The sequence below is a fragment of the Corallococcus macrosporus genome (assembly GCF_017302985.1).
Lineage (GTDB): Bacteria > Myxococcota > Myxococcia > Myxococcales > Myxococcaceae > Corallococcus > Corallococcus macrosporus_A.
On the sequence record NZ_JAFIMU010000007.1, the window covers coordinates 2723716 to 2779683 of the forward strand.

Genomic DNA, 55968 nt, shown 5'->3' on the forward strand with positions numbered 1-55968 from the left:
CGAAGGAGACGAAGTTCTTCAGCTCAACGCACAAGCGGCTCAGGAGATGGTGGCATGACGGACGCGACGCAGGGACGCATCAGGCCGAAAGACCGGGACGCCATCATCCAATCGTTGAGAGCGGGCGTCGTTCCGCGAGTCGGTCAGCAGCACATCCAGGTCGGTCGGGTGGAAGAGGTGAAGGCACTGGTCCGCGACGTGGAACGAATCGCGGAAGGGGGCAGTGGCATTCGCTTCGTCATCGGAGAGTACGGCTCCGGAAAGACCTTCTTCCTCAACCTCATCCGCTCCATCGCCTTGGAGAAGCGACTGGTCACGGTGCACGCGGACCTCAATCCGGACCGGAGGATCCACGCCACGGATGGCAAGGCGCGCAACCTGTACGCGGAGCTCATGCGCAACCTCGCGACCCGCGCCAAACCCGAAGGGGGCGCGCTTCCCAGCGTCGTGGAGCGTTTTGTTTCCAGCGCCCTCACGGATGCCCGCACCCGTGGCATCCAGCCAGAGGCCGTCATTCGCGAGAAGCTCGCGGCCCTGTCGGAGCTGGTGGGCGGCTATGACTTCGCGGAGGTCATCGCGGCGTACTGGCGAGGTCACGACACTGGCAACGAGGCTCTCAAGGCCGACGCGGTGCGATGGCTCCGAGGCGAATTCTCCACGCGCACGGATGCGAAGCGGGCGCTGGGAGTCCGTTCCATCATCGACGACTCGGATGTCTACGACCAGCTGAAGCTCCTGGCGCGCTTCGTTCGCCTCGCGGGGTACGACGGGTTGCTCGTCTGTCTGGACGAACTCGTCAACCTCTACAAACTGGCGAATACGAAGGCTCGGGCCTCCAACTACGAGCAGATCCTTCGCATTCTCAATGATTGCCTGCAGGGGAGCGCGGAGGGACTCGGGTTCCTGCTGGGCGGGACGCCGGAGTTCCTCACGGACACACGCAAGGGGCTCTATAGCTACGAGGCGCTGCAGTCCCGGCTGGCTCAGAACGCTTTCGCGGTAGGCGGACTCGTTGATTACTCCTCGCCGGTGCTTCGCCTGGCGAACCTGACGCCCGAAGACCTGTACGTCCTGCTCACCAAGCTGAGGCATGTCTTCTCCGCGGGCGAGGGCGGCGCCCGGCTCCTGCCGGATGAGGGACTCCAGGGCTTCATGAGCCATTGCTCGGAGCGGATTGGTGAGGCCTACTTCCGGACCCCACGCAGCACGGTGACGGCGTTCATCAATCTGTTGTCCGTGCTTGAGCAGAATCCCACCGCGGATTGGAAGGAGTTGCTGGGCGGTATCTCCCTGGCCGTCGAGACCAACCCCGACCTGGCCCCACTGACGGAGTCAGACTCGGAGACGCAGCCTGTCGCCGCGACCAGGGCCCCCAGTCGTCAGAAGGAAACCGCGGACGATGAGCTTGCCTCCTTCAAGCTCTGACGGAGGGGGAGCCTCGTCCTCCTTCTCCCTGCTGCATCCACGGGTGCAGCGCTGGATCTGGGCACAGGGCTGGAAGGAGCTGAGAGACATCCAGGAAGCCGCCATCTCACCCGTCCGGGAGGGAATGCGCGACGTCATCCTTTCGGCCTCGACTGCCAGTGGGAAGACGGAAGCCGCATTTCTTCCCATCTGCAGCCGGCTGGCGGAAGGCGCTGACGGCAGTGTGAGGGCCATCTACGTAGGTCCGCTCAAGGCACTGATCAACGATCAGTTCCAACGCCTGGAAGGGCTCTGTGAAGGCCTGGGGATTCCCGTGCATCGGTGGCACGGAGATGTGTCCCAGGGGCACAAGAGCCGTCTGCTCAAGTCGCCGGGCGGCATCCTCCTCATCACTCCCGAGTCCCTGGAGGCCCTGTTCGTGCGCCAGGGGCCTGCGCTCAAGGGACTTCTGTCAGGGCTGGAGCACGTGGTTATCGACGAGCTCCACGCATTCATTGGAACCGAGCGAGGGTGTCAGCTTCAGTCCCTGCTCCATCGCCTGGAGTTGTTGCTCCGCCGGAAGGTGGCCCGCGTCGGGCTCAGCGCCACGTTGGGAAACATGGCCCTGGCCGCAGACTTCCTTCGGCCTGGAGCAGGACGTGACGTGCTCCTGCTTGCATCCCCTGCTGGTGGAGGCGAGCTGCGGCTCCAGCTGCGGGGATACCGGACCCAGGAGCCTGATGCCCAACGCCTGAGCGCCGCGGCCGAGGCGGAAGGCGCCCTGTTGGCCGAGGACGAGCGGACCGAGGATGTCCACGCCATCGCGGCGCATCTCTTCCAGGCACTTCGAGGGACACACAATCTCGTCTTCGCCAACAGCCGGCAGAATGTCGAATGCTACGCGGATCTCCTGCGGCAGATGTGTGAGCAATCCCAATTGCCCAATGAGTTCTTCCCCCATCACGGAAACCTCTCCAAGGAGCTTCGCGAGGAGGCAGAGGCGGCCCTCAAGGCCCGGCAACGTCCGGTCAGCCTGGTGTGCACCACGACTCTGGAAATGGGCATTGATGTGGGCTCGGTGCAGAGCGTCGCCCAGGTTGGGGTGGCCCCTTCCGTGGCGAGCCTTCGCCAGCGATTGGGTCGCAGTGGCCGCAAGGGTGGTCCCGCGACGCTTCGCATCTACCATCAGGAGCCGGAGCTGACGGACAAGAGTCCGCTGCCGGATCAGCTGCGGGTACGTCTGGTTCAGTCCGTGGCCATGGTGGAGTTGCTGCTGGCGGGATGGTGTGAGCCCCCGTCAGCAACAGCCTTCCACTTCTCCACCTTGGTTCAGCAGGTGCTGTCCCTCATTGCCCAGCATGGGGGTGTCAAAGCCGCCGAGGTGTACTCGGCGCTCTGCCAGCAAGGCCCTTTTGCCCGGGTGTCGCCTGAGGACTTCGTTCGCTTCTTGAGGGGATTGGGCCGGGCGGAACTGCTGGACCAATCCAACGACGGGACCTTGTTGCTGGGGCGCGTTGGTGAACGAATCGTCAATCACTACAGCTTCTACGCTGCGTTCGCATCGCCCGAGGAGTTCCGGCTGGTGACAGTGGGGCGCACGCTGGGAAGCATGCCGATTGATCAACCTCTTTTTGTCGGCATGTTCCTCATCTTCGGGGGGACGCGCTGGAAGGTGCTCTCGGTCCACTCCGAGGAGAAGGTGGTCGAACTCGAGCCTGCTCCGATGGGACGCGTCCCTCGGTTCGACTCCGGGGCAGTGGGCAGCGTCCATGACCAGATTCGTGAGCGGATGCGTCTGCTCTATGTCTCCGAACAGGTTCCGCGCTACCTGGATGCGCGTGCCCAGGACCTGCTGAAGGAGGGACGGGATACCTTCCATCGATGGCGACTGGCCGAGCGCGGCGTCGTCTCATCCGGGGGCAGTGTGTATCTCTTCCCGTGGATGGGAGATGCCGTGCTCCACACGCTGGAGCTCCAGTTCCATGCACTCGGTATGCCTGCGGAAGTCCAGGGACCGGTGATTCTGGTGCCGGGAACCCAGGCGGGAGTCGAGGAGGCCTTGCGTGGCTTCGTCGCGGCTGGTCCCGCGAGAGCGGAAGCGCTCACCGCCGAAGTTGAGAACCTGGCCATCGAAAAGCATGACGCCTTTGTCGAAGCATCCCTGCTCGCGCGCGATTACGCGGCACGGCATCTCGATGTGCAGGGGGCATGGCAGGCCGCGCAGCGTTTGACGCAAAGCGGGGGCGGAAATACCGCCTCCCTCCTCCCCGAGTAGGCCCTCACATGGCGACATTGATTCCCTCCCTGAACCAGTGCCTTGTCCGGATGCAGGCCGGGGAGAAGCGGTTCGCTCGCCGGTTGGAGGAGAAGCTCGAGGACGACTACCTGCTCTGGTACGACGTCCCCATCGGGGGCACGGGGCACCATCCGGACTTCATCATCCTGCATCCTCGGCGGGGACTGCTCGTCCTTGAGGTGAAGGACTGGAAGCGCGACACCCTCCAGAACATCGACAAGTCGCGCGTCGTCCTGATGACACAGACGGGCCTCAAGGAGGTGGTGAACCCCTTCGAGCAGTCCCGTGTCTACGCCCATGAAATCGCGACGCTGCTCCAACGCGACCCGATGCTCGTGACTCCTGACGGTCCATATCGGGGCCGACTGGTCCTGCCCTGGAGCCATGGGGTCGTGCTCTCGAACATCACCCGGAGGCAGTTCGACGAGGGCGAACTGGGGAAGGTGTTGCCACCGCATCGAGTCATCTGCCGGGATGAGATGGGGGAAGACGTCGACCCCGAGAAGTTCCAGAAGCGGCTCTGGGACATGTTCCCGTGGTCTCCCTCACAGCCCATCTCACTGCCTCAGTTGGACCGGATCCGCTGGCATGTCTTCCCGGAGCTGCGGATTGGCAGCGGCCCGCTTGCCCGTTCCGCACCGGTCCAGACGGAGCTGGAGCTTTCGGTTCCGGACCTCATCCGCATCATGGACCTTCAGCAGGAGCAGTTGGCTCGCAGCCTGGGAGAGGGCCATCGCGTCATCCATGGGGTCGCGGGCTCCGGCAAGACGATGATCCTGGGGTATCGCTGCCTGCAGCTGGCCAGGACGCTCCATCGCCCCATCCTTGTCCTCTGCTACGGGAAGCCTCTCTATGGCTGGCTGGAGCAGATGCTGAGAGCCCAGGGGCTTTCAGCGCAGGTGGTCATCCAGACCTTTCATGCCTGGTGCCACGCCCAGCTCCGCCACTTCCATGCGGGATTTCCACCCGAGGGGCTGCCACCCGGTGAGTTCTACGAGCAACTCGTTCAGCGGGTCATCGCCGCCGTGGACCGCGGGCTCATTCCCCGGGCCCAGTATGGGGCGGTGCTCATCGATGAAGGGCACGACTTCCAACCCGAGTGGTTCAAGCTCATCTCGCAGATGGTGGATCCGGGGACGAACTCGCTCCTGCTGCTCTATGACGACGCCCAGTCCATCTACCCGCACAAGCGCTTCAGCTTCAGGAGCGTGGGCATCCAGGCCCAGGGCCGTACCACCATCCTGCGATTGAACTACCGCAACACCGCCGACATCCTCCAATTCGCCGCCGACTTCGCGCGAGAAGTGCTGACGCCCAACGACGCGGACGAAGATGGCGTTCCGCTCGTTCAACCCCAATCCGCGGGGCGCCGTGGGCCCGTGCCGAAAGTCGTCGAGCTGCCCAGCCTGCATGAAGAGCTGCGCTACATCGCGGGCCGCTTCCAGCAACTCCATGCGGAAGGCCATGCGTGGAATGAGATGGCCCTGCTCTACCGCAGTATGGACATCGGTCAGCGTGCGGTTCAGCACCTGCGCCAGAAGGGCATTCCCCTGCAATGGGTGGGCAAGGGTCATGGCCAGTCCGCCTTCAAGTCCTCCGAAGCCAGCGTGAAGGTCCTGACGTTCCATTCCAGCAAAGGACTGGAGTTCCCCGTCGTCGCCATCCCTCGGCTCAAGCGCCCAGCTCCCGAAAGGCCTGATGCCAAGGAGGAAGCCCGCTTGCTCTACGTGGCCATGACGCGTGCCATGGATCAGCTCGTCCTCACGGCGAGCTGAGGGCCGGGCACTTCGGCCCTACTTCCTGGTTCAGAAGGTAGACTCCCGCACCGTGCGCTACGAGCTTCACGACAGCCGCGTCCTCACCTGGTCCCTGGAGACGCACGTCACCACGCACTGCAACCTGCGCTGTGCGCAGTGCTGCCCGCTGTCGCCGCACCTGCCCGCGTGGGCCGTGTCTCCCCAGGCATTGGCCGAGGACCTGCGCCGGCTGTCGCGCGTGCTCAAGCCCAACGTCTTCAAGCTCACCGGCGGTGAGCCCTTCCTCCACCCGGACCTGCCCGCCGTGCTGGACGTGGTGCGCGCCTCCGGCATCACCGAGCAGGTCTCCGTCACCACCAACGGCTTCCTCGCCCAGAGCGCTCCCGATGCCGTGTACGAACGGCTCGACCGGATGACGCTGTCGTTCTACGCGTCCGCGCCGCTGCCCGAACGCTCCATCGCTCGCATCACCGAGCGCTGCGACCAGCACGGCGTGCACCTCACGGTGAAGGCCATCGACCGCTTCCAGCGCATCACCCCGGACGCGCCGCTGGAGTCCGACGCGCAGGTGCGGGACGTCTTCGCTCGGTGCTGGCTCAAGCAGCGTTGCCACCTGGTCCACCGGGGCCGCTTCTACACCTGCACCCGCCCGCCCCACGTCGCCACCGTCCTCGCCGCCGAGCACCCGCACCTGCCCGCGCTCGCGGAAGAAGACGGCGTGCCGCTCGATGACCCGGACCTGCTCACGCGCCTCCTGGGCTACCTGGAGCGCGATACGCCCCTGGCCACCTGCCGCCACTGCCTGGGCTCCAGCGGTCCCTGGGAGCCCCACGCGCAGCTGCCCCGGGCTCGCGCCGCTTCCTGATCAGGACTCCGCGCGCAGCGGCAGCTCCACGGTGAAGACGGAGCCCTGGCCCAGGCGGCTCTCCACCCGCACCGTGCCGCCCATGGCCTCCACCAGCGTGCGGGTGATGTAGAGGCCCAGCCCCAGGCCGCCGTAGTGCCGCTCGCTCACCGCGCGCTCGAAGCGGCCGAAGAGGCGCGGCAGGGACTCCTCCGCGATGCCGATGCCCTGGTCCCGCACCGTCAGCACCGCCTTGCCCTCGCGCGTCTCCAGGCGGACGTGGATGGGCCTTCCCTGGCCGTACTTGATGGCGTTGTCCACCAGGTTCACCACCACCTGCTCCAGGCGCTGCCGGTCCCACACGCCCATCGCCACCGCGTCCGCGCACTCCAGCTGGAGCGCGGAGCCGGAGCGCGCGGCGGGGCCCTCGTAGGCGGCCACCACGTCCCGCACCAGCTCCGCCAGGTCCATGGGCGTGGGCTCCAGGGACATCCGCCCGGCCGCGATGCGCGACACGTCCAGCAGGTCGTTCACCAGCTCCGCCAGCTTCTTCAACTGCCGCGAGCCCACGTCCACGTAGCTCTCCACCAGCTCGCGCCGCACCGGGCCGGGGGTGCGGTCCAGCTCGCGCCGCAGCGCCTGGAGCTTGAGGTTGAGGGGCGTGAGCGGCGTCTTCAGCTCGTGGCTCGCGATGGACAGGAACTCGTCGCGCAGGCGCACCGCTTCACGCGCCTCGTGGTACAGCCGCGCGTTCTCCATGGACAGCGCGGCGCGGTTGGCCAGCTCCTGGAGGTAGGGGACGTCCGCGGCCGTGTAGCCCCGGCCGGACCTCCAGGTGGTGCCGAAGCTGAGGATGCCCAGCGGGCGCTCCCGGGCCACCATGGGCACCAGCGCGACGGAGCGCAGGTGCATCTTGCGGAACACCTCCAGCCGCCCGGGATCGCTCGTCACCTGCCGCAGCCCCTCCTCGGTGACCTCCTCGATGAAGAAGGGCTGGCCCCGCAGCAGCAGCGGCATGGCGCCGCCCAACGCCGGGGTGAGGGCCTCGTACGGAGCCGGAGCCCACAGCGCCTCGCGGAGCTCCTCGGGCTCGCCGGGCGCGTGCGCGACCTCCAGCCGCTGGAAGCCGCCGCCCTCCATCGCCATGTCGACGATGCACCAGTCCGCCAGGGTGGGCACCGCCAGACGCACCACGTTGCTCAGCGTGGCCTTGGTGTCCAGCGACGTGGCCAGGAAGGAGCTGGCCCCCGCCAGCAGGCGCAGGTGCTCCTCGTTGTGCGACAGCTCGCGCGCCAGCCGCTCCGCTCGCGCGCGGGCGCGCACCAGGTCCGTCACGTCGAAGCCGAAGCCGGCGACGCCGTCCACCTGTCCCCGGACGTCGCGCGTGGGCGTGTACGTGACGTCGAAGACGTAGTCGCGCACGGAGCCGTCCGGCTGCGGCAACTGGAGGGGCACCTCCCGGCCCACGAAGGGCTCGCCCGTCGCGTAGACGCGGTCGAGCATTTGACCCACGCGCTCGGCCTCCTCCTTCGGGCCCACCTCGCGTGCGGACAGGCCGAGCAGCCGCTTCGGGTTGCCCAGCATCGCGGTGTTGAGGGGGTTGGACAGCTCGAAGATGTGCTGGGGGCCGCGGAAGATGGCCAGGTGCGCGGGCGCGAGCATGAACAGCTCGCGCAGCCGCGCCCGTTCGTACTCGGCGGCGGCGCGGGCCGCGCGCTCGCGCTCCAGCAGGTCCGCGCGCTCCGCGTTGGCCCGGCGCAGGCGCACGTTGAGGGCCGTCACGAACAGGGACAGCGCCAGGAAGAGGCCCATCGCCACCAGGTTGGTGGGCGCCAGGTGCCAGTCCGCGAGCGGCTTCAGGAAGAAATAGTGGACCGTGAAGAGCGACAGTCCGGTGGCCAGCAGCCCCGGTCCCCAGCCTCCGCGCCAGCTGGCGAACATCACCGCCGCGAAGAAGGCGAGGAACGGGCTGCTGGCCATGAAGGGCCACAGCGTCCGCTGGACGAGGAAGCTCACCACGACGCCCGCCACCGCCAGCCCGTAGCGCAGCAGGGCGGAGCCCTCATCCGTCCGGGCTCCCACGGGAGGTTCCGGAGTCGCGGGAGGTGGCAGGGGCGCCGGGGATTCTTCGCGAGGAGAGGGGACGGGGACGGTCATGCGCTCGGGGGGCTGCCTGGCCTGGGGCCGGTGCTCAGCGTGCCTCCTTGGGAGTGTTGCTCTGGAGGAAGCCCTGCATGGCGGTGGGGTAGCGCTCGCCAGCCGCCACGCCCGGCGGAGCGATGGCCTCGATGTCCGCCAGGTCCTTCTCCGTCAGCCTCACGGCCAGGGCGCCCAGGTTGTCGTCCAGGTACTTGCGGCGCTTGGTGCCGGGGATGGGGACCAGGTCCTGTCCGCGCGACAGCACCCAGGCGAGCGCGAGCTGCGCGGGCGTGCACCCCTTCTGCTTCGCGAGCCGGTCGATGTGCTCCACCAGCTTGAGGTTGCGCTGGAAGTTCTCCCCCTGGAAGCGCGGCGAGTGGCGGCGGTAGTCGTCCTCCGGCAGGTCCTCCAGGCGCTTGAACTGGCCGGTGAGGAAGCCGCGGCCCAGCGGGCTGTAGGGGACGAAGCCCACGCCCAGCTCGCGGCACGTCTGGAGGACGCCGTCCTCTGGATCGCGGCTCCACAGCGAGTACTCCGACTGGAGCGCGGTGATGGGGTGCACGGCGCACGCGCGGCGCAGCGTCTCCGAGTTCACCTCCGACAGGCCCAGGAACCGCACCTTGCCCGCCTTCACCAGCTCCGCCATCGCGCCCACGGTGTCCTCGATGGGCGTCTTCGGATCCACGCGGTGCAGGTAGTAGAGGTCGATGACGTCCATGCCCAGGCGCTGGAGGCTCGCGTCGCACGCCTGCTTCACGTACTCCGGCCGGCCGTTGACGCCACGGGCCTGGGGATTCGCGGGGTCGCGCACGAGGCCGAACTTCGTGGCCAGGACGATGCGCTGGCGGTGGGGCCCCAGCACGCGGCCCACCAGTTCCTCGTTGCGGCCGGGGCCGTAGGCGTCCGCCGTGTCGAAGAAGGTGATGCCCTGGTCCAGCGCGTGGAGCAGCGTGGCCTCGGACTCCGCGTCGTCACGGCCCGCGTAGAAGTCCGACATGCCCATGCAGCCCAGGCCCAGCGCCGAAACCGTGAGGCCCTGCCTGCCCAGCTTCCGAGTCTCCATGTGTCCTCCGTACAGTTGCGACGCCCCTGGGAGAATCTTCATGCGGAGCGCGGGAATCCAGGGCAAACGGCAGGGCGAAGGCCCGGCTCACCCAGAAGGCGCCAGCTCGCAACGGAAGGGGAGCGGCTTGGCGACCGTCGGCAGGCCCTCCGCGCCGCGCACTTCCAGCACCGGAGCCGCCCAGCCCAGGTTGCGCAGCGCCCCCTGGAGCCGCTCGCGCAGCGGGGTCACGCTGTCCGGGGGCGCGTCCGAAAGCTCCAGCGTGAAGCGCTCGCGCGTCACCTGGGTGAGCCGGAACGCGCGCAGCGGGTGGTGCTTGAACACCCACGCCAGGGACCACGCGTCCACCGCGCGGCCGTCGGGCGTGTGGAACGCGCAGGCCCCGCGGCCTCCGAAGCCCGTCAGCGTCCAGCCCTGGAAGCCGCAGGCGCACGCGTCGCGCCGCACGGTGCCGGTGTCCCCGGGCCGGTAGCGCAACAGCGGCAGCACGCTGGGGCGCAGCCGCGTCACCACCACCGCGTCCCCGTCCGGCTCCAGCCAGACGTCCGGCGTGAGCACGTGGAAGCGGCCCCGGTTCGCGGCCTCCAGGCACTCCCACGCGAGCGGGCCCGTCTCCGTGGCGGCGTAGTAGTTGATCACCGGCACGCCGCGCTCGTGCGCCCACGCGTCGCGCAGCGCGTGCGGCAGGTGCTGCGCGGAGGTGAGCACCAGCCCGGGCGAGGGCACCTCCGGGTGGGCCAGCAGCCAGCGCAGCCCCTCCGGGTCGGAGAAGACGACGGAGGCCTTCACCCGCGCAAGGCGCGCCACCGCGTCGTCGCGCAGCACGGAGACGCGGTGCAGGGCGCCGTCGTGGAACAGCGGCAGGCGCACGGAGTACTCCAGGCCGCCCGGCAGCGCGTCCAGCAGCACCACGCGCGGACGCGGCGGGGGCACGGTGCCGGTGCGCTCGGTGAAGAAGCGCAGCACGGCCCACATGAGCAGGCAGTCGCGCCGGTCGCGCAGCACGTTCACCGGGTCGCCGGTGGTGCCGGAGCTCTTCACCACCACGCACTCGTCGGACGCGGCGGGCAGCGTGGGCACGTCCTCCCAGTGGCGCGCGAGCGTCGCGCGGTCCAGCGCGGGGAAGTGCCGCAGGTCCGTGAGCCGCCGCAGGTCGCCCGGGTGCAGGCCCGACTCGCGCAGCACGCGCACGTAGTGGGGCGAGCCGAGCAGCGCGTCACGCAAGGCCGGCAGACGCGCCTCCAGCTCCACGCGGGCGGCGGCTTCGTCCCCCAGGGCCGCGTGCCGCGCCAGGCCCGCCGCCACGTCCAGCGCCCACGGCAGGTGCGGGCGCTGCGTGTGGCTGTCGCGACGGATGCGTGCCTTGGGCGCGACCCCGAGCGTCACTCGCGCCAGCCCCGGGCCTCGGCTTCCTTGCGCGCGGCCTCCTGGAGCAGCTCCTTGCGCCGGTCCGCCTCCTTCTTGCGCGCATCCTCCACCTTGCGCAGGTCCGTCACGGCCTGCCGGTAGTCCAGGTCCTTGAGGCGGCGCTTGGACTCGGCCTCCGTCTCGCCTTCGATGTCCGCGCCGATGGCCGCCACCCACTTGCGCAGGAACTCCTCCTGCCGGAAGACGTTGGAGCGGATCATCTCCGCGGTGAGCGGGTGCACCTCCTCGAAGAACTGCTGCAGGCGCGCCTGCGGGGTGCGGTCCGGGGTGAGGTAGAGCACCGTCTTCTTGCGCAGGTCGGACGTCAACAACACGTGCGCGAGCATGCCCACCTGCTCCTGGAACAGCGGGTTCTTCAGGCGCTGCTCCAGTTTCGCCCACTCGGCCTGGGACGGGGGCCGCTGGCTGGCCATGCGGAAGGTGTCGCAGACGATGGCGACCGCCAGGTCCTGCGGATACGGCGACAGCAGGGGCATGGCCGCCAGTTGCTCACGGAGGTGGGGAATCGAGACCGCCATCATTTCTCCAACAGGGCATCGGCCAGTGCCGCGGCGGCACGGCCAAAGTCAGACATCCATTGCACGGTCGCCAGCCGGAAGCGCGGGCTGCCCAGCACGGGCGCCAGCACCTGCCGCGCGGGGGCGTCATCCGGCAGCGCGAGGAAGGCCACCACCCGGCGCGACCGGTTCATCCCACGCACGAAGCGCGGCAGCGCGTCCTCCTGCCGCATGTTGTGGAGGAAGTCGCTGTCGGAGATGACGACGCGCAGCGCGTCCGGCCGCTCCTGGGACAACGCCTCCATCACCTCCACCGGGAACCACGTCCCCCCGCCGATGTAGTGCAGGAAGAAGTCGCGCGCGGTCTCCTCGTCGTACATCCACGGGGACACGACGGGGTTGTCCGCCGAGTAGATGATGCCGCGCACCGTGGCGCCCTTGCGCAGCGCGGAGGCGGACAGCACCTGCGCGGCCAGCGTCATCGCGTTGAGGTCCTGCTGCGGGTCGGGCATGGAGCCGCTGGTGTCCAGGTAGATCTCCAGCGCGGGCACGCCCAGGTCCGACGGCGGCGGCAGGTCCGCCTCCAGCTCGCGGCGCAGCGGGTTCACCGCGGCCAGGTGCCCCTGTGCAATCACCGTGAGCGTCCAGTCGATGGTGGACGGGTCGTCGCCGTACTCCCACGCCTCCGGAATCGTGCGCAGGTAGGGCTCCGGCTTCGACGGGGACGCGGGCAGCTTGAGGATGTACGGGTCCACGAGCCGCCGGTAGTACCGCCCCACCAGCGCGCGCCGCAGCCTGCCGCCGTCGTTGCCGGGCAGGTGCGCCGTCGCGCGGCGGATGGTGTCCAGCGGCTCCGACTCCTTCGTGTCGTGCGAGTCGTCCAGCCAGCCGTTGGCGCGGGCCTCCTTCAGCGCGTCCTCCCACCGGCCGCCGGACTGCACCGCCGCGTCCAGGTCGCCTTCGTCCGGGATGTCGATGTCGCCGCCCAGGGGGATGAAGAAGCGGACCTCCGAGGGCAGGTCGATGAAGCGGATGAAGCTGGCGCAGAAGTAGAGGAATTGCAGCCGCCCGTCGGCCAGCGTGTAGAACGTCTGCACGAACATGCGCGCCTGCGCGCGGAAGCCCGGGTAGGCCTCCTCCAGCCGCGTCAGCATGTCCCGGGGCACCAGGTGTCCGGGCTCCTTGCGCCACAGCTCCTCGTAGATGGCCAGGTAGAAGCAGAACAGCGGGGACGGTCCGCCCGTGCTCGCGTCCTGCTTCTTCGGGGGCTTGTGCTTGCGTCCCTCGGGCGTGCGCAGGAAGCCCTGGTACACCGCGCACAGCGCATCCGCCTGGGTGCGCCCCACGAACTCGTTCACCTGCAGGTCGAAGAACAGGTTGGTGAGGGACTGGCCCAGGCCGGGGATGAGCCGCTGCTCCAGCACGCGCAATTCCGCGGCCCAGCCCAGCGTGTGCGGGAAGCGCACGTGGTGGCCAATCTCATGGGCCAGCACGGCGGTGAGGCTTCCGCGCGCGCCCATGCGGGTCAGCAGCTCGAAGTGGACGAACACCTGCCGGCGCGCCAGGTCGATGTACGCGAGCGGTTCGTCCACCATGGACTCGCCGCGCTGCTCGAAGGACTGGTGTGGTTCGGGCGGGCTCAGGTGCACGTGCACGTCCCACAGCGCCAGCGCGTCGCGCCAGCACCGCTCCACCTCCTCCGGGGTGAAGGCCGCGCCCGCGCTCATGCCGGAAGGATGACCGCCAGCCACTGGGACGTGTGCATCGTGGCCACCGCGCGCCATTTGTTGTGCTGGGTGCTGTACCAGTCCCCCGCGCGCGGGTCGCGCTGCGCCAGCGAGGTGAGCGCCTTGGAGGGCTTTTCCCTGGAGGGCGCCAGCCGCTCGTTGCAGCCCATGGGCCCCAGCAGCATGGGCTTCTTCGCCAGCCACACGCCCTGGGTGGCCGCGTCGCGTCCGCCGGCGGCGGTGGCGCGGTGCCGGTCGTGAACGCAGACGACGGCGGGCGCCAGGAAGTGCATCTCCCCGGGCATGAAGCGCGCGTCCTCCTGGGACAGGTCCACCCAGTGCGCGGTGGACGTGTCGCCCAGCGGCTGGGTGGGCGGCTCCATGGCCTCGTTGGCGATGGTGTGCAGGTGGCTCTCCAGGTCCTTCAGCGAGGACAGGCTGTCGCCCAGGCGGCAGACCAGCCGCTGCACCCAGGGGGGCGCGGACTCCAGGTTCTCGCCCAGGTTCCACATGCGCGCGAGCGCCGCCGCCTGCTCCTCCCGGGGCAGGTCCGGCAGCAGGCGCGGCAGCAGGTCCGCCCACGCGAGCGTGAAGAAGTTCCCCCTGCCGGCGGACACCGGATACAGGTAGCCCAGGCCGATGCCCTCGGCGCCCAGCCGCAGGTAGTCGCGCAGGATCGCCTCTCCCGCCGCGGCGTCACCGCTCGTGAGCGCCCGGCCCATGCGGACCCCCGGGCCCTTGAGGAACTCGTCCCACAGCGCGCGGTCCCAGCGCACGAACCGGCCGCGGGCCTCCTTCTCCAGCTCGTCGACGAACTCGCTCATGGCTGCTTCCCCTGACCGCCCGGGTTCTCCTTGAGCCACGTCGCGTAGTTGCGGTAGCGGCTGTAGAGGGACTTCAAGTGGATGAGGTCCTCGTACACCGGACCGGACAGCTCCTGGCGGGTCATCAGTTCATTCATCAGCACGGTGACGGCGGACAGGCGCTTCTCCGTGGTGCGCAGGTCCACGCCGGACAGGCCCAGGTCCAGCTCCGCGCGCAGGGCGGCGACCTTCTGGCGCACGGGCGCGTGCGTGCCGTAGCGGGCCATGGCCATGTCGAACATGTTGCGGATCCACGCCACGCGGTCCTGGAGCAGCAGCTTGTTGCCCTTGGCCTCGAAGAAGGGGCTGCGCGCGTTGGGGGTGAGCTTCTCGTGCAGCACCCAGGGGATGATCTGCCGGAAGTCCTCCAGCTCCGTCACGCGGTGGCCGCGGAAGAACGCCAGCGCCTTCGCGAAGTGCAGGATGGTCTGGTACGCGCGAACGCTGGTGCCGTTCTCCGTCTGCGTGCAGAGGTGCACCTTCTTGTCCAGCGGGCACTGCTCGTTGCACACGGCGGACACGGTCTGTCCGGCGAGCTTGAGCGTGTCCTTGTGCTTGAACTCGAAGCGCGGGGACGCCATGCGGCAGAAGTCGAGCTGGCCCAGGAAGAAGGCCACGCGCTCCAGCACGCCCTTGGGCACCTCCACGGCGAGGATGGCGTTGTAGGCCTTCTCCAGCTCGCCGGGAGTGAAGACGATGTCCTTGGGGAGCAGCTCCTCCGGGGACTTGTCGGACTCGATGCGCTGGAGCAGCGTGTCCACGAAGCCGGAGTTGAAGGGCACGGCGCGCACGACGACGTCCAGGCGGTCCTTGAGCGCCTCGATGACCTGGAACGTGCCGCCGCCCTGGTCGTCGTTGGCGGTGAGGAACCAGGACGAGCGGCCGGTGTAGACGTACTGGTCCATCATCTCCGCGTAGCCCTCGCCCAGCAGCGACAGCAGGGCGGACTGGGTCTTCGTGGGGATGCGGTTGTACTCGTCGATGATTTTCACGCGCTGGCCAATCCACTTGCGCCAGCTGACCTTCACGGCGGACAGGTCCTCCGCCTTGAGCATGTCCGACGGCAGGGGCGCGCCGAGCAGGTCCGCGATGGACAGCTGCGGGTGGCCGCGCTGGATGCCCCGGTGCACGTCCTCGCGGCCCATGCCGGACAGCAGCGCCATGAGGATGGCGGACGTCGTCTTGCCCCGGCCCGGGCCGCCCACGAGCAGGGCGCGGCGGCAGGTGAAGAGGGTGAGCAGCGGGATGAGGACGAAGGAGCTGTAGCTCATGTCCTCCGGGAGGTGGACCTCGTCACCGGCGGTGTTCTTGAGCGCGGCGGTGCCGCCGAACTCGATGTCGTAGTAGGGGCAGATGACGGCGTTGTTGGTGATCCACCAATACGCCTGCCGCATCTTGTCGTGGAGGCTGCCGCCGTCGCGCTCGGAGAGGTGGACGCTGAGGCCCTTGTCCGCCGACGCACGCCCGGTGAGCAGGCGCGAGACCCAATCCTGGTTGGCCATGGAGGCGCCGGAGTGTAGCAGCGGGAGGGTGGAAGCGGGTGTGAGCTGGCTGGAGGGCTGCCCTCCATCCATGCTCCTGAAAGTGGGCGGTAGGGACGGGATGCGCTAAGTGTCGTCGCATGCTCCGAGAGCTTCACCTTCAGGGGGTCGGCCCCGCGCCTCGCCTGGACGTCGAGTTCGCACACCGGCTGAACGTCCTGACGGGCGACAACGGGTTGGGCAAGAGCTTCCTGCTCGACGTGGCGTGGTGGAGCCTGACCGGGACCTGGCCTGGTCTGCCTGCGTGGCCCCAGCGCGGTGCCCGGCGGCGGCGGATTGACTGGACCCTGACGGGCAAGGCACGGCGGGCGTCGAACAAGACGAGCGTCTTCGACCCGGAGCGGCAGCTGTGGCCCTGGCCGGAAGGGCGCCCGAGCATGCCGGGCCTGACCGTCTATGCGCGCGTCGACGGAAGCTTTTCCGTCTGGGACCCTGCGCGGAACTACTGGCACAAGACGTCCCGCGCGGATCCGGATGCGCCTCGCAGGCCGGACGCCTTCCACTTCTCGCCCCAGGATCTCTGGGATGGCCTCAAGTACGAGGGGACGACGGTCTGTAACGGTCTCGTCCGGGACTGGTTGACCTGGCAGTTGCAGGACGATGGTTCCGCGCAGTCACCGTTCCAGATGTTGAAGCGGGCGCTGGAACAGCTGTCGCCTCGCGACGAGCCCATACGTCCCGGGCGACCCATGCGGTTGGCCATCGAGGACGTCCAGAACTATCCGACCATCGATATGCCGTACGGCACCATCCCGGTGGTGCACGCTTCGGCGGGGATGCGGCGCATTCTCGGGTTGGCCTATCTCATCGTCTGGGCGTGGCACGAGCACAGCCAGGCCTCGGAATTCCTTGGGAAGCCCCGAGACCCCAGGTTCATCCTGCTGGTGGACGAGGTGGAAACCCATCTTCATCCGCATTGGCAGCGCCGCATCGTGGGGTCGCTCATCCAGGTCATTGATCGCCTTGCGAGCGAGACCTCCGTCCAGACGCTGCTGACGACCCATTCGCCACTGGTCCTGGCCTCGCTGGAGCCCTTCTTCGACGATGAGCAGGACGCGCTCTTCCTCTTCCAGTTCGAAAAGGGGCAGGTGAGCCTGCGGCATCTCCCCTGGGCGAAGCAGGGTGATGTGAACGACTGGCTGACGTCCCCGGTGATGGGGTTGGCCCAGGCGCGGGCCCTGGAGGCCGAACGCGCGGTGGAGGCCGCCGAGGCCTACATGCGAGGGGAGCGCGAGGGCGTGGGAACGTTGAAGGAGATCGACGCCGAGCTGCGACGGCTGCTCCCAGAGCAAGACCCCTTCTGGCCCCGATGGGTCGTCGCTCGTGATGGGGGAGGCGACCGTGATCCGGTGCGTTCCAGGAAGAGAGCCTGAGGACTTCGACGCACGGGTGAGAGGACCTGGGCGGCGATGGCTGAACCGCAACCCAGGTGCGCGAAAACGCCCACCCTCGTATTGGCGTCAGTGCAGTGAGCAGCTTGAGGCGGCCTTCTCAGGACGCTGCGCTTACACGGCCATGTGGCTGGGGGGGCCCGGCACCGTGGACCACTTCATCTCCATCAACGAGGATCGGACTCTTGCCTACGAGTGGACCAATCTTCGCTACGCGGTGGGATGGCTCAATAGCCGCAAGCAGGATCTGCCATCCACGCGGTTACTGGATCCGTTTGAAATCGAAGACGGATGGTTCGCCCTGCAACTGCCGTCGCTTCAATTGCAGGTGACGGCCCGCTGTCCGCATGCTCTCCGGGACCGGGCTGCTGAGACGCTCCATCTGTTGGGATTGGACCACCATGAGAATGTGCTCCGATACCGGAGGGCATGGCTGGAGCAGTACGAAAAGCGGCAGGTGTCGCTGGACTACCTGGAGGACAAGGCTCCGCTCGTAGCCCGAGCAGTGCGTGATTGGGAGTCGCGAGAAGGCCGACAGTGGTCCGCGGGAAGCAGCCAGATGCGGCTTGCCCATGTGGAGGCGCCGCCTGCTCCGAGAGAGCGGAGGTCCCGATCCGGAGCCCGAAAGAAGAAGGAGTAGGCTTGGGGCATGTTCCAGCGTGCCTGCCTGTACCTTCTGTCCCTGAGCCTGCTCCTCATGGGTTGCCAGCACATGGCCGCGAATCCCGAGGCCCTCCAGGAGCGCGCCGACGCCCGGGTCGAGCAGGCCGTGGCCCATGTCTGGACCGGGGAACTGGCATTGGCCCGCACGGAGCTCGCTGGGGTGCTGGAGGAGGCTCCCCGGCACCCAGGGGCACTGAAGGTCCAGACCTGCGTGCTGCTGGAACTGGGCGCCCTGGACGAAGCCGCTGGGACGGTTGATCGGCTTCGCGAGGTGTCTCCCGAGCAGCCAGAGGTCGCGGTGCTCTCGGCGCTCGTCGAGCAGCGCCGCCAGACGCCGGCACAGGACTGGCGGGAGGCCCTGATCCAGGCGTGGAATCAAACGGGACGCCCGGACTTCAGGGACGCTGAGGGGTTTCCGCGGCCCCCTGTCGACCTGGAGTCCTTCACCGACGCGGTGTGGAAGCGGACGCAATCCGTGGAGGCCCGCTTCACCGCGGTGTTGGGGGACGGCGCCTCGGATGCGCGGCAACAGTGGCTCGCGGACCATCTTTCCGAGATCCAGGCTCCCGCGTTGTTGCTCGCCGCCTATGAGTATTTCCAGCCTCGTCCCGAAGACGCGTTGAACGACGTGCGCCTCAAGGCGCGCCAGTCGCTGCGGCGACGGCTCGAACCGCTTGTCGCGGGCGCCAGCGACTCCGAGGGACCGCTGCTCCTGCTGCTGGGGGAGTCCGCGAAGGACGCGCCTCTCATGAAGGAGGAGCTCCAGGCGCTGGAGCGGATCGCGGCCCTCCCGCGTTTTCGGAGCCTATCGCTGGCCCAGGCGAGTGCCGCCGCCAAACAACGCCTGGAGTCCACGGGCATCACTCCGCAGCCCGCCCGCCTCTTCCAGGCAGCCACGGCCTGGCTGGTCCTGGATGCGACGTTGATCCTGAAGAAGCGGGTGGAGGCGACGAAGGATCACCTCTCCTCCGGGGAGCGGATCCGACTGGGTCAGTCCGTGTACACGCTGGGAGCGCGCATCGCCGAGGGACCGATGCTGGTGGACCACATGGTGGGGCTCAGCCAGATGCGGCAGGGCGCCGCGTTGATGGACGATGCGGCGAAGCTCGCCCAGGTGACCCAGGACCTGGAACATGCCCGCGCCGTGTATCAGGCCACCTCCTCACTCCAGGTCGACACCTGGCCCTTGCCGTCACTCCATCGCGACTGGCTCCAGGCCGCTCTGGACGATGAATGGAAGAGCCTGAGCGCCCTCGTCACGCCCTGAGCGGCTAGAGCGTCACCAGGCCCATCCGTGCCGCGCGCACCACCGCCTCCGTGCGGCGCTGCACGCCCAGCTTGGCCAGCACCGCGTTCACGTGGAACTTGGCGGTGTGCTCGCTGATGGCGAGCCGGTCCGCGATGGCCTTGTTCGACAGGCCCTCCGCCAGCAGGCCCAGCACCTCGCGCTCGCGCGGCGTCAGCGTGTCCGGCCCCGGCGCTCCCGTCGGCGCCGTGCTCCTCGGCGCGGCTCGCACTTGAGCAAGGCCCGGCTCGAACACCGTGAGGCCTCGCGCGACCGCGTGCAGCGCGGCCCCGAGCATCCCCGGCGCGACGTCGCGGAACAGCAGGCCCCTCGCGCCCGCGCCCAGCGCCAGCTCTCCCGCCGCCTCGTCCGCCACCAGCGCCAGCACCGGCGCGCCCAGGTCCGGCGCCGCGCCTTCTTCCAACCGCAGGCCCGTGTCCCAGAGGACCACGTCCGGCGGTTCACCCCTCGCCGCCTCCAGCTCCACCTGCGTGCCCGCGGCCACCACCGTCCAGGCCTCCGCCTGGTCGCTCAGCGCCCGTGCGAGCGCACCCCGGGCCAGGGGGTCCTCGGAGACGAGCGCGAGCCTGGGCAATGACGAGGGCGCATCCAGCATGGGCCCCTCATCCCTAACCGCCCCCGCCGGGTTCGCCACACCGCACGGCGCAGGAGTGCCTTTCCTTCCCTCTGGAAACCGCTCCTGTGAAGAATCGTGAAGTCCTCCCGGGAGGCTCACACATGCAGGTCCGGACAGCGCGGTGGTGGGTGGTGGGGCTGCTCCTCGCGGGCAGCGCCCAGGCGGCCACATCCCCCTTCTCGAAGCGGGCCGGGGAGATCGTCACCCTCGTGCGCGAACGCTTCTTCGACGCGGCCAAAGGCGCCGCCTGGGCGGACTCGCACGCCGGCTACGCCGCCGACGCGAAGGACGTGGAGGACTTCGCCCGGCGCACGAACGCGGCGCTCGCGGAGCTGAAGGTCTCGCACACGGCCTACTACCCGAAGGAGAGCCCCGCCCACGCGGAGGTGGCCTCCATCTTCGAGGTCTTCCTCAAGCAGCAGAACGTGCAGGCCACCGGCATCGGCGTGGACGTGCGGGAGACCCCGGACGGCTTCTTCGTCCGCCACGTCTTCGCGGACGGCCCCGGCGCCAAGGCAGGCCTGCTGCGCGGAGACCGGCTCGTCACCGTGGAGGGCAAGCCCTTCCACCCCTGGCACGCCTTCACGAACCGCGCGGGCAGGGCCACGCGCGTCACCGTGGAGCGCGTGAAGGGCGAAGCGCCCCTGTCGCTCACCGTCACGCCCCGCCGCATGAACCCGCGCAAGGAGTGGCTCGCGCTCCAGAAGGCCAGCTCGCAGGTCGTGGAGCGCCAGGGCCGCCGCGTCGCCTACCAGCACGTCTACGCGTGCGCGGGCTCGGAGTACCAGCAGGCCCTGGAGGAGGCGCTCCAGGACGGCTTCGCGGACGCGGACGCGCTCGTCATCGACTTCCGCGACGGCTGGGGCGGCTGCAGCCCGGCCTTCATCAACCTCTTCAACCCCCAGGTCTCGCTCCTCCTCAACACCGGCCGCGACGGCAAGTCCCACCCCTACGCGCTGTCGTGGCGCAAGCCGGTGGTGCTGCTCGTCAACGGCAACTCGCGCAGCGGCAAGGAGCTGGTGGCCTTCGCGATGAAGCGCCACAAGCTGGCGACGCTCGTGGGCGAGCGCACCGCGGGCGCGGTGCTGGCCGGCGGTCCCCAGAAGCTGTCCAACGGCGACCTGCTCTACCTCGCCGTGATGGACGTCACGGCGGATGGCGAGCGCATCGAAGGCGTGGGCGTCCCCGTGGACGTGGAGGTCCCGGACGCGCTGCCGTACGCGGCCGGCAGGGATCCGCAGCGGGAGAAGGCGCTCGACGTGGCCGCCTCCCAGGTGAAGGGCTGACGCACTTTCAGCGCAGCGTGACGCCGTGGCCCGGCGCGTCCGGGTCCAGCGTCAGCCGCGAGCCCGCGTAGTGGCCGCCGCCCTGGAACGGGTGGCTCGCGATGAACAGCGGCGTGTCCAGGTCCGCGTAGGTGAAGCCGCCCAGCCCCGCCGCCAGGTGCGCGGACGCGCTCATCGCGAGCACGCTCTCCACCATGCCGCCCACCATCAGCTCCAGCCCCGCCGCGCGGGCGAGGCTCCACATCGTCACCGCCTCCACCATCCCGCACTTCATCGTCTTGATGTTGATGCCGTGGCAGGCGTTCTCCCGGATGAGCCGCAGCACGTCCTTCACCGAGCGCGCCGACTCGTCCGCGCACACCGGCACCTTCGAGCGGCGCGTCACCTCCGCCAGCCCCGCGAAGTCGGAGGGCGGCACCGGCTGCTCGAACAGCGAGAGCGGCACCTCCGCGCGCTCCAGCTCCTTGAGGAACGCCAGCGCCTCCGCCACGTCGTAGCCCCCGTTCGCGTCCGCGAAGAGGCGCGCCTTCGGGGCCTCCTGGTGGATGGCCACCAGCCGCGCCGCGTCCGCGTCCGGTGACAGCGCGCCGACCTTCACCTTCAGCGTGTCGATGCCCCGCCCCAGGATGGCCCGCGTGGACGTCACCGCGTGCGCCACGTCCCCGGCGGTGACGGTCATGTCGATGTCCAGCGCCGTCCCCGCCCCGCCGAAGAAGGCGTGCAGCGGAATCCGGTGGTGCCGCGTGAGCGCGTCCAGGAGCGCCATCTCCACGCCACACCGCGCGGACGGCGCCAGCGCGAGCGCGTCCCCCAGCGCCTCCGACGCCGGCCGCCACGCCCGCACGTCGCGGCCCACCAGCAGCCCGCGCACCGGCTCCAGCGCGGCGAGCGTGCTGGCTTGCGTCTCCCCGCTCACCGCCGTGAAGGGCGCCGCCTCCCCCAGCCCCACCGTGCCGTCCGCGAGCGTCACGCGCACCAGCACGTTCTCCGCCGCGTGCTGTGCGCCGGTCGCGATGGCGAACGGCTCCGTCAGGGGCAGGTGCAGGGCTTCGAACGCGACGTGCGTGATGAGGGTAGGGCGCATGGCGGGGCGAGTGTGGCCGACCTCCGGGCCGGTGGGTCGTACCTTCTGACTCCTTACCTCTTTCGCTTTCACAGTTGTCTGTAATTCAAGAAAGTTTAGAAAGATACGAAGGCTGGGGCTGACTTGAGCCGCCGAGAGATTCGTGGCGACATGCGGGCTCCCCGGGGGCTGAGCAGTGCCGGGGCCGCGAGGAGCTGGATGTCGTCCGCGACCGATATGCCCGTGGCCCTGCCGCTCCCGGACTCGCTCCTGGCCGCGTTGGAGGAGGCGGAGCGCGAGCACCCCGAGGCGTGCATGGTGCTGCGCGCCGTGCGCTCCAGCAGCGGCGCCATCCTCGACTTCGAGTGGCTGTGGGCCAACCCCGCCGCCGTGCGCGCGCTGGGCCGTGGCCCGGAGGTCCTCCGGGGCCGGCGCCTGGGCGAGGTGTCCTCGAAGGACGGCATCGCCGGGCGCATGGAGCTCTTGCGCCAGGTGGTGGAGTCCGGCCGGCCGCACGCGGACAACTTCACCGAAGGGGACGTGCTGATGCAGGGCACCGCGGTGCCCCTGCGGGACGGGGTGCTGCTGCGCCTGCGCGACATCACCAGCGCCCAGCGGGTGGAGGAGGGGCTGCGCGAGACGCTGGACTGGGTGCGCGACGTGCTGGAGAGCATGCCGGACGCCTTCTTCACCGTGGACACGGACTGGCGCCTCACCTACGTGAACCGCAACGCCGCCGCGCTCACCGGCCGCGCCCCGGAGACGCTCTTCCGCCGCGTGCTGTGGGACGCGTGCCCGGAATTGTGCGGCACCCCCTTCGAGCGCGCGCTGCGCGAGGTGGCCGCCGAGGAGAGCTACCGCCTCTTCGAGGTGCGCACCGGCCGGGACCGCTGGCACGAGGTGCACGCCTGGTCCAGCGGCCGCAACATCTCCACCTACGCGCGCGACATCACGGACAAGAAGCGCGTGCAGGCGGAGCGCGACGCGCTGCTCGCCCGCGAGCACTCCGGCCGCCTGGAGGCGGAGGCGCTGGCCCAGCGCCGCACGCACGAGCTGATGGCCGCGCGCGAGCGGCTGGTGCAGTCGGAGAAGCTGGCCATGGCGGGGCAGCTCGCCGCGGGCGTGGGCCACGAAATCAACAACCCCCTGTCCTACGTCACCGGCAACCTCCAGTTCGCGGTGGAGCAGCTCACGCCGCTCGCCCGCCGCCCGGACCCGGGCCCCGAAGGCCAGGACGCGCTGAACGAGGCGCTGGAGGCGCTGCGCGAGGCGCGTGAGGGCGCGGAGCGGATCCGCGTCATCGTGCGCGACCTGCAGACCTTCGCCCGCGCGGACGAGCTGCGCCTGGGGCCCGTGGACGTGCACGCGGCGCTGGAGTTCGGCATCACCATGGCCATGACCCACCTGCGCAGCCGCGCCCAGGTGGAGCGCAGCTACGGCCAGGTGCCGCCCGCGCTCGCGCACGAGGCGCGCCTGGGCCAGGTGTTCCTCCACCTGCTCATCAACGCCGCGCACGCCATCCCCGTGGGCGCCTTCGACCGCCACCGCGTGACGCTCACCACCCGGCGCGAGGGTTCATGGGTGCTGGTGGAGGTGTCCGACACCGGCCTGGGCATGACGCCGGAGGTGCTCCAGCGCGCCTTCGAGCCGTTCTTCACCACCCGTCCCGTGGGAGAGGGCAGTGGCCTGGGGCTGTCCATCTGCCTGGGGCTCGTGCGCAGCATGCACGGCGAGCTGACGGCCACCAGCATCCCCGGCCTGGGCAGCACCTTCCAGGTGCGGCTGCCCATCGTGGAGCGGGCCGTGTACCCCGGCGTGCCCGCGGTGCGCGCGGAAGAGGGGGCTCAGCGCAAGCGCGTGCTGGTGGTGGACGACGAGCCCCAGCTCACCTCGGTGCTCCGGCGCATCCTCGGCCGTCAGCACGACGTGGTGGTGGCGCACAGCGGCCGGGAGGCGCTGGCGCTGCTGGAGCAGGACGAGGCCTTCGACCGCGTCTTCTGCGACCTGATGATGGCGGACCTCACCGGCATGGACGTGCACGCGGAGCTGGCGCGGCGCCGGCCGCAGCTCCTGTCGCGCTTCGTGTTCATGACGGGGGGCAGCTTCACGGAGCGCGCCCGCGCCTTCCTCCAGGCCGTGCCGCTGCCCCGCATCGAGAAGCCCTTCGAGCCCGGGGTGCTGCACGCGCTGGTGGAGTCCTCGCCGCCGCGCACCGGCTAGCGCGCGGCGGGAGGGACCTCCGAGGGGAACTACAGCTTCACCTCGTCGCGCTCCGGCCGCGTGATGTACGCGGTGGTGGGGTTCGCGGGGTCGGTCAGCCGCTTCAGCAGGCTGTCCATGCCGTTGGAGCGCGCGAAGGCCATCTCGTTCTTCGTCACGCCCACCAGCGTGAGCAGCTCCACCTGGCCGCTGGGCAGGGTGAAGTGGCTGGGGCGGGTGGAGTCCTTCACGAACACGAAGCCCGCGAGCTTCGTCTCACCGCCCGTGAGCGTGCCGTCCACCGGGTAGCGGTGGCCCATGGCGAACAGCCGCGCGCACACGAGGTTGTAGGCCATCATGTCCAGGAGGCGCAGGATGGGCCAGCGCTCCTCCTCGGGCGTGTGGATGACCATCTCGTAGCCCAGGCCGCTGCGGGCGTCGTCCGGCAGGTCCTCGCCGGGGGCCACCGTGAAGGGGTTGGACAGGCCGCTCGTCACGTAGGTCCAGTACGGGTGCTCCGGGCTGGGCGGCGCCACGCGCACGCCCATGGGCAGCCAGTTCGGATCCATCTCCGTGCCCTGGGCCAGCTCGCTCTCCAGCCACCCCTCCAGCACGCCCGTGCCCTCCAGGAGGTCCACCTCCTCGCGGATGGCACCGAACAGCTTCGGGTATTCCACCTCGTCGCGGTCCGCCCAGCAGTCTTCGTACCACTGGATGAAGTCTTCCTCTGTCTCCGGGACTTTCATGGGGGCGGACTCTAGAGGTTCACCCCGATTTCACAACTTGAACCGAGCGCGGACGTCCATTGGCCGGTGGGCTGGCGGACAGACGTTCAGGTTTTCAGGTTCCGGTGGACCCGGGGGCTGCCAGGGGCCATGGCTTCAGGCCGCAGATGCGCTCCGCCTCCTCCACGGCCGGCGCCAGCCGCGCGTGCTCCATGCGCAGGAAGCTGCGCACGGCCTTGTCCAGGCGCTTGTCGAAAATCAGGTGGGCGCTGTGCACGGCGGTGGGCTCGAAGCCGCGCGACACCTTGTGCTCGCCGCCCGCGCCGGGCTCGAAGACCTTGCGCCCCGCGCGGATGCAGTCGTCCACGGAGTGATACAGGCAGACGTTGAAGTGCAGGAAGGGGTGCTCCTCCGTGCAGCCCCAGTAGCGGCCGTAGAGCCGCTCCGGCGTCGCCAGGTTGAAGGCCCCGGCGATGACCTGCCCGTCCTTCACCGCCTCCACCATCTCCACCGTGCCGGGCAGGTCGCGGAAGACGCGCTCGAAGAAGCCCGGCGTCAGCTGCACCTGGCCCCAGGCGTGGCGCTCGCAGGTGGACGTGTAGAAGGTGTACGCGCGCTGGGCGTGCTCCTCGGTCAGGTCCGCGCCGCGCACGGTGCGCAGCTGGATGCCCTGCGTGGCCGCGGCGCCGCGCTCGCGCTTGAGCTGGTTGCGGCGCTTGGAGTCGAAGCGGGCCAGGTAGTCGTCGTAGCGCGTGTAGCCCGGGTTCTTCCAATGGAACTGGAGCGTGATGCGGCGCGCGAGCCCGGCCTCCTCCAGGAAGTCCGCCTCGTCGTCCGTGGGGTAGAGCACGTGCACGCCGGAGCAGTCCTGCTCCTGGGCGCTGTCCACGGCGGCCTGGAGGAGCGCGCGGCGCAAGCTGCCCGCGTCTTCACCGGGGGCGGTGAGGAAGCGCGGCACGGTGGCGGGGGACAGGGGGCCGCCCACGAGCAGCTTCGGGTAGTACTCCACGCCCAGTTGGGCGGCGGCGTTGGCCCAGCCGAAGTCGTAGATGTACTCGCCCATGCTGTGGAACTTGAGATAGGCGGGCGCGGCGGCGACGAGCTTCCTGCCCCGCCACAGCGTCAGGTGGTGCGGGGCCCAGCCGGTGTCCTCGGTGGCGCTGCCGCTCTCCTCCATGGCGGACAGCCATGCGTGGCGCACGAAGGGGGGCGCGCCCTCGGCGACCAGGGCATCCCACTGGGCGGCCGGGACATCGCGGATGGCATCGAGAATGCGGACCTGGAGCGGGGTGTCGGCGGGCACGGGAGCAGTCTTAACGCGGGCCTGTCTCCTTCGCTCCCGTTCGGCCCGCTGGAGGGCACCCGGGCAGGGAGGCTCGGGGCCGCTCAGGAGGCCTTCTTGCGGGGCGGGGCCTTGGTGCGGGCGGTCATCACCCGGGCCACGTTGTCTTCGATCCAGGTGGTCAGCGCCTCCACGTGGACGGCCACCTCTTCGCCCAGGGGCGTGAGGCTGTAGTCCACGTGCGGGGGGATGACGGGGTGGGCCTCCCGGTGGACGAAGCCGTCCTGCTCCAACGCCTGGAGCGTCTGGGCGAGCATCTTCTCGCTCACCCCGCCCACCTTGCGGCGCAGCTCGCTGAAGCGGTGGGTGCCCTCCTCCTTGAGTGCCACGAGCACCAGCACGCCCCACTGGCTGGTGACGTGCTCCAGGACGCCGCGCGAGGGGCACATGGCCGCGTACAGGTCCCCGCGCTGCTTCACCTTCTCCAGCAGTGGACTGCCCTTGCTTGCCTTCATGCCGTGACACTTACCACAAGGTGCGTACTTACGAAAAGTGAGTACCCCCGTTACGGTAAGCGCCAGTTCGATTTCGCGCCTGGAGCGCGGGAAGGAAAGGGCGGAGCCATGTTCGTGGTCACGGGAGCCTCGGGGAAGCTGGGCCAGTTCGTCGTGGAGGGGTTGCTGAAGAAGGTGCCGGCGAACCAGGTGGCGGTGGCGGTACGCAATCCGGACAAGGCGAAGGCCTGGGCCGGGCGCGGCGTGCAGGTGCGCACGGTGGACTACGACCGTCCGGAGACGCTGAACGGAGCGTTCTCGAAGGGAGACACGGTGCTGCTCATCTCCGCGAACGAGGTGGGCAAGCGCTTCCCGCAGCACTCGGCGGTGATTGAGGCGGCGAAGAAGGCGGGCGTGAAGCTGCTGGCGTACACGAGCATCCTGCGCGCGGACACGAGCGGCCTGTCGCTGGCGGCGGAGCACAAGGCGACGGAGGAGGCGATCCGCGCGTCGGGCATTCCGTACGTGTTCCTGCGCAACGGCTGGTACGTGGAGAACTACACGGAGCACTTCGCGCCGGCGCTCCAGTACGGCGTGGTGCAGGGGAGCGCGAAGGACGGCCGGGTGGCCACGGCGACGCGTGAGGAGTACGCGGACGCGGCGGTGGCGGTGCTGACGGGCACGGGCCACGAGAACCAGGTGTACGAGCTGGCGGGGGACGCGAGCTTCAGCCTGCCGGAGTACGTGGCGGAGCTGTCGCGCCAGTCCGGCAAGCCGGTGAAGTACGTGGACCTGCCGGTGACGGAGTTCTCCGCGGCGCTCCAGAAGGTGGGGGTGCCCAAGCCCTTCGCGGACACGCTGGCGGACGCGGACGCGGGCCTGTCGCGAGGAGAGCTGAACGACACCAGCCGCACGCTGAGCCGCCTCATCGGCCGGCCCACGGCCCCGTTCGCGAATGCGATTGGCGCGGCACTGAAGCAGGGCTGATCAGAAGGCTCCGCCGGGACCCTGCGTCGCGCGGGATCCCCGGTGGAACGCTCACCCCTTCAGCAGGAAGTCGCCGCCGGTCGTGCCAGGCTAGGCTCCCGTTCCATGAGCTCGCAGCGGAAACCACCAGAGATCAGTCTGGAATCGCTGATCATTTCGGGGGCTGTCATCCTGGTCGACCACCCTGAAGGATTCATCTATGGCAACCAGACGCATGATGTTGCTTGCCGTCACAGTGAAACGGTGGGTTATCTCCTGCCGCTCCCAGGTGCTCCCGAGCTCTTCATGGGGGCCTGCTGGAAGTCGTGGTCAGAGCCACCTCCTCCTGACCTGATTGCCCGGTTGGAAGCTGGCATCGGCGCCATGGCGCAGGACGTCTTCTTCGACTTCCGGATTGAGCCGCATCCTGACAATGGTGAAGCGTGGCTTCGGTGCTCGTTCTTGAGTGGACCGCTCTCGGGCGAAGACATCCCCGACGCCCCATCACGGGAATCTCGGCTGGAGGGCTGGCTGACCTGGTCCAATTGCGACTGAGCCATCCCCTCTTTTGAGGGTTGGGGAGGTGGCGCGTGGAGATTTCGGCCAGCAGCCGCTGCATGTTCGTGGGCATGGTGCCGCCCTTCAATCCACATCAGGGCGCTCAGGACTCGCGTGTCGGGTCTGGAAGCCTGGCGTGGGGCGGGCGGCTTGGGTAGGGTCCAGGTTCGATGCCACGCACCCTACCTGGCTGGTTCACTGTCCTGTTCGTCCTCGTAGCCACGCCAGCCCTGGCGGGGCCGCGGGAGAAGGCGCAGGTCCGGACCCTGGTGCTGTCGGAGCATCCGGACGACGCTGCCCACCGCATCCACGTGGCTGGGGAAATCGTCACGGTGCTGCGCTTCGAGCAGCCTTGCGACCCGCTCAAGACAAAGCTGCTTGGCTGGGAGGGGCGGTTTGAACCGGTACTGGTTGCAGGGAAGCGGGTGGTGATCGAACCCCTTCGTGCCCTCGCTCCGGATGAGAGTGTTCCCCTGCTCGTGACGCTCGCGGATGGATCGGCGCTGTCGTTCTTGCTGAGGCCTCCCGTGGAGGAGGTGGGAAGGGCGGATCAGCAGGTGGACGTCTTCAAGGACCGGGAGAGCTATCAGGCCCTGGTCTCCGTCCTGACGCGCACACTCAAGGCGAAGAACGAGCTGGAGGTGGAGAACGCGCGGTTGCGTGAAGAGGAAACCTCCGCGGACCACGCGCTGGCGGCGCTGCTGGTTTCAGGAGCGGAGGCGCAGACACCGTTCAGGCGGCGGCACACGTGGAACGGAAAGGACGTGGATGCCCAGCTCTCGATGAGGGTCTATTCGGGTAAGGGCAAGGCGGCGGTCATGCTCAGCGTGACGAACCAAAGTGAGGACCGGAACTGGCGCTTGTCCCAGACGAAGCTCTTCTCGTCCTCCAGTCGCGCGCCCAGGACCGTGGCCATTCGGGCCGAACGCGAGTCGATCGCCGTGGGGCAGACAGGTGCCATCGCGTTCGTGGTGGACCGCAGTGCGTTCCTCAATCCAGAGGGAAAGTTCGAGGAGCTGGCGCTGGAGGTCTACCAGCATGATGGGCGCCTCCAGGCCTTCGTGCTTCTGGATCCCCAATTGGTGCGTGAGTAAGAGCCGGGCCATGGCCTCCATGAAGCTCGAACGCGTGTGCTGTCTTGCCTTGTGGATACTGGCCTCGGGATGCGCGGGCCCGACAATGGGACGCGTGTCGCTTCGAGCTGATGGGACGCCAGGACCCGAGCCGTGCTCGGAAGAGGCGCTTACGGCGATGCGCTATCTGCGGCTGCCGGTGGGGGCCGGCGCTCTCGTCGAGTTTGATGTGAACCAGGGCGACGCCGAACCCGTCACGCTCTACGAGGGCCGGGTCGAGAGCATGCTGTTGAGCGACCTGGGACCGCTGGACTCGCCCACGCGGCTCTACGGCTACGTGTGGACGGACGGGCCCGAGGTGGTCATCCGCTACTACGAAGCGCGTCCCCCGAACTCGGAAGCGCGAATGCCCGTCTGCGCGGTGGTTCGCATGGCCAAGGGACAGATGCGGAAGCTGTCTGACTCTCCCGCGGGAATCGCCGTCATCAAGTACTCGCGAGGCGGCGTCTTCATCGTGAACAAGTTCCTCTAAGCTCCACGGGATGGCCTCCAGGACGTTTGAGTTCGCATGCGGTCTTTTCTGCATGGCCCTGATCACGGGTTGCGCGGGTACCGCGGCAGGGAAGGTGCGCACGCGGCCCGACGGGACTCCAGGACCCGAGAAATGCTCGGAAGAGGCACTCGTGGCGATGCGCTACCTGCGATTGGGCGTGGGAGACGGCGCAACGGTCGAGTTCGATGCGAACCAGGTGAATGCCTGGCCCATCACCCTTCATGAGGGGCATATCGAAAGTGTGTTGATCGATGACCTGGGGACGCTGGAGGCACCGGCGCGTCTCTATGGATACGTCTGGACGAGCGGACCTCAGGCGGTCATCCGCTATTTCGAGGCACTTCCGCCGGGCGCATCACAGCGTGTACCCATTTGCGCGGTGGTCCGGACGGCCAAGGGGCAGATGCGGAAGCTGCCGGGTTCACGCCCAGGGACCGCCATCCTCGAATACTCGCGAGGGGGCGTCTTCATCGTGGACGAGTTCCTCTAAGCCCCGGGGCGGCGAACCGCACGAACTGGTCCGACAGTCGGACCAGTTGGGACTGGACCGGGCGGGAGGGGGCCAGCCTGGATGTCCAGAGGCTTGGAACGCTCCCTGCAACAAGCAACATGGAGGCAGTCATGATCGTCGTCACGGGAGCCACGGGCCGGTTGGGCCGCTTCGTCATTGAAGGCCTGTTGAAGAAGGTCCCTGCCAACCAGGTCGCGGTCGTGGCACGCAATCCGGACAAGGCCCGGGATTGGGCCGGGCGTGGCGTGCAGGTGCGCAAGGCGGACTACAGCCATCCGGAGACGTGGGACGGCGTGTTCTCTCACGGAGACACCGTGCTGCTCATCTCCTCCAGCGAGGTGGGCCAGCGGCGCAAGCAACACCAGACCGTGGTGGACGCGGCGAAGAGGGCGGGCGTGAAGCTGCTGGCGTACACGAGCATCTTGCACGCGGACACGTCACGAATCGTGCTGGCTCCAGAGCACCTGGACACGGAGAAGGCCATCCGCGCGTCAGGGCTTCCATTCGTGTTCCTGCGGCACAGTTGGTACGTGGAGAACTACACGGAAGCCGCGAAGCGGACGCTGGAGCAGGGCGTGCTCCGGGGCTGCGCGAAGGACGGCCGCGTCGCTCCCGCCACGCGCCAGGACTACGCGGACGCAGCCGTCGCGGTGCTCACCGGCACGGGCCATGAGAACCAGGTGTACGAGCTCGCCGGTGACACGGGCTTCACGCTGGCGGAGTACGCGGCGGAGCTGTCGCGCCAGTCCGGCAGGACCGTGCCGTACCAGGACCTGCCCCCGGCCGAGTTCGCCGCCGCGCTCCAGCAGGCCGGTCTGCCCAAGGGCTACGCCGACGTGCTGGCGAACGCGGACGAAGGCATCGCCCGAGGCGACCTGGACGACTCCAGCCGCACGCTGAGCCGCCTCATCGGCCGGCCCACCACGACCCTGGCTGAAGCCCTGCCCGCTACGCTCAAGCAGGCCTGAACTCTCACGGGTTCACCCGTCCTGGTGTCGAGCCATCACAAGCCACTTCTCGTCATGGGAACGCGGGGGCGGCAGGTCCGCGAGCACCTTCAAGAGCGTGTCCTCAATCTCCGCGAGGGAGTTCGCCAGCGCTTCAGGTGCGAGATGGGCCACATCCTCGAGTTCCGTCGCAAGGTGGATGGCACGACGGAGCTCGGGGTGGACTTCCATTGCTTCGAGTCGTGACAGCAGCGCCGGTCCGAGAAGCCGGCTGCACGCATAGGCGGGAGACATGGCACCCAGGGCAATCACCCGGCACATGCCCAGAGCCGTGACCGCCACGAAGCGTTGCGACTCTTCGACGCCCGCAGCCTGGAGGGCGATGGCTTCAGTCGAGGCTCCATGGGGCGGATGTGGAGGATTCACAGGTTGCTCCATCCGGCCTTCACCTTGAAGTTGAAGACCTTTCCGGACGCACTTTCGAAGTAGTGGAGGGACACCTTCTCGCTTCCGACCCAGCCATCCTTGTAGACCTTGACCCAGGTCCCAGGCTCGACTTCCCGCAGCTTCTCCAACAGTGCCTTGTTGGACACGCTGTTCCGCGTCGTCCCATTCTGGACGGCCTTGAAGCCGGAAGGATACCCGGGAGCGTTCTTCACGCCGTCGTGGACGGAAGCCACCTCGCCGCTCCCACCTGAAGGCGACAGGTTCCCAGCCCCCTCCCAAGCAGTCGCGGCCACGGCGGTGGATGCGACCCCCATGGTGAGGACGCCCTCCGCGAGCGAAATCGAACGGACACCGCCGGAGGCCGCGGCGGTCAGACGGAGTCCTGCGTTGGTTTCCGCCGCGAGAGCCGCCCGGGCGAAGCCCGGGAGCATGGGGCCTTTCGCGGCCACGTTCGAAGCTCCACCCAGGGCCGCCGTGAGCGCCAGGATGAGGACCCGGGCGCCACTGGTTCCCATGACCTTGCCGAAGCGGTGCCCTGCATCCTTCAGTTCCTCGACGGTCACCGCCCGCTCCGTCTCATCGGACAGGCGCTCCCAACCCTTCACGAGTTGGACGAAGGTCTCCAGTCCCACGTACGCGATGAGATAGGTGGTGAGTGCGATGGCGACGAGCTTCGTGATGGGCTCGGGCATCACGAGCAGGGCCATGTAGGCCGCCATGCCCGTGGAGATCATGGCCTTGAGCATCAGGGGGTTGACCACCTCCGCCACCGCACCCTGCACGCCCTCCCAGACACCGTCCCATGCGAAGGACAGCGCCAGCCTTCTGCGCGCACTGGCATCCAGGAAGGAGAAGCCGCCGTCCAGCGCTGGGTCCCAGGAAGCGAGTTGGAGGCGGGAGCGAGGCTGCTGCTCGGACTGGAGTGGGAGACGCACCTCCAGCACGAGCTGGAGCAGCACCTCCCGGAATGCGTCCTCGGGGATGGGAACGGGATCCACACTCCGGGGCGGCGTGTAGACGATGGAGGCGCCATCCTCCGTGTCCAACTGGATCACGCGGGAGGTTGCACACCCCGCGCAGAGCAGCCCCAGGAGCAGAAGGCCCACGCCGCGTTGTTTCATGTCGTCCTCCCGGCAAGCTGACCTGAAAAACACCACGGGGGAGCGGTCCATGACGGACGGCTCCCCCGCGTTGCTTCAAGTCTGGACCCTGCTTCAGGCCGCCTGGGCGCCTCGGGCCACTTCGCGCGGCTCCGGGTAGACCGCTCGCTGGGGCGTGGTGATGCGGATGACGCCCAGCTTCGACAGCACGCGCATCACCTGCCACGTGGGGTCGATTTCGAAGGCCCGCGCCGCGAAGTTCGGGCTGCTGCCGTACTTGTGGTGGTTGTTCTGGAACAGCTCCCCCATGCACAGCACGTCCACCGGCAGCGTGTTGCGCGACTTGTCCGTGCCGTTGAAGTTCCGGTAGCCGTACTTGTGCCCGCACCAGTTCACGATGGCGCCGTGCACCGGCCCCATCACGAAGTGCACCGGCAACAGCAGGAACTGCCAGGGCGACGTCGCGAACGTCACGTAGAACGCCGTGTACAGCGCCACCCACCCCAGCACCGCCCACCAGGACTGCCCCAGCGTCTCGTCCACCAGCTTCCACTCCGGATAGCCACCCTCGAAGCGCGGCTCCGGCTGGATGCGGCGCGACACGATGCCCGTGTAGCGCTCCTTCGTGTGCCACATCATCCGCATCACGTCCTTGAAGTAGTGCGGTGAGTGCGGGTCGTTCTCCGTGTCGGAGTACGCGTGGTGCTCGCGGTGCAGGATGGCGTAGGCGCGCGGCGACAGGTACGACGAGCCCTGCACCAGGTAGGTGAGCAGGTGCATCACCTTCTCCGTGCGCGGCCCCATGCTGTACATGCGGTGCGCCGCGTAACGGTGCTGGAAGAAGCTCTGGAAGAAGACGCAGAGCAGCCAGTGACTGATGAAGAAGATGACGATGGCCATGACTCTCCCGTGCTGACAGACACAGGGCTAACACCCCCCCTGTCACGGCAATGTCAGCGCTCCCCACGTCACCGGCACCTGTCCGCAGGTGGATAAGGAACCGTTGCGGGCCGCTTCAGGGGAGGGCAGAAGTGCACACCTCGCACTCCCAGGAGACTCCACCGTGGACCGGGCAACCCTCGTCGGACTCGACAAGCAGCACGTCTGGCACCCCTACACCGCCATGGAGCAGTACATCGCGAAGACGGATCCGCTCGTCGTCGTGCGCGCGGAGGGCGTCTGGCTCCATGACGCCGACGGCCAGCGTTACCTGGACGCCAACGGCTCCTGGTGGGTGTCCACCCTGGGACACCGCCACCCGCGCCTCGTGCACGCACTCACCGAGCAACTGGGCAGCCTGGCCCACGTCTCCCTCGCGGGCATCACCCACGGCCCGGCGGCCCGGCTGGGTGAGGAGCTGACCGCCATTGCCCCGGGCGCGGACCGGGCGGACGTGCCCTCGGGACAGAAGCTGTCGCGCGTCTTCTATTCGGACAACGGCAGCACCGCGGTGGAGGTGGCCATCAAGATGGCCGCCCAGTACTGGGCGCAGAACGGCCGCCCCCGCCGCACCCGCTTCATCACGCTGACGGGCGCCTTCCACGGCGAGACGATTGGCGCCACCAGCGTGGGCGGCGTGCAGGAGTTCCGCGACGTGTTCGGCCCGCTCCTCTTCGACGTGGTGCACGTGCCGTCCCCCGCCGAACCCGACGGCCACGCGCGCGCCCTGGCGCAGGTGAAGGCCGCGCTCGCCGCCGACCCGGACGGCATCGCGGGCGTCATCCTGGAGCCCGTCATCCAGGGCGCGGCGGGCATGTGGATGTCGTCGCCGGACTTCGTGCGCGAGGTGCGCGAGGCCACGCGCGCGGTGGACACCTTCCTCATCGCCGACGAGGTCTTCACCGGCATGGGCCGCACCGGCGCGCGCTTCGCGGTGGACCTGGCCGGCGTGATGCCGGACCTGCTGTGCCTGGCCAAGGCGCTCAGCGGGGGCCTGCTGCCCTTCGCCGCCACGCTCGCGTCGGAGCGCATCTTCCAGGGCTTCCTGGGGGCGAAGGACCGGGCGCTCTATTACGGCCACTCGTACTGCGGCAACCCGCTGGGCGCGGCCGTGGCGCGCGAGGTGCTGGCCGTGTACCGCGACGAGGACGTGCTGGGGCAGGTCCAGCGCAAGGCCCCGCGCGTGAAGGCCGCCTTCGAGCGCATGGCCGCCACCCTCCCCGGGCTCGTGCGCCCGCGCGCGGTGGGCATGGTGGGCGCGGTGGACCTGGGCGGCGGAGGCTACTTCGCCGACAGCGGCTGGCGCGTGTACGAGGCCGCCCGCCGCCGGGGCCTGTACCTGCGCCCCATGGGCAACACGGTCTACATCGCCCCCGCGCTCAACATCCCGGACGCGGACCTGGACCTGCTGCTCGCGGGCGTGGAGGACAGCCTGCGCGAGGTGGCCGCGGGCTGATGCCGGGGGACGGAGTGGCGGAGCGCCGCGTCCGTCCCCTCCGCCCGGCGCGTGCCGGGGAGCCCCCTCCCGCCTCCCGGTGCCCTCCAGGCTGGCACCGTGCGCATCCGTTGGGTCAGGCGCCATGCGGGTGCCGTCTTTCGGAGGAGGGAACCGCCGTGACACTCGAAACCCACCGTCCGCAGGCTGGCGCCGGCCTGCCCGCCGGGCTGACCCCGGACAGCGTGGAGCTGTTCCGCGCGCAGCTGCGCGGCACGCTCATCCAGCCAGGTGACGCCGACTACGCGGAGGCGTGCCAGCTCTACAACGCGATGATCCACAAGCACCCGGCCATGGTGGCCCGGTGCGCGGACGTGGCGGACGTCATCGCCGCGGTGGCCCTGGCGCGCGAGCGCAAGCTGCCCCTGGCCGTACGCGGCGGCGGCCACAACGGCGGCGGCCTGGCGCTGGTGGATGACGGGCTGGTCATCGACCTGTCGCGCATGCGCGACGTGCGCGTGGACCCCGAGGCCCGCACGGTGCGCGTCGCGGGCGGCGCCGTCTGGGGGGACGTGGACCACGCCACCCACGCGTTCGGGCTCGCGGTGCCCTCCGGCGTCATCTCCACCACGGGCGTGGGCGGGCTCACGCTGGGCGGCGGCATGGGCTACCTCACGCGCCGCTTCGGCCTCACCATCGACAACCTGCTCGCCGTGGACATGGTGCTCGCGGACGGACGCTTCGTCACCGCGAGCGAGGACAAGCACCCGGACCTGTTCTGGGCGGTGCGCGGCGGGGGCGGCAACTTCGGCGTGGTGACGTCGTTCCTCTTCCGGGCGGTTCCCGTGGACACCGTCATTGGCGGCCCCACGCTCTGGCCCCTGGCCCGCGCGGCGGAGGTGCTGCGCTGGTACCGCGAGTTCATCCCCAACGCGCCGGAGGAGCTCAACGGCTTCTTCGTCTTCCTCACCGTGCCGCCCGCGCCGCCCTTTCCGCAGGAGCTGCACCTCCAGAAGATGTGCGGCGTCATCTGGTGCTACACGGGCGACCCCGCGAAGGCGGACGCGGCGTTCGCGCCGGTGCTGGCGCTCAAGCCCGCGCTGCACGGCGTGATGCCCGTGCCCTTCCCCGTGATGCAGACCGCCTTCGACGCGCTCTATCCGCCGGGCCACCAGTGGTACTGGCGCGCGGACTTCGTGCGCGAACTGCCGGACGCCGCCATCGAGCGGCACGTGTCCTTCGCCGAGCGCCTGCCGACCCTGCAATCCACCATGCACCTGTACCCCGTCGACGGGGCGGTGCACCGCGTGGGCCCGCATGACACGGCCTTCCGCTTCCGCGACGTGCGCTGGTCGGAGGTCATCGTCGGGGTGGACCCTTCACCGGAGCGGGCGGAGGCCATCTCCACCTGGACGAAGGAGTACTGGAACGCGCTGCACCCGTACTCGGCGGGCGGCGCCTACGTGAACTTCATGATGGAGGAGGGCCAGGAGCGCGTGCAGGCCACCTACGGCGACAACTACCCGCGGCTGGTGGCGGTGAAGCAGCAGTACGACCCCGGCAACCTCTTCCACGTGAACCAGAACATCCTGCCCGGGCCGGTGAAGCCCCCGAGCGTCGCGCACTGACAGGCGCTCAGGCCCGGGCCTCGGGCGGCAGCGGCAGGTCGATGATGAAGGCGGCGCCCTGGCCTTCGCCGCTCCGGAGGACCAGCTTGCCGCCGTGGCCCTCGACGATCTGCTTGGCGATGAAGAGGCCCAGCCCCAGGCCGTGCACGGAGCGGGGCGGACCGCCGCGCTCGAAGCGCTCGAAGACGCGGTCCTGGTGTTCCTGGGGGATGCCCGGGCCGCCGTCCGACACGTAGAGGATGAGCCGGCCGTCGTGCTTCCGCAGCCCGATGCCGAGCGGCGTGCCCGGCGCGTACTTGATGGCGTTGGACACCAGGTTCGTCAGCACCTGCTGCATGCGCGAGCGGTCCCACCACACGCGCAGGTTCAGTTCCGCCCGCAGTTGCAGGACGCAGTGGGCCCGCTCCATCTGCTCGTGGAAGGTGTCGAGGACCTCGTGCACCAGCTCCATCGGGTCGCTCTCCTCCATGTGGAAGTCCAGCTTGCCGGCGCGGATGCGGGAGACGTCCAGCAGCTCGTCCACCAGCCGCGACATCCGCTCCACCTGCCGCTGCGCGGACTCCATCGCCGCCGTCAGCTTCTCCGGGGAGGGCGGCTCGCCGCGCTTGGACAGGCGACGGCGCGTCATCTCCAGGTGCAGCATCAGCGCGGTGACGGGCGTCTTCAGCTCGTGGGACGCCACGCCCAGGAAGGTGTCGCGCGCGGTGAGCGCGTGCTGCAGGTCGTGCGTGAGGGCCTCCAGTTGCTGGCGCGCGCGGGTCCGCTCGCCCACCTCCTGCACCGCGACGAGCAGGCCCTGGATGCGGCCCTCGCCGTCGCGCTGGGCGTGGATGTCCAGGTCCAGCAGCAGCTCCTTGAGGCCGCCCTGTCCGTCCGGCTGACGCGCGGGCACCTCGCGGCCCACGAAGGGCTCCCCCGTGCGGTAGACGCGCTCCAGGTGCTGGAGCAGCAGGCCGTGCCCGCCCTCCGGCTGCGCGTCGCGCGCGGGCCGTCCCAGCATGTCCCGGCCCATCAGCTGCGCGAACATCGGGTTGATGACCGTGAAGACGAGGTCCGGCCCCGTCATCACGCACATGGCCGTGGGCGCCTGCATGAAGAAGTCGGACAGCTGCTGACGGGCGCGCCCCAACTGGAGCTGGCTGTCCACGCGCGCCTGCAATTCGCGCGCGGAGAAGGGCTTCACCAGGTAGTCGTCCGCGCCGGCCTGGAGCCCCTCGATACGGGCCTCCTCGCCCGCGCGCGCGGACAGCATGATGAAGGGGATGCCGCGCGTGCGCACGTCACCGCGCAGCTTCTTGAGCAGCCCGAAGCCGTCCAGCCGCGGCATCATCACGTCGCTGAGGATGAGGTCCGGCCTCCAGTCGAGCGCCGCCAGGAAGGCCGCCTCGCCGTCCGCCACCGCGCGCAGGTCCCAGTGCGCCGCCAGCAGGCCGCTCACGTACGCGCGCATGTCCGCGTTGTCGTCCGCGACGAGGATTCGCCCGCGCCCCGGCGGCAGCGCGAGCCCCGCGCCCAGTTCGCCCAGCGCGTTGGCCCGGGTGGAGGGCGTCACCAGCTCCGGCACCGCCAGCGGGATGGACTCCGGCGCGTCCGGCAGCCAGCGCAGCGCCTCCTCCGTGAAGGCGGACCCCAGCTTGCCCGCGTGCGGAGTCCCCTCTTCCTTTTGAATCAGCTCGGCGGGCAGGTGCGCGCGGCCCAGCGGCAGCTCCACGCAGAAGGTGCTCCCCTGGCCCTCCGTGCTGCGCACGCCCAGCGTTCCGCCGTGCAGCTTCACCAGCTCCTGGATGAGCGCCAGCCCGATGCCGGTGCCCTCGTGCGTGCGCCCTCGCGAGGACTCCACGCGGTGGAAGCGCTCGAACACGCGCGGCAGCTCCGCCTCCGGGATGCCCGTGCCGGTGTCCTGCACGGTGAGCCGTGCCTTCGCGCCCTGGCGCTCCAGCCGCAAGGTGACGCCGCCGTCGAGCGTGAACTTGAACGCGTTGGAGAGCAGGTTGAGGACAACCTTCTCCCACATGTCCCGGTCCACGTAGACGGGCTCGCCCAGGTCCCGGGCGTCCACGGTGTACTGGAGCCCCGCCTTCTCCATCGCGGAGCGGAAGACGCTGGCCAGGTCCTCGGTGAGCCGCGCGAGGTCCGTGGGGTGGAAGCTCGCCTTCACGCGGCCCGCCTCGATGCGTGAGAAGTCCAGCAGCGAGTTGACCAGCTTCAACAGGCGCAGCGCGTTGCGGTAGGTGAGCTCCTGGCGCGCGCGCTGGGCCGGCGGCAGCGGCGAGGACGTGTCCGCGAGCGACTCCTCCAGCGGCCCCAGGATGAGCGTGAGCGGCGTGCGGAACTCGTGCGACACGTTGGAGAAGAACGCCGTCTTCGCCCGGTCGATGGCCGCCAGCGCCTCCGCGCGCTGCGCCTCCGCCTCGTAGGCGCGCACGCTGACGACGGCGTTGGTGACGGTGGCCTGGAGCTGCTCGTAGAAGCTCCGGTAGCTGTCATCCAGTGCGCGGCGGGGGCTGACGCCGGCCACCAGGTAGCCGAAGGGCTCCGCCATGCCGGCCGGGTGGATGGGCAGCACGCGCGCGTGCACGGGCGGCTCCTCGTAGGGGCCCAGGGCCGTGTCCAGCGGCGCGCGCGGGACGCTCACGGTGTCCCCGTCCGCGGTGGCGAAGGGCCACGGCCCGTCCAGCCCCGCCTCCTCCGGGCTCCACGCGCTGCCCGGCGGCAGGCCCATGCCGCCCACCCACCGGACGCGCGGCGCGGCCTCGTCGCGGCGGTAGAAGAGGAGGAAGGGCACGTCGAGCGCGGCGTCCGGCTGCAGTTGCGACAGCGCGGCGCTGATGTCCTCCAGCGTCTTCACCTTGCCCAGCAGGGCGGACAGCTCGCGCAGCGTCTGCGTGCGCCGCGCGCTGAGCATCTTCTCCGTCACCTCCGTGATGGGGTGGAAGAGGCCGCCCACGCCCCCGGACTCGTCGCGGATGGGGCTGAAGGAGAAGGTCATGAAGGCCTCCTCCAGGTAGCCGTACCGGTCCAGGAACATGCGCTGGTTCTCGATGTAGGAACCAATGCCCGTGCCCGCCTTCTCGAACACGCCGCCCACCACCGGCAGTGCCGTGGCCCAGCATTCGCGGAAGGGCTGGCCCATGGCCTCCGGGTGCTTCGCGCCGCAGATGGGCCGGTAGCTGTCGTTGTAGAGCTGCACGCGCTCCGGCCCCCACGCGATGAGGATGGGGAAGGTGGAGGACAGGCACAGGCTGACGGTCGTGCGCAGGCTCTGGGGCCACGTCTCCACCGGCCCGAGCGGCGTCTTCGACCAGTCCATGGAGCGGATCAACCGGCCCATCTCCCCACCGCCCGACAGCCAGTCCATTCCAGCCTCCGGAGACGGCACCGGCGTGGGAATGGCCTGGGGAGTGCTGGGATGTCGCATGAAGCCTCGGAGGGGGTGCCGGACTGGGATGTTCGTCCAATGGAACCATTCAAGAGATAGCGAAAATCTCCAGCCCCGGACCGTCCCTGATGGAGCAAGTGTGAGCTTGCTTGCTTCTAGACCCGGGAGTGTTCGCGGGAATGCCGTACGGCCAGCACCCCGAGCAGCGCGGCCACGCCCGCCAGCGCGACGAAGTGCTCCGCCCGGCCCACGCCCCTGGCCACGCGGTCCACGCTCGCGGAGCCCAGGTAGCCCAGCGTCACCACCAGGGGCGAGCTCAGGCACAGCGCCAGCCCGTCCCAGAGGAGGAAGCGGCGCAGGGGCATGCCCTCCGCCGCGGCCATGGCGAACACCGGCACGCGCAGCACGGACATGAACCGGCCGATGAAGACGACCCGCGGGCCGTGCTTCGCGTACAGACCCTGGATGCGCGCGCGGCGCTCCGGCGGGAAGAGGCGGCGCGTGCGCCGGTGCGTGTACAGGGCTTGTCCCAGCCGCCGCGCCGTGAGGAAGAGGACGGTGTCGCCGCACAGCACGCCCACGAAGCACAGCGCGATGGCGGCCGGCAGCGGCATGGCCCCCCGGTGCGACAGCACGCCCGCCGCCAACTGCACGAGGTCCTCCGGGAACGGCAGCCCCAGTCCGCCCCCCACGAGCACGAGGAAGACGAGCGGCCCGGAGCCGTGCGTCAGCAACAACTGGAGCGGTGAAGCGGACATCCGGGCTCCTCGGCCCGTCAGGGCTCGGGGAGGACGGCGCCGGCGCGGCGCTCCTGGCGGAAGAGGAGGACCTCCCGGACGATGATCTGCACGGTGGCCGCCACGGGCACGGCCACCACCGCGCCCACGATGCCCGCCAGCTCCACGCAGAACAGCACGGCGAGCAGGGTGACGAGCGGGTTGACGTGCACGGTGCGCTTGAACACGAGCGGCGCCATCACGTTGCCCTCCAACTGGCCGTAGAGCAGGAAGTAGATGAACACCGCCAGCGCCTTCCACAGGCCGCCGGTGGCCAGCGTGAGCAGCGTGATGATGCCGCCCGCGATGATGGGGCCCGCGTAGGGCACCAGGCTGGAGAAGCCGCTGGCCACGCCCAGGGGCAGGTAGAAGGGCATGCCCAGCACCGCCAGCATGGTGGTGGTGAGCGTGGCGTTGATGGCGCAGATGAGCGTGATGCCGGACAGGTAGCCGCCCGTCGCGCTGTACACGTTGCGCAGCACGCGCACGTAGCGCAGCCGGTGGTCAGGCCGGGCCAGGTCCAACAGGCGCCGCAGCATGCCGCCGCCGAACACCAGCATGAACACCACCAGGAAGAACACGGTGAGCATGCCGCCCAACAGGCCTACCACGCCGCCAATGGCGCTCATGAGCAGCGAGGGCAGGGGCCCGGCGAGCGCGGGCGTGGCCTCCTCCAGCCGCTCGTTCCAGCCCAGGCTGTGGAGCCGCTGGTTGAGCGCGCGCAGGATGCCGGTGCCGCGGACCTGCTTCCACAGCTGCGGCCACTGCGTCACCAGCGCGTCCACCTGCTCCACCAGGTCCGGAATCACCAGGAGGCCCAGCGCCGCGACGGCGACGAACAGCGCGAGGAGCACCAGCGTGATGGCCTGCCACCGCTTCAGGCCGCGCTTCTCCAGCCGTGACACGCCGTGCTCCAGCGACAGCGCGATGAGCGCCGCGATGCCGGTGAGCGTGAGCGCCACGCGCGTCTTGGCGACGAGCACCACCAGGACCATCACGCCCAGCACCACCATGCACACGGTGAGCACCGTGCGCGGCGACACCTGGGACTTCGGCTGCGGTCGGACCTCGGGCTCGGACACCAGGGGGGCTCCTTGAGGGCGGGCCACCGGCTTCGGGCCCCATGTCCTGCGGATGCGACATCCCCCGTCCCGCGGCAACCACCGTCGTCCTCCAAGTGTGCGCGCCGGGCCCGGGCCCGCCCCAAGCGTCCGGAGGGTGACACCCGCGGGCCGCGAAGCACCCCTGCCGGACGCAATCACCGGCCGCGCGGTTCGTCACCCGGACAGCCGGAAATGACCGGCCTGGCCGCTGGCCCGCCCGTCCCCGCAAGGCCCTCGCGCGTCCGCAACGCGACGGCGCCGCGCTGGGGCGTCCGGCACCTGACGCACCGGGACGTCGCGGAAAAAAGGGACAGCACGGTTTGCCGGGCCCGCGCGTCAGACGGGGATGGGAACCTTCGTGGGAAGGGACTTTCGCGGGCCGGGAGAGGACACCATGAAAAAGATGGGTGAGCAGGAGCTGGAGGGGGTGCGGCGGGAAGCCCTCGAGACGGAAGCCCGGTGGCGCGGGCTGGCGAACAAGCTGGCGGAGCTGGGCGGCGAGGAGATGGACGCGCAGCTCCTGGTGACGTTCCGGAGCGCGCGGGACGCGGGCGCGGTGCCGCCCGACGCGGGCTTCTTCCTCGTCGCGCACATCCTGACGGCGATGGCGGACGAGGCCATCGCGGAGGACCCGCGCGTGCGGCTGCGCGCGAGCGAGCTGGACGCGATGGAGCGCGACTACGGCCTCACCGGCGAGGGCTGGCCGGAGGGCGACCTTCCGCCGGAGGAGTGGGAGGCCCTGTGCGTGGAGTACGAGCGGGCGTGTGACGAGGCGCGCGCCGCGTTCTTCCGCGCGTACGGCGAGGAGGAGATGGCGCGGCTGTACGAGCATCAGCGCGTCACCTTCCACCACCGCTTCGAGAGCGGCCGGCGCTTCTTCCACGGCCTGCCCATGTTGCCCACGCAGCTGCACTGAGCGGTCCGCTACACTCCGCCGCCCTGGGTCTTCCTGACGGAGGCGGCGGATGCGAGTGGCGAGCCTGGCTGTGGCGGTGGGGTGCTGGATGTGGGGCGCGCTCGCGTCCGGGGCGGTGCCCGCGCCGCCCGCGTCCACGTCCACCCCCGCGCGGCTGGATGCGAGCGCGACGTACGAAGCGCTCCAGCGCATGGTGCGGATCCGCGAGGTGTCGCTGTCGCCGGACGGCACGCGGGTGGCCTGGGTGGAGTCGGTGCCGGGGACCGCGGAGGTCGCGAGGCTCCAGGTGAAGGAGCTGGCGCACCCGGAGCGGGCCCCGGTGCGCGTCACCGCGTCGAAGGACGGGGCGCCGTGCGCGGAGGGCTCGCTGGCGTGGAGCCCGGACGGCCGGCAGCTCGCGTTCCTCTCCACGGCGGGCGAGGGCCGCGCGCGGCAGCTCTACGTGGCGGACGCGTCGGGGGCGGGCGGACCCGCGCGCAGGCTCACGACGCTGAGGGGCGTGCTGGCCTCTCCGAAGTGGTCGCCGGATGGCAGGGCCGTGGGGCTGCTCGTCATCGAAGGCTCCGAGGACGCGCAGGGGCCGCGCGGGCCGGCGGCGCGGGAGACGGGCGTGGTGCAGGCGTCCCCTCCGGTGAAGCGCTTCGCGGTGGTGACGGTGGAGGACGCGCGAATGCGGTGGGTGTCGCCCGCGGGCCTCTTCATCCACGAGTACGCGTGGAGCCCGGACGGCGCCCGCGTGGCGGTGACGGCGTCGCTGCCGCCGGGGGACGCGAACTGGTGGAACGCGCGGGTGTACGCGGTGGAGACGGGCACGGGGGAGACGTCGCTGTTGCACGCGCCCCGGTGGCAGGTGGCGGAGCCGGCGTGGAGCCCGGACGGACGGCGGCTCGCGTTCATCGAGGGGCTGATGAGCGACGAGGGCAACACGGGCGGGGACGTGCTCGTGGTGTCGGTGCCGGAGCGGCTGGCGGCGAAGGTGCGGTTCGGGGAGAAGACGGTGCTGCCCACGAAGGTCCCGCCCGCGCTCAACCTGACGGAAGGCCTGAATGCGACGGCCACGGACCTCTTCTGGCCCACGGCGGAGCGGCTGGTGTTCGGAGCGCAGGTGCAGGGCGAGGCCGCGCTGATGGCGGTGGCGCCGGGCGGCGGCGAGGTGACGACGCTGTGGAAGGGGCCCGAGCACGTGGCGGTGTCGCTAGGGAGGGACGGCGTGACGAGCGCGGTGGTGCGCGACTCCTTCACCCGGCCGCCGGAGGTGTGGACGGGGCCGGTGGGGGCGTGGAAGCCGCTGACGCGCCTCAACGCGGACGTGCGAGTGCCGGTGGGCGACGTGCGCAGCGTGACGTGGACGAGCGATGGGCAGTCCGTGCAGGGCTGGCTGGTGTTGCCGGTGCCGGACGCGTCCGGGCGCAAGGCGCCCATGGTGACGGTGGTGCACGGCGGGCCCGCGGCGGGCGTGCTGTCGACGTTCAACCCGCAGACGACGCTGTTCGTGGCGCGGGGCTACGCGGTGTTCATGCCCAACCCGCGCGGCAGCTACGGCCAGGGTGAGGCGTTCGTGCAGGCGAACCGCCGGGACTTCGGCTTCGGGGACTTCAACGACGTGATGGCGGGGCTGGATGCGGTGCTGGCGTCGGCGCCGGTGGACCCCGCGCGGCAGGGCATCACGGGGTGGAGCTACGGCGGCTTCCTGACGATGTGGGCGGTGACGCGGACGCAGCGCTTCCAGGCGGCGGTGGCGGGCGCGGGCATCGCGAACTGGCAGAGCTACTACGGCACGAACCACATCGACACGTGGATGCTGCCGTACTTCGGAGCGTCGGTGTACGACGAGCCGGAGGTGTACACGCGCTCGTCACCCATCAACGGCGTGAAGCAGGTGCGCACGCCCACGCTGGTGCTGCACGGCGAGCGGGACGTGGAGGTGCCCGCGTCGCAGGGCTACGAGTTCCACCGGGCGCTGAAGACGCTGGGGGTGAAGACCCAGTTGGTCATCTACGCGGACGAGGGCCACGGCCTGCGCAAGCCCGAGCACCAGAAGGACCGGCTCTTGCGCACGCTGGACTGGTTCGACGCGAACCTGCCGGCGGCACCGGAGTCGAAGCCGAAGGTGCGGGCGCCCGCGCGCTGAGTGGGTGCTGGGGCTCAGAGTTCCGCGAACAGGTCGACCGCCGCCTGGGCGAGCAGGGCCTGCTCGTCTGGATCGAGGCTCGTTGCGTAGCGGATGACGTCGCGCGGGCCTGGGGAGTCCGTGTTCCAGAAGAGACTGAGCAACCTGTCCCGGAGCGCCCGCCCTTCTTCACCTGCCTGCAGCAGGGAGGCGCGCACTGACTGGATGCCTACCAGCTTCACATAGGCAAACATGTCGAAGCTGTCCTTGGTCTTGTCGGGCCGCTGCTCGCGCTTGGCGCGTTCCTTCATCGCGAGGAAGCCAACCGCATCCGGTATCAGGATCCGCAGAGGCTTTCCTTCGGCAAGGACCACCGCATGACTTCGACGGAGCGCCAGCCGTGCATCCGGCAGGGGCGTCATTCCGGTTGGCAGTTCGTCGCGGTCAACGTCCTTGGGGGCGAAGAGGTCCACGTCCATTGGCCCACCGGGGAGAGACTTCGACCAGCGAAACTCCCGGGTCCTTTCATATTCCCTCTGCCTGAGGATGTCCGGAAGGCGCTGGGCCATGAAGTCCGAGCCATCCACGTCGAACAACAAATCCGGCTCATAGGAGAAGCCTCGCTCGACCACGATGCCGGTATCGGTCTCGATGGCGATGACCCCGGTCCCACCCCTCTGCCTGGCCTCCAACGCGAGAACCTGCCCGCCAATGAGCATGACCCGGCTGGAAAGGTCCCCCAGGTCGAGCATCAGCTCGCCCAACTCACCGAGGACCTCGTCGAATCGCTCTTCGTCCGTCATCGAGGCTCATCCGAAAGAGGAAGGGTCCGCGCGAAGCGCCGCACCAGTTCATCTGCTTGTTCAGGGCCCCTGCCGCCACTCTGATGGAAGTCCACGGCCAGCTGGGGCAGCGCGACCGCCGGACCGTGCGGTAGCTGCCGCTGCGCGTGGTACACGCCCCCCGCATCGGTTTCGGCGGCAGGCTCCGGACGAAGCACGAAGAAGTTATGTGGGGTCATCCGGCGAAGTCCGAAGGCCGTGAGAGCCGCCTCAAGGGCGCCAGACAGGTAGATGCCGTGGGGGATTCCGGAGACGGAACGCTCGTCGGGCCGCAGGGCGCTCGCCAGCGTGAACGTGGAGCGGATGCCCTGGGAGGCCAGCAGGGCATGGGCCTTGTTGAGCAGGTCTGGGGTCGTGGATGGAGCGTTGAACCCTTCCCGGGTGACGGCCGTGGGCTTGTCGCTCGTCAGCCATGCTCTCAGCAGTGACACCGGATCGCGAAGCCGGAAGCCGGCGCTGCGGCCTCCCTCGACGAAGCCCTCCTTCAGGAGTCTCGTGGTGACGCCATGAGCGTAGGAGTAGCTCGTCTGGGTCTGCTCGGAGAGTGCGCGAATGGTCCAGCTCCGGTCAGGGGACTGGAGCAGGACTCGCACGAGTCGGCACCCCTTGCCGTGAAACAGGGGCTCGCGAGGGGTTCGCTCCAGTGGCCGACGCCCTTGCACCCGGATGAAGGTGCTGCCCGTGCGCAGGAAGCAGGTTCCTCGCATGTCGATCAGGCCCAACTCCTCACGCTCGCAGAGGTCGATGACGTTGGCGGATGCTGAATCCGTGACGAGCATCGGAAGTCGGAGGACAGGCAGCGAGCGCGGATCCGCGTCCCGGCGTTGAAGCTGCTCGCGCAGGGCGAGCAGCTTGTCGCGTTGGCTCAGCACATCCGCGGGGAGCAACGGGGCGCGATATCCCAACAACACGGGAACGCGGACCTCCGTGAGATGGACCTCCGCGAGGTCGTAGAGGGATTCCCCGCCGGGACCCACCCGAGGCACCACGATTGCCTCCTGGTGCACCAGCTTGACGCCGCGCGGCATCGGCGGCGGATTGCGCCAGAACTCTTCACGGAAATGGGAGGACCCAGCTCTCATTCAATTTTGTCGATATTGGAGTTTAAACTCCAAATAGGGGCTTTAAAGCACCTGTTATAGGCCAATATCGACAAAATTGAAGGAATCGTAAGCGCCCGTGCGGAAGCGGCTCAGGGCCCGCCGCGGACGCCGGCTTCCGGGGGGGCCACGAGTGAGGTGAGCACGTGGTCGCGCCACTGGCCATTGATGAGGAGGAAGTCGCGCGCGTAGCCCTCGGGGATGAAGCCCAGGCGGCGCAGGACGGCGGCGCTGCGCAGGTTCTCCGGCAGGTGGTTGGCCTGGAGCCGGTGCAGGCCCATGGCGCCGAAGGCGAAGTCGCAGAAGGCGCGGAGGGCCTCGGTCATGAGGCCCTTGCCCTCGTGGCGGTGGTCCAGGCCATAGCCCAGGTCCGCGGCCTGGAGCGGCCCCCGGCGGATGTGCGCGAGCGTGGCGTTGCCGATGACGGGCGCGAGCGCGAGGGGCGGGCCCTTGGGCAGGAGGAACACGCGCAGGGACACGTCGTGGCGGAAGTCCTCGCGGTCCTGGGCCAGGCGCGTGCGCCAGTAGGAAGTGGAGAAGAAGGTCGCGGGGCGGTCCGGAGACACCGGGCCCAGGTGGTCCTTGTTGGCCACGTGGTACGCCAGCACCCGCTCCGCCGCGTCAGGCGGCAGCAGCATCAGGTGCAGGCGCTCGGTGGTGAGCAGGACGGGCGACTTGTCGGTCATGGCGGAGCCGGACTTCAAGGGTAACCCGCTCCCACGGGACGTGCGCGCCTGAAGCGCGAGTGAAGAAAAAGGTCCCCACCCGCGGGGGAGTGGGGACCTTCAGGCTCGGGGCCTTGGAGCCGCGGGCGTGCGCCTACTGCCCGTGGTCCATGGGCTGCTGCGGCACCTGCTGCTGGGCGCCGCTGCCCGTGCCCTGCTGGGGCTGCGGGCTCTGGTGGTCGATGCCGGCGCCGTGCGGCTCGGGCTGCGTGCCGCTGCCGCCCGTGCTGTCCGGCTGCGCGTTCTGGCCCTGCTCGTGGTTGCCCTGGGGCTGCTGCTCGGCGCCGCTGCCGCCCACGCCTCCCGAGCGCGACGGCTGCGCTCCGGCCACGTTGCGCTCCACCACGATTTCGACGCGGCGGTTGTTCGCGCGGCCCTCCGCCGTGCCGTTCGACGCCACCGGCCGGTCCTCACCCATGCCGCGGATCTGGATGCGCTCCGCCGGCACGCCCTGGTTCACCAGGAAGTTCCGCACGCTCTCCGCGCGGCGCTCGGACAGCTGCGCGTTGTAGTCCTCCGTGCCGCGCGAGTCCGTGTGGCCCTCGATGAGCAGCGGGCTCTTCGACTCCTTCAGCGCCGTGGCCACCTCCGACAGCCGGTCGCGCGCCGCCGGCAACAGCTCCGTCGCGTTCGTCGCGAAGAGCACGCTGCCCGACAACGTCACCACCGTGCCGCGCGCCTCCTCGCGCACCTTCACGTTCTCATCCTGAAGCCGCGTCAGCGCCTGCGACGCGCGCTGCTCCGCCTGGAGCCGCGCCTGGCGCTCCTGCTCCAGCTCCTGCGTGCGCTGCTGGAGCTGCTGGTTCAGCTCGGCCAGCCGCTGCGCCTCGGCCTGCTGCTGCTGGAGGCGCTGCTGCATCTCCGCCTCCATCTGCTGGCGCTGCTGCGCGTCCGCCGAGCGCATGCGCTCGGCCTCCTGCGCGCGCTGGGCCTCCAGTTGCTGGCGCTGCTGGTCGAACTGCTGGCGCTGCTGCTCGTAGAGCTGGCGCTGCTGTTCGTACCTCGCGCGCTCCTCCTCCTGCTGACGCGCCAGCGTCTGCGCGCGCGACTCCTGCTGCTGTCGCAGGGCGGCCTCCGCCTGGGCCCGCTGCTGCGCGGCCAGGTCCGCCTGGCCGCGCGCCTCGGCGATCTCCGCCTTGCGCAGGGCCACGTACGCCAGCGAGCGCGTCCTCACCGAGCCCTTGCTCTCCGCGTACTCGTTCTCCGCCTCCTGCAGGGCCGCGCGGGCCGCCGCCACGTCCGCGGGGCGCTCGCGGCCCTCGGGGCTCTTCGACACGTCGTCGTAGGCCTGGCGCGCCGCCGTCAATTCACTGGGCGGGGGCCCATGGGCACACCCCACCGCGAGCGCGGAGGCTCCCGCCACCGCCAACCATCCAAGTTTCCAACGCTGCATGACACGCTCCTCACAAGACTAGAGGTGGGGGACTCACTGACCGCTGCGCATGGACTCGACCTGCTCGGAAGCCCGCCGCGCCTCGCTCTTCAGGGGCACCGCCCGGGCCAGCGCCGCCGCCAGGTCCGCGTCCGCCGCCGCCTGGCGGAAGCGCAGCTCCGCGGCCTCCTGCTCGCCCTCTTGAATCAGCCGCTCACCGTCGGCGATCTGCTGGCGGGCGAACTCCAGGTGGCGCGCGGCCTCCGGCACGTTCGGCGCCTGCGAGTTCTCCGCCGAGCGCAGCGCCGCCTCCGCCTGGACGCGCTGCTGATGGGTGGACGTGGGAATCACCTGCTTGCTTGCACAGCCAAGGGCCGCGACGGACAGCAGGGCGGCGGCGAACAGCTTCGGGCGCATGGATCACCTCATGCCGGTGGAAATGCTGGGACGCTCCGGCGCGGCCCAGAGGGAGTCGGTCAGAAAATGGGCGGTGTGCACGCGGACGGCATCGGCGACCCATCCGCGCCACGGACGCTGGCCAAGGGGGTTGACAGGCGTCGTGTAGGGAACGAGGCGCACAGGCGGGAGGCGCCGCGCAGGGCCGGTTCCCGCCTGGGCCGCGCACAGGCTGCTGGCCGCGCGGCGGGAGGGACGCTAGAGGGGGAGCATGCGCCTGCACCTCGTGGACGGCACGTATGAGCTGTACCGGGCCCACTACTCGCCCCGGCCGGGCACCACCGCGCCGGACGGGCGCGACGTGAAGGCCACGGCGGGCGTGATGGATTCGCTGCTCGCCCTCCTGCATGACGAGGAGGAGGCCGTGACGCACCTGGCGGTGGCGTTCGACAACCCCATCCGCTCGTTCCGCAACGCGCTGTTCGCCGGTTACAAAGGTGACGAGGGCGTGCCGCCGGAGCTGCGCGCGCAGTTCGACCTGGTGGAGGAGGCGGTGGCGGCGCTGGGCGTGCGCGTCTGGTCCATGAAGGACCAGGAGGCGGACGACGCGCTGGCCACGGCGGCGGCGCGCTGGGCGGGCGAGGTGGAGCAGGTGCGGCTGCTCACGCCGGACAAGGACCTGGGCCAGTGCGTGCGCGGCCAGCGCGTGGTGCAGGTGGACCGGCGGCAGCAGAAGGTGATGGACGCGGAGGGCGTGAAGGCGAAGCTGGGCGTGGCGCCGGAGAGCGTGCCGGACCTGCTGGCGCTGATGGGTGACGACGCGGACGGCATCCCCGGGCTGCCGGGCTTCGGGGCGAAGGGCGCCTCCGCGGTGCTCCAGGCGTATGGACACCTGGAGGCCATCCCGGACAGCGCGGCGGAGTGGACGGTGAAGGTGCGGGGCGCGGACAAGCTGGCGGCGACGCTGAAGGCATCTCGCGAGGACGCGCGGCTGTACCGCACGCTGGCCACGTTGGTGGAGGACGCGCCGCTGCCGGGCACGGCATCGCTCGCGGACCTGGAGTGGAAGGGCGTGCCGGAAGCGCGCTTCAAGGCGTTCTGTGAAGGATTGGGATTGAAGAGCCTCCAGCGCCGGCCGAAGCGCTGGGCGGCATGAGGAAGCCATGAGCATGGAATTGAAGCCCCCGCCGTCGGACGGCTGGGTCCCCACGCTGGACGACACCCCCTTCACCCGCATGGGCGGCGAGGAGGCCGTGCACGCGCTGGCGGAGGCCTTCTACGACGTGATGGACGCGGAGGAGCCCGCGCTCGCCGCCATCCATGAGCTGGATGAGCAGGGCAAGGTGAACCGGGGCACGCGCCAGCGCTTCGGCATGTTCCTGGTGGGCTGGCTGGGCGGGCCGCAGCACTACAGCGCGACGCACGGACACCCCCGGCTGCGCATGCGCCACGGGCACCTGCCGGTGGACACGGCGATGCGGGACGCGTGGCTGCGCTGCATGCAGAAGGCCATGGATCAGCGCGGCATCAGCGGCGGCCTGCGCGGCTTCCTGAACGACCGCTTCGCCCAGGTGGCGGACTTCCTTCGCAACACGGAAGGATGAGGTTCACCGAGTCCATCCGCATCCCCTGTCCACGCGAGCGCGTCTTCGCGTACACGCAGGACTACGGGCAGCGGCTCGTCTGGGACACGTTCCTGCGCGAGGCGGTGCTGATGGACGGCGCGACGGAGGCCGGGCCCGGCGTGAAGGCCTGGTGCGTGTCGTGGCATGGGCTGGGGATGGAGACCGAGTACGTGTCCTTCCAGCCGCCCGCCGTCACCGCGGTGAAGATGACGCGGGGCCCGCGCCTGTTCGAGAGCTTCGCGGGCTCGTGGCGCTTCGACGAGGACGGCCCCGGCGCCACGCGCGTCACCTTCACGTATGCCTTTGAGCTGCGCCGTCCCTTCGGCGGGCTCACGCCACTCCTGAAGTGGACGCTGACCCGTGAGGTCCGCGGGCGGCTGGAGGACCTGAAGCGGCGGCTGGACGCGGATGTCCCTGGCCCGGCATAGACTGGCGGGATGAGCACGCGGCTACAGTCGGCCCCCGTCACGCCGTCCCTCGATGAGCTGGTGCCCCTGTTCGAGGAGGCGGCGAGGGCCACCGGCTCCTCGCGGGCCCTGAAGGCCGGGTACCTCAACGCCATCATCGCCCGGTGGGTCCAGACGGAGGACCCCGCGACGCTCGCGTCCGCGCTGCACGCGCTGCTGGCGAAGGAGGGCGTGAAGCAACTGGTGGATGAGCAGGGCACGCCCGTCAGCACCGCCGCGACGCAGGCGCTGCTGGCCATGTCCTATCCGCATCCGCTGGAGGTCACTCCGGAGGAGCTGGAGGCGCTGCGCCGGCAGCAGGAGCCCGCCGTGCCGCCCGCGCCCAGGGGATGGATGCTCACGGTGCTGACATTGGCGACGCTGCTCCAGGCCGTCCTCTTCGTCATGGCGGACGACATGCGGCGCATGTTCCACGGGCTCACCGCGGATCAACTGGCGGGAGTCGGGCAGCCCCTGTCGCCTCCGCCGGACTCGGGTTGGGTGAGCGCCCTCCTCGACAAGCTGGAGAGGGACGTGTGGCGGCCCGTGCAGCCCCTGGTCCCCTGGGGGCAGGTCGCCCTCGCCGCGGTCCTCTATTACTTCGCCACGGCCCTCGCGACGACGGCGCGGGAGCGCACCCTGGCGCGGCGTGGCTTCCTGGGGCTGGGCGCCGTGGGCTTCGTGCTGGGCCTCTTCCCGATGCACTACTACCAGCACTGGGGAACGCTGACGGCCGCGCTGGGCGCGCTGCTCGCGGGCCTGATGCTGCGCGTGCCCAGGGCAGCGCCGTCCGTCCCTCCGGCCCCCTGAGTGCTCGCTCGCTTTGCCGTGGCCGGATGGGCGCGGCGGTCCCACCCTCCAGCTTCACCTCGTGGCTGGGGAGGGTGGACCCATGCGGACGAACAAGGACCTCTGGACGGCGGCGGGCTTCGGCGTCCTCGCCGGGATGCGGAGCATGACGGCGCCCGCGTTTCTCACACGGGAGCTGTCGCGCAAGCCGCCGCGTGCGTTGAAGCGGGCCTTGCCGGGCCTCACGTCGAAGAAGGTGTCCCAGCGCCTGGGGCTCCTGGCGCTGGGGGAGCTGGTGGGAGACAAGTCTCCCAAGACGCCAGCGCGCACCGTCTTTCCGGTCCTCACCGGCCGCATCCTGTCCGGGGCCATCACCGGCGCCGCCGTGTCACGAAACCGCAAGGGCGCGAAGCTGGGCTTCGCCCTTGTCGGGGCCGCCGCCGCCATCGCCTCCAGCTACTTCTTCGTTGGCTTCCGCCGCCTGTTGACGCAGAGGCTGCGCGTGCCGAACGTGGCCGCGGGCCTGGTCGAGGACGGCCTCGCGCTGGCCCTGGGCTCCCGCCTCACGAAGGCGCTGCGCTAGGCCCTCGTGCCGAGGCTCACCCCGGCGCGGCCTTGCCGGCGGTGAGCCGCGCCTCCAGCCGCGTCAGCACCGCGTGCTCCGCCCGCGCCCGCTCCGCCAGGGGCGCGAAGAGCAGCCGCGAGCGCAGGCCCATGCCTTCGCTCAATTCGAACTGACGCAGGTCCTCCGGCAGCGTGAGCAGCACCTCGCCCAGCGGCCGCACCCGGTGCAACTGGTACGACCCCGCCGCCTCCAGCGCGCGCACCACGTCCGCCACGGGCTCCGCGCGAGCCAGCGCCTTGCGCGACTGTTCCTCGTACCGCAGGCCCGCCTCCACCCGCTCCTCCAGGTCCGCGAGCACCGCCGCCGACGTGCGCTGCGCCTCCTTCACCAGCCGCAGCGGATCCAACGCCCGCTCCACGCGCCGGCGCACCGCCGGGGACAGCGCCCGCGCCCGCCCCTCCACGCGTGACAGCACCGCGTCGCGGTAGCTCGCCGCGAAGCAGACCGCGAACAATGCTTCCTCCAGCGGCGCCCGCTCGCGCGCGGCCAGCCCTTCCGCCAGCGAGCACAGCCCCTCGCCCGTGAGCACGTACCGGCGTCCCCGGGGCAGCCCCTTCACCGGCGCGCTGGTGCTCGCCTCCGCGTGGCCCGCGCGCACCAGTCGCTCCAGCGTGCGCCGCACCTGTGTCAGGTCGATGTCCTGCGAGGGCCGGGTGACGTCGTGCTCCACCCAGTTGGTGAACAGGAGGAAGAAGAAGCGCACGTCCGACACGCGGAAGCCGCCCGCGCGGGCCCCCGCCCCGTGCGCCGCGAGCAGCGCCGCCTGCACGAAGGTGGCCTGCGTGTCGATGTATCCCAGCCGCGCCGTCAGGGTGCTGTTCCGAGCCATGCCCGGGAGGATGCCAGCCTCCGCCCATCCCGTCCCCTTCCTCCCTGGTGACAGTGTCTGCCCGGGGAGAGGCATTGGCGGGCGCGTCATCCGTAGAAGGGGCGGTCTGGAAGTCACGAAAGGGGTTTCCCATGCTGCCCTGGCTCGTCCTCGTCGCGGGTGTCTGCTTCCTCATCGAACGGCTGTCACTCGGCTGGAAGCTGCCCCGGGTGCGCGGGTGGCACCTGCGCGTGGTGCTCATCAACCTGGCGCAGGTCGGCGTGGTGGTGCTGGGCGGGTACACCTGGGACCGGTGGTTCTCCGCGCACTCGGTCTTCCACCTGTCCCGGTACGTGGGCCCGGGGGTGGGCGGGGTGCTGGCCTATCTCATCGCCACGTTCGTCTTCTACTGGTGGCACCGCGCCCGCCATGAGAGCGACGTGCTCTGGCGGCTGTTCCATCAAATCCACCACAGCCCCCAGCGGCTGGAGGTCATCACCAGCTTCTACAAGCACCCGCTGGAGATGGCGGCCAACAGCCTCATTGGCGGGCTGCTCGTCTACACGGTGCTGGGGTTGAGCCCGGCGGCGGGCGCCGTCTACACGGCCTGCTGCGCGCTGGGCGAGTACTTCTACCACACCAACATCCGCACCCCGCGCTGGGTGGGCTGGTTCTTCCAGCGGCCGGAGATGCACCGCATCCACCACGAGTACGGCAAGCACCGGAACAACTACGGCGACCTTCCCATCTGGGACATGCTCTTCGGCACCTACGACAACCCCGCCACCTGGGACGCCACGTGCGGCTTCGACGACGCGAAGGAGCAGCGGCTGGGAGACATGCTCGCCTTCCGCGACGTGCACCGCTCGTAGGAGGTGGCACACTGGCGCCCCCTTCGCTTCCTCCGTGAGGTTTCGCGCCATGGCCAGCTCGCGTCGGCAATTCCTGACCCACACCGTGATGGGACTCGCGAGCACCGCGGTCTCCGCGGCACCGGACGCGGGCACGTCCGCGCCGCCCGCTGGAGCGCCGCCCACGTTCGGCGCGGGCCCCACGGTGGGACCCGAGGTCAACCCCACCACCTTCGCGGAGGCCGAAAAGCTGATGCAGGTGAAGCTCACGCCCGCCGAGCGCGCCCAGGCCGCCGGCAACTGGCGCGTGTCCATGGCCCCGCTGCACGAGCGCCGCACCGGCCCGCGCAAGCTCGCGCTGGAGCCCGAGCTGTCACCCGCGTCGCAGTGGAACCCCTCGCTGCCGGGGCTCAAGCCCACGGCCCCCGCGAAGGACCGCTTCGTGCGCGGCCGCGACGCGAAGGTGCCGCTGCCCGCGAAGGAGGAGGACATCGCCTTCGCGCCGCTCACGCAGCTGTCGCGCTGGGTGGAGTCGCGCGCCCTCACGTCCGAGCGGCTCACGCAGCTCTACCTCTCCCGGCTGAAGCGCCATGATCCGAAGCTCCAGTGCGTCATCACGCTGACGGAGGAGCTGGCGCTCCAGCAGGCCCGTCAGGCGGACCGCGACATCGCGGCGGGCCGCTACAAGGGGCCATTGCACGGCATCCCCTGGGGAGCGAAGGACCTGGTGGACACCGCGGGCATCCGCACCACCTGGGGCGCCGAGCCCTTCCGCGACCGCGTCCCCACCACCGACGCCGCCACGGTGGCCCGGCTGCACCGCGCGGGCGCCGTGCTGGTGGCGAAGCTCAGCCTGGGCGCGCTCGCGCTCAACGACGTCTGGTTTGGCGGCGAGACGAAGAACCCGTGGCTGCCGGAGGAGGGCTCCTCGGGCAGCAGCGCGGGGCCGGGCGCGGCGACGGCCGCGGGGCTCGTGGGCTTCTCCCTGGGCAGTGAGACGGGCGGCAGCATCATCTCGCCGTCCATGCGCTGCGGCATCACCGGCCTGCGCCCCACCTACGGCCGCGTGCCGCGCACGGGCGCCATGACGCTGTGCTGGTCGCTGGACAAGCTGGGGCCCATGACGCGCGGGGTGGAGGACTCGCTGCTGGTGCTCGCCGCGCTCAACGGCCCGGACGCGGGCGACGTGGCCAGCGTGCCCGCGAAGCTGGACTTCGACGCGAATGCCCCCGTGAAGGGCCTGCGCGTGGGCTACGTGCCCGCGTGGATGAAGGAGAGCCCCGCCACGGACGTGGACCGCCAGGCGCTGGAGCGGCTCAAGAGGCTGGGGATGACGCCGGTGGAGGTCCAGTTCCCCGACTGGC

51 protein-coding genes (2 of these 51 cut by a window edge) are annotated in these 55968 nt (G+C 69.9%); 27 read left to right on the plus strand and 24 right to left on the minus strand.

Features of this window, described 5'->3' with window-relative positions; genetic code table 11:
* The 5 genes in view from JYK02_RS23665 to JYK02_RS23685 are tightly spaced (at most 52 nt apart) and all read left to right on the plus strand, a layout consistent with a single transcriptional unit that may run on beyond the window.
* Positions 1 to 58, plus strand: the 3' end of a protein-coding gene (locus JYK02_RS23665; protein ID WP_277991436.1) for a TerB N-terminal domain-containing protein. 2390 nt of this gene lie to the left of the window's left edge; the window shows 58 of its 2448 coding nt (coding positions 2391–2448); the start codon falls outside the window, past its left edge; it ends in the stop codon at positions 56 to 58.
* Positions 55 to 1425 (plus strand): ATP-binding protein, encoded by a 1371-nt coding sequence (locus JYK02_RS23670; protein WP_207054220.1) that lies wholly within the window; start codon positions 55 to 57, stop codon positions 1423 to 1425. Before JYK02_RS23665 ends, JYK02_RS23670 begins: the two co-directional genes overlap by 4 nt.
* Before the next feature lie 43 nt (positions 1426 to 1468).
* The gene (locus tag JYK02_RS23675) at positions 1469 to 3679 is read left to right on the plus strand and encodes a DEAD/DEAH box helicase (RefSeq protein WP_207054222.1); all 2211 of its coding nucleotides are present in this window, start codon (positions 1469 to 1471) and stop codon (positions 3677 to 3679) included.
* Between the two features lie 8 nt (positions 3680 to 3687).
* Complete coding sequence (locus JYK02_RS23680) at positions 3688 to 5475, plus strand: DEAD/DEAH box helicase (RefSeq protein ID WP_207054224.1); 1788 nt, start codon at positions 3688 to 3690, stop codon at positions 5473 to 5475.
* A 52-nt stretch (positions 5476 to 5527) separates the two neighbouring features.
* Entirely contained in the window at positions 5528 to 6322 is a 795-nt protein-coding gene (locus tag JYK02_RS23685; protein ID WP_207054226.1) for a radical SAM protein, read from the plus strand.
* Here JYK02_RS23685 and JYK02_RS23690 read toward each other — a convergent pair whose 3' ends face one another.
* From JYK02_RS23690 to JYK02_RS23720, 7 genes are all read right to left on the minus strand, one after another.
* Entirely contained in the window at positions 6323 to 8383 is a 2061-nt protein-coding gene (locus tag JYK02_RS23690) for an ATP-binding protein (RefSeq protein ID WP_347402561.1), read from the minus strand.
* Positions 8384 to 8492: 109 nt separating this feature from the next.
* Entirely contained in the window at positions 8493 to 9503 is a 1011-nt protein-coding gene (locus JYK02_RS23695) for an aldo/keto reductase (RefSeq protein ID WP_207054230.1), read from the minus strand.
* Between the two features lie 87 nt (positions 9504 to 9590).
* Positions 9591 to 10889 (minus strand): coenzyme synthetase, encoded by a 1299-nt coding sequence (locus JYK02_RS23700; protein WP_207054232.1) that lies wholly within the window; start codon positions 10887 to 10889, stop codon positions 9591 to 9593.
* Positions 10886 to 11452, minus strand: a complete 567-nt coding sequence (locus JYK02_RS23705; RefSeq protein WP_242588863.1) for a hypothetical protein — start codon at positions 11450 to 11452, stop codon at positions 10886 to 10888. The genes JYK02_RS23700 and JYK02_RS23705 overlap by 4 nt, the downstream gene beginning before the upstream one ends.
* A complete protein-coding gene (locus JYK02_RS23710) occupies positions 11449 to 13155 on the minus strand; it encodes a M48 family metalloprotease (protein ID WP_207054233.1) in 1707 nt (568 codons plus the stop codon). The genes JYK02_RS23705 and JYK02_RS23710 overlap by 4 nt, the downstream gene beginning before the upstream one ends.
* Complete coding sequence (locus JYK02_RS23715; RefSeq protein ID WP_207054234.1) at positions 13152 to 13979, minus strand: hypothetical protein; 828 nt, start codon at positions 13977 to 13979, stop codon at positions 13152 to 13154. Before JYK02_RS23715 ends, JYK02_RS23710 begins: the two co-directional genes overlap by 4 nt.
* Positions 13976 to 15520 (minus strand): MoxR family ATPase, encoded by a 1545-nt coding sequence (locus JYK02_RS23720; RefSeq protein ID WP_207054235.1) that lies wholly within the window; start codon positions 15518 to 15520, stop codon positions 13976 to 13978. The genes JYK02_RS23715 and JYK02_RS23720 overlap by 4 nt, the downstream gene beginning before the upstream one ends.
* 119 nt (positions 15521 to 15639) lie before the next feature.
* Here JYK02_RS23720 and JYK02_RS23725 point away from each other — a divergent pair, with 119 nt between their 5' ends.
* From JYK02_RS23725 to JYK02_RS23735, 3 genes are all read left to right on the plus strand, one after another.
* Complete coding sequence (locus JYK02_RS23725) at positions 15640 to 16932, plus strand: AAA family ATPase (RefSeq protein WP_207054236.1); 1293 nt, start codon at positions 15640 to 15642, stop codon at positions 16930 to 16932.
* A gap of 166 nt (positions 16933 to 17098) precedes the next feature.
* Entirely contained in the window at positions 17099 to 17590 is a 492-nt protein-coding gene (locus JYK02_RS23730) for a hypothetical protein (protein WP_207054237.1), read from the plus strand.
* 9 nt (positions 17591 to 17599) lie between these two features.
* Complete coding sequence (locus JYK02_RS23735) at positions 17600 to 18880, plus strand: hypothetical protein (protein ID WP_207054239.1); 1281 nt, start codon at positions 17600 to 17602, stop codon at positions 18878 to 18880.
* A 4-nt stretch (positions 18881 to 18884) separates the two neighbouring features.
* On the opposite strand, the gene JYK02_RS23740 is transcribed toward JYK02_RS23735, so the two are convergent.
* On the minus strand, positions 18885 to 19514 hold the full coding sequence (locus tag JYK02_RS23740; RefSeq protein ID WP_207054240.1) for a response regulator transcription factor: 630 nt from the start codon (positions 19512 to 19514) through the stop codon (positions 18885 to 18887).
* 122 nt (positions 19515 to 19636) lie between these two features.
* Between JYK02_RS23740 and JYK02_RS23745 the strand changes: the two genes are divergently transcribed.
* The gene (locus JYK02_RS23745; protein WP_207054241.1) at positions 19637 to 20821 is read left to right on the plus strand and encodes a S41 family peptidase; all 1185 of its coding nucleotides are present in this window, start codon (positions 19637 to 19639) and stop codon (positions 20819 to 20821) included.
* Between the two features lie 7 nt (positions 20822 to 20828).
* On the opposite strand, the gene JYK02_RS23750 is transcribed toward JYK02_RS23745, so the two are convergent.
* Positions 20829 to 21905: a dipeptide epimerase gene (locus tag JYK02_RS23750; protein WP_207054242.1), complete on the minus strand. Its 1077-nt coding sequence runs from the start codon at positions 21903 to 21905 to the stop codon at positions 20829 to 20831.
* Between the two features lie 198 nt (positions 21906 to 22103).
* Between JYK02_RS23750 and JYK02_RS23755 the strand changes: the two genes are divergently transcribed.
* The gene (locus JYK02_RS23755) at positions 22104 to 24104 is read left to right on the plus strand and encodes a PAS domain-containing protein (RefSeq protein WP_207054243.1); all 2001 of its coding nucleotides are present in this window, start codon (positions 22104 to 22106) and stop codon (positions 24102 to 24104) included.
* 29 nt (positions 24105 to 24133) lie between these two features.
* Here the strand turns inward: JYK02_RS23755 and JYK02_RS23760 are convergent, their stop codons facing one another.
* From JYK02_RS23760 to JYK02_RS23770, 3 genes are all read right to left on the minus strand, one after another.
* Positions 24134 to 24829, minus strand: a complete 696-nt coding sequence (locus JYK02_RS23760; protein ID WP_207054244.1) for a suppressor of fused domain protein — start codon at positions 24827 to 24829, stop codon at positions 24134 to 24136.
* Positions 24830 to 24923: 94 nt separating this feature from the next.
* Positions 24924 to 26111 carry a GNAT family N-acetyltransferase gene (locus JYK02_RS23765; RefSeq protein ID WP_207054245.1) on the minus strand — a complete coding sequence of 396 codons (1188 nt, stop codon included), beginning with the start codon at positions 26109 to 26111 and terminating at the stop codon, positions 24924 to 24926.
* Between the two features lie 83 nt (positions 26112 to 26194).
* A complete protein-coding gene (locus JYK02_RS23770; protein ID WP_207054246.1) occupies positions 26195 to 26605 on the minus strand; it encodes a winged helix-turn-helix transcriptional regulator in 411 nt (136 codons plus the stop codon).
* A 108-nt stretch (positions 26606 to 26713) separates the two neighbouring features.
* Here JYK02_RS23770 and JYK02_RS23775 point away from each other — a divergent pair, with 108 nt between their 5' ends.
* The 6 genes from JYK02_RS23775 to JYK02_RS23800 all read left to right on the plus strand — a co-directional run bounded on the left by JYK02_RS23775 (position 26714) and on the right by JYK02_RS23800 (position 31213).
* Positions 26714 to 27571 carry an SDR family oxidoreductase gene (locus JYK02_RS23775; protein ID WP_207054247.1) on the plus strand — a complete coding sequence of 286 codons (858 nt, stop codon included), beginning with the start codon at positions 26714 to 26716 and terminating at the stop codon, positions 27569 to 27571.
* A 105-nt stretch (positions 27572 to 27676) separates the two neighbouring features.
* A complete protein-coding gene (locus tag JYK02_RS23780) occupies positions 27677 to 28105 on the plus strand; it encodes a hypothetical protein (RefSeq protein WP_207054249.1) in 429 nt (142 codons plus the stop codon).
* Between the two features lie 173 nt (positions 28106 to 28278).
* The gene (locus JYK02_RS23785; RefSeq protein WP_207054251.1) at positions 28279 to 29202 is read left to right on the plus strand and encodes a DUF2381 family protein; all 924 of its coding nucleotides are present in this window, start codon (positions 28279 to 28281) and stop codon (positions 29200 to 29202) included.
* Positions 29203 to 29359: 157 nt separating this feature from the next.
* Positions 29360 to 29713, plus strand: coding sequence for a serine/threonine protein kinase (locus JYK02_RS23790; RefSeq protein WP_347402562.1), 354 nt, complete (start codon positions 29360 to 29362; stop codon positions 29711 to 29713).
* Between the two features lie 151 nt (positions 29714 to 29864).
* A complete protein-coding gene (locus JYK02_RS23795) occupies positions 29865 to 30224 on the plus strand; it encodes a serine/threonine protein kinase (RefSeq protein WP_431603492.1) in 360 nt (119 codons plus the stop codon).
* A gap of 131 nt (positions 30225 to 30355) precedes the next feature.
* Positions 30356 to 31213 carry an SDR family oxidoreductase gene (locus JYK02_RS23800; RefSeq protein ID WP_207054257.1) on the plus strand — a complete coding sequence of 286 codons (858 nt, stop codon included), beginning with the start codon at positions 30356 to 30358 and terminating at the stop codon, positions 31211 to 31213.
* Between the two features lie 12 nt (positions 31214 to 31225).
* Here JYK02_RS23800 and JYK02_RS23805 read toward each other — a convergent pair whose 3' ends face one another.
* The 3 genes from JYK02_RS23805 to JYK02_RS23815 all read right to left on the minus strand — a co-directional run bounded on the left by JYK02_RS23805 (position 31226) and on the right by JYK02_RS23815 (position 33639).
* Positions 31226 to 31630, minus strand: a complete 405-nt coding sequence (locus JYK02_RS23805; protein ID WP_207054259.1) for a DUF3969 family protein — start codon at positions 31628 to 31630, stop codon at positions 31226 to 31228.
* On the minus strand, positions 31615 to 32760 hold the full coding sequence (gene sitA5, locus JYK02_RS23810) for a SitA5 family polymorphic toxin (RefSeq protein WP_207054261.1): 1146 nt from the start codon (positions 32758 to 32760) through the stop codon (positions 31615 to 31617). Before sitA5 ends, JYK02_RS23805 begins: the two co-directional genes overlap by 16 nt.
* A gap of 93 nt (positions 32761 to 32853) precedes the next feature.
* Positions 32854 to 33639, minus strand: coding sequence for an acyl-CoA desaturase (locus JYK02_RS23815; protein WP_207054263.1), 786 nt, complete (start codon positions 33637 to 33639; stop codon positions 32854 to 32856).
* 163 nt (positions 33640 to 33802) lie between these two features.
* Between JYK02_RS23815 and bioA the strand changes: the two genes are divergently transcribed.
* Together bioA and JYK02_RS23825 are read left to right on the plus strand one after the other, a co-directional pair.
* Positions 33803 to 35134 (plus strand): adenosylmethionine--8-amino-7-oxononanoate transaminase, encoded by a 1332-nt coding sequence (bioA, locus tag JYK02_RS23820; protein WP_207054265.1) that lies wholly within the window; start codon positions 33803 to 33805, stop codon positions 35132 to 35134.
* Positions 35135 to 35292: 158 nt separating this feature from the next.
* Entirely contained in the window at positions 35293 to 36741 is a 1449-nt protein-coding gene (locus JYK02_RS23825; RefSeq protein ID WP_207054266.1) for an FAD-binding protein, read from the plus strand.
* Between the two features lie 7 nt (positions 36742 to 36748).
* On the opposite strand, the gene JYK02_RS23830 is transcribed toward JYK02_RS23825, so the two are convergent.
* The 3 genes from JYK02_RS23830 to JYK02_RS23840 all read right to left on the minus strand — a co-directional run bounded on the left by JYK02_RS23830 (position 36749) and on the right by JYK02_RS23840 (position 41978).
* Positions 36749 to 40099, minus strand: coding sequence for an ATP-binding response regulator (locus JYK02_RS23830; protein ID WP_242588864.1), 3351 nt, complete (start codon positions 40097 to 40099; stop codon positions 36749 to 36751).
* Positions 40100 to 40275: 176 nt separating this feature from the next.
* The gene (locus JYK02_RS23835) at positions 40276 to 40878 is read right to left on the minus strand and encodes a DedA family protein (protein WP_207054269.1); all 603 of its coding nucleotides are present in this window, start codon (positions 40876 to 40878) and stop codon (positions 40276 to 40278) included.
* Positions 40879 to 40895: 17 nt separating this feature from the next.
* Positions 40896 to 41978, minus strand: coding sequence for an AI-2E family transporter (locus tag JYK02_RS23840; protein WP_207054270.1), 1083 nt, complete (start codon positions 41976 to 41978; stop codon positions 40896 to 40898).
* A 415-nt stretch (positions 41979 to 42393) separates the two neighbouring features.
* Between JYK02_RS23840 and JYK02_RS23845 the strand changes: the two genes are divergently transcribed.
* The gene (locus JYK02_RS23845) at positions 42394 to 42915 is read left to right on the plus strand and encodes a hypothetical protein (RefSeq protein ID WP_207054271.1); all 522 of its coding nucleotides are present in this window, start codon (positions 42394 to 42396) and stop codon (positions 42913 to 42915) included.
* A gap of 49 nt (positions 42916 to 42964) precedes the next feature.
* Positions 42965 to 45046, plus strand: coding sequence for a S9 family peptidase (locus JYK02_RS23850; RefSeq protein ID WP_207054272.1), 2082 nt, complete (start codon positions 42965 to 42967; stop codon positions 45044 to 45046).
* Between the two features lie 14 nt (positions 45047 to 45060).
* Here the strand turns inward: JYK02_RS23850 and JYK02_RS23855 are convergent, their stop codons facing one another.
* From JYK02_RS23855 to JYK02_RS23875, 5 genes are all read right to left on the minus strand, one after another.
* Positions 45061 to 45828, minus strand: coding sequence for a hypothetical protein (locus JYK02_RS23855; protein WP_207054273.1), 768 nt, complete (start codon positions 45826 to 45828; stop codon positions 45061 to 45063).
* Complete coding sequence (locus JYK02_RS23860) at positions 45825 to 46895, minus strand: hypothetical protein (RefSeq protein ID WP_242588865.1); 1071 nt, start codon at positions 46893 to 46895, stop codon at positions 45825 to 45827. Before JYK02_RS23860 ends, JYK02_RS23855 begins: the two co-directional genes overlap by 4 nt.
* 164 nt (positions 46896 to 47059) lie before the next feature.
* Entirely contained in the window at positions 47060 to 47653 is a 594-nt protein-coding gene (locus JYK02_RS23865) for a GNAT family N-acetyltransferase (protein WP_207054275.1), read from the minus strand.
* A 133-nt stretch (positions 47654 to 47786) separates the two neighbouring features.
* Positions 47787 to 49085 (minus strand): OmpA family protein, encoded by a 1299-nt coding sequence (locus JYK02_RS23870; RefSeq protein ID WP_207054277.1) that lies wholly within the window; start codon positions 49083 to 49085, stop codon positions 47787 to 47789.
* A gap of 33 nt (positions 49086 to 49118) precedes the next feature.
* Positions 49119 to 49481 carry a DUF4398 domain-containing protein gene (locus JYK02_RS23875; protein WP_207054279.1) on the minus strand — a complete coding sequence of 121 codons (363 nt, stop codon included), beginning with the start codon at positions 49479 to 49481 and terminating at the stop codon, positions 49119 to 49121.
* A 250-nt stretch (positions 49482 to 49731) separates the two neighbouring features.
* Between JYK02_RS23875 and JYK02_RS23880 the strand changes: the two genes are divergently transcribed.
* The 5 genes from JYK02_RS23880 to JYK02_RS23900 all read left to right on the plus strand — a co-directional run bounded on the left by JYK02_RS23880 (position 49732) and on the right by JYK02_RS23900 (position 52903).
* The gene (locus JYK02_RS23880; protein WP_207054281.1) at positions 49732 to 50616 is read left to right on the plus strand and encodes a 5'-3' exonuclease; all 885 of its coding nucleotides are present in this window, start codon (positions 49732 to 49734) and stop codon (positions 50614 to 50616) included.
* 7 nt (positions 50617 to 50623) lie between these two features.
* A complete protein-coding gene (locus JYK02_RS23885; protein ID WP_207054283.1) occupies positions 50624 to 51064 on the plus strand; it encodes a group II truncated hemoglobin in 441 nt (146 codons plus the stop codon).
* On the plus strand, positions 51061 to 51513 hold the full coding sequence (locus JYK02_RS23890) for a type II toxin-antitoxin system RatA family toxin (RefSeq protein WP_207054285.1): 453 nt from the start codon (positions 51061 to 51063) through the stop codon (positions 51511 to 51513). The genes JYK02_RS23885 and JYK02_RS23890 overlap by 4 nt, the downstream gene beginning before the upstream one ends.
* Before the next feature lie 9 nt (positions 51514 to 51522).
* Positions 51523 to 52341 (plus strand): hypothetical protein, encoded by an 819-nt coding sequence (locus JYK02_RS23895; protein ID WP_207054287.1) that lies wholly within the window; start codon positions 51523 to 51525, stop codon positions 52339 to 52341.
* Positions 52342 to 52423: 82 nt separating this feature from the next.
* Positions 52424 to 52903, plus strand: coding sequence for a hypothetical protein (locus JYK02_RS23900; protein WP_207054289.1), 480 nt, complete (start codon positions 52424 to 52426; stop codon positions 52901 to 52903).
* 16 nt (positions 52904 to 52919) lie between these two features.
* On the opposite strand, the gene JYK02_RS23905 is transcribed toward JYK02_RS23900, so the two are convergent.
* Positions 52920 to 53774 (minus strand): hypothetical protein, encoded by an 855-nt coding sequence (locus tag JYK02_RS23905; protein ID WP_207054291.1) that lies wholly within the window; start codon positions 53772 to 53774, stop codon positions 52920 to 52922.
* Between the two features lie 131 nt (positions 53775 to 53905).
* On the opposite strand from JYK02_RS23905, the gene JYK02_RS23910 reads away from it, so the two are divergent.
* Together JYK02_RS23910 and JYK02_RS23915 are read left to right on the plus strand one after the other, a co-directional pair.
* A complete protein-coding gene (locus JYK02_RS23910) occupies positions 53906 to 54625 on the plus strand; it encodes a sterol desaturase family protein (protein WP_207054294.1) in 720 nt (239 codons plus the stop codon).
* Between the two features lie 49 nt (positions 54626 to 54674).
* On the plus strand, positions 54675 to 55968 hold the 5' portion of the coding sequence (locus tag JYK02_RS23915; RefSeq protein WP_207054296.1) for an amidase. Its footprint extends 503 nt past the window's final position; only the first 1294 of its 1797 coding nucleotides appear in the window; its start codon is at positions 54675 to 54677; the stop codon falls past the right edge of the window.

What these genes read in the sequence shown, in the direction of transcription:
- JYK02_RS23670 (WP_207054220.1), top strand. Translation starts at nt 55, where the DNA reads ATGACGGACGCGACGCAGGGACGCATCAGGCCGAAAGACCGGGACGCC.
- JYK02_RS23680 (WP_207054224.1), top strand. Translation starts at nt 3,688, where the DNA reads ATGGCGACATTGATTCCCTCCCTGAACCAGTGCCTTGTCCGGATGCAG.
- JYK02_RS23695 (WP_207054230.1), bottom strand. Translation starts at nt 9,503, where the DNA reads ATGGAGACTCGGAAGCTGGGCAGGCAGGGCCTCACGGTTTCGGCGCTG.
- JYK02_RS23705 (WP_242588863.1), bottom strand. Translation starts at nt 11,452, where the DNA reads ATGATGGCGGTCTCGATTCCCCACCTCCGTGAGCAACTGGCGGCCATG.
- JYK02_RS23710 (WP_207054233.1), bottom strand. Translation starts at nt 13,155, where the DNA reads ATGAGCGCGGGCGCGGCCTTCACCCCGGAGGAGGTGGAGCGGTGCTGG.
- JYK02_RS23715 (WP_207054234.1), bottom strand. Translation starts at nt 13,979, where the DNA reads ATGAGCGAGTTCGTCGACGAGCTGGAGAAGGAGGCCCGCGGCCGGTTC.
- JYK02_RS23720 (WP_207054235.1), bottom strand. Translation starts at nt 15,520, where the DNA reads ATGGCCAACCAGGATTGGGTCTCGCGCCTGCTCACCGGGCGTGCGTCG.
- JYK02_RS23725 (WP_207054236.1), top strand. Translation starts at nt 15,640, where the DNA reads ATGCTCCGAGAGCTTCACCTTCAGGGGGTCGGCCCCGCGCCTCGCCTG.
- JYK02_RS23735 (WP_207054239.1), top strand. Translation starts at nt 17,600, where the DNA reads ATGTTCCAGCGTGCCTGCCTGTACCTTCTGTCCCTGAGCCTGCTCCTC.
- JYK02_RS23740 (WP_207054240.1), bottom strand. Translation starts at nt 19,514, where the DNA reads ATGCTGGATGCGCCCTCGTCATTGCCCAGGCTCGCGCTCGTCTCCGAG.
- JYK02_RS23745 (WP_207054241.1), top strand. Translation starts at nt 19,637, where the DNA reads ATGCAGGTCCGGACAGCGCGGTGGTGGGTGGTGGGGCTGCTCCTCGCG.
- JYK02_RS23750 (WP_207054242.1), bottom strand. Translation starts at nt 21,905, where the DNA reads ATGCGCCCTACCCTCATCACGCACGTCGCGTTCGAAGCCCTGCACCTG.
- JYK02_RS23755 (WP_207054243.1), top strand. Translation starts at nt 22,104, where the DNA reads ATGTCGTCCGCGACCGATATGCCCGTGGCCCTGCCGCTCCCGGACTCG.
- JYK02_RS23760 (WP_207054244.1), bottom strand. Translation starts at nt 24,829, where the DNA reads ATGAAAGTCCCGGAGACAGAGGAAGACTTCATCCAGTGGTACGAAGAC.
- JYK02_RS23770 (WP_207054246.1), bottom strand. Translation starts at nt 26,605, where the DNA reads ATGAAGGCAAGCAAGGGCAGTCCACTGCTGGAGAAGGTGAAGCAGCGC.
- JYK02_RS23775 (WP_207054247.1), top strand. Translation starts at nt 26,714, where the DNA reads ATGTTCGTGGTCACGGGAGCCTCGGGGAAGCTGGGCCAGTTCGTCGTG.
- JYK02_RS23780 (WP_207054249.1), top strand. Translation starts at nt 27,677, where the DNA reads ATGAGCTCGCAGCGGAAACCACCAGAGATCAGTCTGGAATCGCTGATC.
- JYK02_RS23785 (WP_207054251.1), top strand. Translation starts at nt 28,279, where the DNA reads ATGCCACGCACCCTACCTGGCTGGTTCACTGTCCTGTTCGTCCTCGTA.
- JYK02_RS23790 (WP_347402562.1), top strand. Translation starts at nt 29,360, where the DNA reads ATGCGCTATCTGCGGCTGCCGGTGGGGGCCGGCGCTCTCGTCGAGTTT.
- JYK02_RS23800 (WP_207054257.1), top strand. Translation starts at nt 30,356, where the DNA reads ATGATCGTCGTCACGGGAGCCACGGGCCGGTTGGGCCGCTTCGTCATT.
- JYK02_RS23805 (WP_207054259.1), bottom strand. Translation starts at nt 31,630, where the DNA reads ATGGAGCAACCTGTGAATCCTCCACATCCGCCCCATGGAGCCTCGACT.
- sitA5 (WP_207054261.1), bottom strand. Translation starts at nt 32,760, where the DNA reads ATGAAACAACGCGGCGTGGGCCTTCTGCTCCTGGGGCTGCTCTGCGCG.
- JYK02_RS23815 (WP_207054263.1), bottom strand. Translation starts at nt 33,639, where the DNA reads ATGGCCATCGTCATCTTCTTCATCAGTCACTGGCTGCTCTGCGTCTTC.
- JYK02_RS23830 (WP_242588864.1), bottom strand. Translation starts at nt 40,099, where the DNA reads ATGGACTGGCTGTCGGGCGGTGGGGAGATGGGCCGGTTGATCCGCTCC.
- JYK02_RS23835 (WP_207054269.1), bottom strand. Translation starts at nt 40,878, where the DNA reads ATGTCCGCTTCACCGCTCCAGTTGTTGCTGACGCACGGCTCCGGGCCG.
- JYK02_RS23845 (WP_207054271.1), top strand. Translation starts at nt 42,394, where the DNA reads ATGAAAAAGATGGGTGAGCAGGAGCTGGAGGGGGTGCGGCGGGAAGCC.
- JYK02_RS23850 (WP_207054272.1), top strand. Translation starts at nt 42,965, where the DNA reads ATGCGAGTGGCGAGCCTGGCTGTGGCGGTGGGGTGCTGGATGTGGGGC.
- JYK02_RS23855 (WP_207054273.1), bottom strand. Translation starts at nt 45,828, where the DNA reads ATGACGGACGAAGAGCGATTCGACGAGGTCCTCGGTGAGTTGGGCGAG.
- JYK02_RS23860 (WP_242588865.1), bottom strand. Translation starts at nt 46,895, where the DNA reads ATGCCGCGCGGCGTCAAGCTGGTGCACCAGGAGGCAATCGTGGTGCCT.
- JYK02_RS23865 (WP_207054275.1), bottom strand. Translation starts at nt 47,653, where the DNA reads ATGACCGACAAGTCGCCCGTCCTGCTCACCACCGAGCGCCTGCACCTG.
- JYK02_RS23870 (WP_207054277.1), bottom strand. Translation starts at nt 49,085, where the DNA reads ATGCAGCGTTGGAAACTTGGATGGTTGGCGGTGGCGGGAGCCTCCGCG.
- JYK02_RS23875 (WP_207054279.1), bottom strand. Translation starts at nt 49,481, where the DNA reads ATGCGCCCGAAGCTGTTCGCCGCCGCCCTGCTGTCCGTCGCGGCCCTT.
- JYK02_RS23880 (WP_207054281.1), top strand. Translation starts at nt 49,732, where the DNA reads ATGCGCCTGCACCTCGTGGACGGCACGTATGAGCTGTACCGGGCCCAC.
- JYK02_RS23885 (WP_207054283.1), top strand. Translation starts at nt 50,624, where the DNA reads ATGAGCATGGAATTGAAGCCCCCGCCGTCGGACGGCTGGGTCCCCACG.
- JYK02_RS23890 (WP_207054285.1), top strand. Translation starts at nt 51,061, where the DNA reads ATGAGGTTCACCGAGTCCATCCGCATCCCCTGTCCACGCGAGCGCGTC.
- JYK02_RS23895 (WP_207054287.1), top strand. Translation starts at nt 51,523, where the DNA reads ATGAGCACGCGGCTACAGTCGGCCCCCGTCACGCCGTCCCTCGATGAG.
- JYK02_RS23900 (WP_207054289.1), top strand. Translation starts at nt 52,424, where the DNA reads ATGCGGACGAACAAGGACCTCTGGACGGCGGCGGGCTTCGGCGTCCTC.
- JYK02_RS23905 (WP_207054291.1), bottom strand. Translation starts at nt 53,774, where the DNA reads ATGGCTCGGAACAGCACCCTGACGGCGCGGCTGGGATACATCGACACG.
- JYK02_RS23910 (WP_207054294.1), top strand. Translation starts at nt 53,906, where the DNA reads ATGCTGCCCTGGCTCGTCCTCGTCGCGGGTGTCTGCTTCCTCATCGAA.